General features: G+C 34.8%; 59 protein-coding genes and 4 pseudogenes (2 of these 63 running past the window's edge). 28 read left to right on the forward strand and 35 right to left on the reverse strand.

All coding sequences use genetic code 11. The annotated features are described in order from the left end of the window. From MHH64_RS07170 to MHH64_RS07180, 3 genes are all read right to left on the reverse strand, one after another. Positions 1–1,047: the 5' portion of an acyltransferase family protein gene (locus MHH64_RS07170; RefSeq protein WP_340002943.1), read on the reverse strand. 135 nt of this gene lie to the left of the window's left edge; only the first 1,047 of its 1,182 coding nucleotides appear in the window; it begins with the start codon at positions 1,045–1,047; the stop codon falls past the left edge of the window. A 73-nt stretch (positions 1,048–1,120) separates the two neighbouring features. Further along, positions 1,121–1,342: a hypothetical protein gene (locus tag MHH64_RS07175; RefSeq protein WP_017795852.1), complete on the reverse strand. Its 222-nt coding sequence runs from the start codon at positions 1,340–1,342 to the stop codon at positions 1,121–1,123. Positions 1,343–1,366: 24 nt separating this feature from the next. After that, entirely contained in the window at positions 1,367–2,080 is a 714-nt protein-coding gene (locus MHH64_RS07180) for a GAP family protein (protein ID WP_017795853.1), read from the reverse strand. Positions 2,081–2,176: 96 nt separating this feature from the next. Between MHH64_RS07180 and MHH64_RS07185 the strand changes: the two genes are divergently transcribed. From MHH64_RS07185 to MHH64_RS07205, 5 genes are all read left to right on the forward strand, one after another. Then, positions 2,177–2,782: a TetR/AcrR family transcriptional regulator gene (locus tag MHH64_RS07185; protein ID WP_017795854.1), complete on the forward strand. Its 606-nt coding sequence runs from the start codon at positions 2,177–2,179 to the stop codon at positions 2,780–2,782. A 205-nt stretch (positions 2,783–2,987) separates the two neighbouring features. After that, positions 2,988–3,203 carry a DUF5946 family protein gene (locus MHH64_RS07190; protein WP_340002944.1) on the forward strand — a complete coding sequence of 72 codons (216 nt, stop codon included), beginning with the start codon at positions 2,988–2,990 and terminating at the stop codon, positions 3,201–3,203. A gap of 34 nt (positions 3,204–3,237) precedes the next feature. Then, complete coding sequence (locus MHH64_RS07195) at positions 3,238–3,420, forward strand: hypothetical protein (RefSeq protein ID WP_230199317.1); 183 nt, start codon at positions 3,238–3,240, stop codon at positions 3,418–3,420. A 9-nt stretch (positions 3,421–3,429) separates the two neighbouring features. After that, positions 3,430–4,017 (forward strand): GrpB family protein, encoded by a 588-nt coding sequence (locus MHH64_RS07200; RefSeq protein WP_340003264.1) that lies wholly within the window; start codon positions 3,430–3,432, stop codon positions 4,015–4,017. Beyond that, positions 4,014–4,277 carry a hypothetical protein gene (locus MHH64_RS07205; protein ID WP_340002945.1) on the forward strand — a complete coding sequence of 88 codons (264 nt, stop codon included), beginning with the start codon at positions 4,014–4,016 and terminating at the stop codon, positions 4,275–4,277. Before MHH64_RS07200 ends, MHH64_RS07205 begins: the two co-directional genes overlap by 4 nt. 309 nt (positions 4,278–4,586) lie before the next feature. Here the strand turns inward: MHH64_RS07205 and MHH64_RS07210 are convergent, their stop codons facing one another. Together MHH64_RS07210 and MHH64_RS07215 are read right to left on the reverse strand one after the other, a co-directional pair. Further along, positions 4,587–5,189 (reverse strand): hypothetical protein, encoded by a 603-nt coding sequence (locus MHH64_RS07210; protein ID WP_340002947.1) that lies wholly within the window; start codon positions 5,187–5,189, stop codon positions 4,587–4,589. A 323-nt stretch (positions 5,190–5,512) separates the two neighbouring features. After that, positions 5,513–5,634 (reverse strand): annotated as a pseudogene (locus MHH64_RS07215) (helix-turn-helix domain-containing protein); the annotation flags it as partial. A 216-nt stretch (positions 5,635–5,850) separates the two neighbouring features. Here MHH64_RS07215 and MHH64_RS07220 point away from each other — a divergent pair. After that, the gene (locus MHH64_RS07220; protein WP_340002948.1) at positions 5,851–6,063 is read left to right on the forward strand and encodes a hypothetical protein; all 213 of its coding nucleotides are present in this window, start codon (positions 5,851–5,853) and stop codon (positions 6,061–6,063) included. Here the strand turns inward: MHH64_RS07220 and MHH64_RS07225 are convergent. After that, positions 6,032–6,784 carry an alpha/beta hydrolase gene (locus tag MHH64_RS07225; RefSeq protein ID WP_340002949.1) on the reverse strand — a complete coding sequence of 251 codons (753 nt, stop codon included), beginning with the start codon at positions 6,782–6,784 and terminating at the stop codon, positions 6,032–6,034. The two genes, MHH64_RS07220 and MHH64_RS07225, sit on opposite strands and share 32 nt — an antisense overlap. Before the next feature lie 322 nt (positions 6,785–7,106). Between MHH64_RS07225 and MHH64_RS07230 the strand changes: the two genes are divergently transcribed. Together MHH64_RS07230 and MHH64_RS07235 are read left to right on the forward strand one after the other, a co-directional pair. Continuing rightward, a complete protein-coding gene (locus MHH64_RS07230) occupies positions 7,107–7,610 on the forward strand; it encodes a TetR/AcrR family transcriptional regulator (RefSeq protein WP_340002950.1) in 504 nt (167 codons plus the stop codon). Between the two features lie 266 nt (positions 7,611–7,876). Then, a complete protein-coding gene (locus MHH64_RS07235; RefSeq protein ID WP_340002951.1) occupies positions 7,877–8,128 on the forward strand; it encodes a hypothetical protein in 252 nt (83 codons plus the stop codon). Positions 8,129–8,389: 261 nt separating this feature from the next. Here MHH64_RS07235 and MHH64_RS07240 read toward each other — a convergent pair whose 3' ends face one another. The 17 genes from MHH64_RS07240 to MHH64_RS07320 form a co-directional block, all read right to left on the reverse strand. After that, positions 8,390–9,301 (reverse strand): conjugal transfer protein, encoded by a 912-nt coding sequence (locus tag MHH64_RS07240; RefSeq protein ID WP_340002952.1) that lies wholly within the window; start codon positions 9,299–9,301, stop codon positions 8,390–8,392. Positions 9,302–9,316: 15 nt separating this feature from the next. Beyond that, positions 9,317–10,330 carry a bifunctional lytic transglycosylase/C40 family peptidase gene (locus tag MHH64_RS07245; RefSeq protein ID WP_340003265.1) on the reverse strand — a complete coding sequence of 338 codons (1,014 nt, stop codon included), beginning with the start codon at positions 10,328–10,330 and terminating at the stop codon, positions 9,317–9,319. 8 nt (positions 10,331–10,338) lie between these two features. Then, entirely contained in the window at positions 10,339–12,438 is a 2,100-nt protein-coding gene (locus tag MHH64_RS07250) for a YtxH domain-containing protein (protein WP_340002953.1), read from the reverse strand. 4 nt (positions 12,439–12,442) lie between these two features. Then, positions 12,443–14,896: an ATP-binding protein gene (locus tag MHH64_RS07255; RefSeq protein WP_340002954.1), complete on the reverse strand. Its 2,454-nt coding sequence runs from the start codon at positions 14,894–14,896 to the stop codon at positions 12,443–12,445. Continuing rightward, entirely contained in the window at positions 14,880–15,272 is a 393-nt protein-coding gene (locus MHH64_RS07260; RefSeq protein ID WP_340002955.1) for a conjugal transfer protein, read from the reverse strand. Before MHH64_RS07260 ends, MHH64_RS07255 begins: the two co-directional genes overlap by 17 nt. A 69-nt stretch (positions 15,273–15,341) precedes the next feature. Next, positions 15,342–15,842: an antirestriction protein ArdA gene (locus tag MHH64_RS07265; protein WP_340002956.1), complete on the reverse strand. Its 501-nt coding sequence runs from the start codon at positions 15,840–15,842 to the stop codon at positions 15,342–15,344. Positions 15,843–15,920: 78 nt separating this feature from the next. Continuing rightward, positions 15,921–16,514: a hypothetical protein gene (locus MHH64_RS07270; RefSeq protein ID WP_340002957.1), complete on the reverse strand. Its 594-nt coding sequence runs from the start codon at positions 16,512–16,514 to the stop codon at positions 15,921–15,923. Positions 16,515–16,547: 33 nt separating this feature from the next. Beyond that, positions 16,548–16,769 carry a hypothetical protein gene (locus MHH64_RS07275; protein ID WP_235762202.1) on the reverse strand — a complete coding sequence of 74 codons (222 nt, stop codon included), beginning with the start codon at positions 16,767–16,769 and terminating at the stop codon, positions 16,548–16,550. 129 nt (positions 16,770–16,898) lie between these two features. After that, positions 16,899–18,083 (reverse strand): MobT family relaxase, encoded by a 1,185-nt coding sequence (mobT, locus tag MHH64_RS07280; RefSeq protein ID WP_340002958.1) that lies wholly within the window; start codon positions 18,081–18,083, stop codon positions 16,899–16,901. A gap of 226 nt (positions 18,084–18,309) precedes the next feature. Beyond that, positions 18,310–19,650 (reverse strand): FtsK/SpoIIIE domain-containing protein, encoded by a 1,341-nt coding sequence (locus tag MHH64_RS07285; RefSeq protein ID WP_340002959.1) that lies wholly within the window; start codon positions 19,648–19,650, stop codon positions 18,310–18,312. Then, the gene (locus tag MHH64_RS07290; RefSeq protein ID WP_340002960.1) at positions 19,650–20,030 is read right to left on the reverse strand and encodes a YdcP family protein; all 381 of its coding nucleotides are present in this window, start codon (positions 20,028–20,030) and stop codon (positions 19,650–19,652) included. Before MHH64_RS07290 ends, MHH64_RS07285 begins: the two co-directional genes overlap by 1 nt. A 12-nt stretch (positions 20,031–20,042) precedes the next feature. Further along, positions 20,043–20,357 carry a YdcP family protein gene (locus MHH64_RS07295; protein ID WP_095312475.1) on the reverse strand — a complete coding sequence of 105 codons (315 nt, stop codon included), beginning with the start codon at positions 20,355–20,357 and terminating at the stop codon, positions 20,043–20,045. Positions 20,358–20,457: 100 nt separating this feature from the next. After that, positions 20,458–20,643 carry a hypothetical protein gene (locus MHH64_RS07300; protein ID WP_340002962.1) on the reverse strand — a complete coding sequence of 62 codons (186 nt, stop codon included), beginning with the start codon at positions 20,641–20,643 and terminating at the stop codon, positions 20,458–20,460. A 78-nt stretch (positions 20,644–20,721) separates the two neighbouring features. After that, complete coding sequence (locus tag MHH64_RS07305) at positions 20,722–21,801, reverse strand: DNA cytosine methyltransferase (protein WP_340002963.1); 1,080 nt, start codon at positions 21,799–21,801, stop codon at positions 20,722–20,724. Positions 21,802–22,309: 508 nt separating this feature from the next. After that, positions 22,310–24,139: an ATP-dependent helicase gene (locus MHH64_RS07310; protein WP_340002964.1), complete on the reverse strand. Its 1,830-nt coding sequence runs from the start codon at positions 24,137–24,139 to the stop codon at positions 22,310–22,312. Then, entirely contained in the window at positions 24,139–26,148 is a 2,010-nt protein-coding gene (locus MHH64_RS07315) for an AAA family ATPase (RefSeq protein ID WP_340002965.1), read from the reverse strand. The genes MHH64_RS07310 and MHH64_RS07315 overlap by 1 nt, the downstream gene beginning before the upstream one ends. 871 nt (positions 26,149–27,019) lie before the next feature. Further along, positions 27,020–27,952: a YafY family protein gene (locus MHH64_RS07320; RefSeq protein WP_095312497.1), complete on the reverse strand. Its 933-nt coding sequence runs from the start codon at positions 27,950–27,952 to the stop codon at positions 27,020–27,022. Between the two features lie 119 nt (positions 27,953–28,071). On the opposite strand from MHH64_RS07320, the gene MHH64_RS07325 reads away from it, so the two are divergent. Beyond that, a complete protein-coding gene (locus MHH64_RS07325; protein ID WP_095312500.1) occupies positions 28,072–28,710 on the forward strand; it encodes a DJ-1/PfpI family protein in 639 nt (212 codons plus the stop codon). Positions 28,711–29,271: 561 nt separating this feature from the next. On the opposite strand, the gene MHH64_RS07330 is transcribed toward MHH64_RS07325, so the two are convergent. Then, complete coding sequence (locus tag MHH64_RS07330; RefSeq protein ID WP_095312503.1) at positions 29,272–30,180, reverse strand: LysR family transcriptional regulator; 909 nt, start codon at positions 30,178–30,180, stop codon at positions 29,272–29,274. Positions 30,181–30,317: 137 nt separating this feature from the next. Here MHH64_RS07330 and MHH64_RS07335 point away from each other — a divergent pair, with 137 nt between their 5' ends. Next, positions 30,318–31,337: an alpha/beta fold hydrolase gene (locus tag MHH64_RS07335; RefSeq protein WP_095312506.1), complete on the forward strand. Its 1,020-nt coding sequence runs from the start codon at positions 30,318–30,320 to the stop codon at positions 31,335–31,337. 193 nt (positions 31,338–31,530) lie between these two features. On the opposite strand, the gene MHH64_RS07340 is transcribed toward MHH64_RS07335, so the two are convergent. The 5 genes and pseudogenes from MHH64_RS07340 to MHH64_RS07360 all read right to left on the reverse strand — a co-directional run. Next, positions 31,531–31,752 (reverse strand): hypothetical protein, encoded by a 222-nt coding sequence (locus tag MHH64_RS07340; RefSeq protein WP_095312508.1) that lies wholly within the window; start codon positions 31,750–31,752, stop codon positions 31,531–31,533. Between the two features lie 681 nt (positions 31,753–32,433). Continuing rightward, on the reverse strand, positions 32,434–32,667 hold the full coding sequence (locus MHH64_RS07345; RefSeq protein WP_340002966.1) for a hypothetical protein: 234 nt from the start codon (positions 32,665–32,667) through the stop codon (positions 32,434–32,436). Positions 32,668–32,787: 120 nt separating this feature from the next. Beyond that, positions 32,788–33,771, reverse strand: coding sequence for a DUF418 domain-containing protein (locus MHH64_RS07350; protein ID WP_158586322.1), 984 nt, complete (start codon positions 33,769–33,771; stop codon positions 32,788–32,790). Between the two features lie 182 nt (positions 33,772–33,953). Then, positions 33,954–34,688 (reverse strand): protein rep, encoded by a 735-nt coding sequence (locus MHH64_RS07355; RefSeq protein WP_158586323.1) that lies wholly within the window; start codon positions 34,686–34,688, stop codon positions 33,954–33,956. 65 nt (positions 34,689–34,753) lie between these two features. Further along, positions 34,754–35,035: pseudogene (locus MHH64_RS07360) on the reverse strand (ATP-binding cassette domain-containing protein); the annotation flags it as partial. Positions 35,036–35,338: 303 nt separating this feature from the next. Here MHH64_RS07360 and MHH64_RS07365 point away from each other — a divergent pair. Further along, a pseudogene (locus tag MHH64_RS07365) lies at positions 35,339–35,624 on the forward strand (GNAT family protein); the annotation flags it as partial. 297 nt (positions 35,625–35,921) lie between these two features. On the opposite strand, the gene MHH64_RS07370 reads toward MHH64_RS07365, so the two are convergent. The 3 genes from MHH64_RS07370 to MHH64_RS07380 form a co-directional block, all read right to left on the reverse strand. Further along, positions 35,922–36,317 (reverse strand): SRPBCC domain-containing protein, encoded by a 396-nt coding sequence (locus MHH64_RS07370; protein ID WP_095312517.1) that lies wholly within the window; start codon positions 36,315–36,317, stop codon positions 35,922–35,924. 465 nt (positions 36,318–36,782) lie between these two features. Next, positions 36,783–37,958 (reverse strand): CAP domain-containing protein, encoded by a 1,176-nt coding sequence (locus MHH64_RS07375; protein ID WP_340002967.1) that lies wholly within the window; start codon positions 37,956–37,958, stop codon positions 36,783–36,785. A 447-nt stretch (positions 37,959–38,405) separates the two neighbouring features. Next, on the reverse strand, positions 38,406–39,317 hold the full coding sequence (locus MHH64_RS07380) for a DNA-3-methyladenine glycosylase (RefSeq protein WP_095312520.1): 912 nt from the start codon (positions 39,315–39,317) through the stop codon (positions 38,406–38,408). 144 nt (positions 39,318–39,461) lie between these two features. Here MHH64_RS07380 and MHH64_RS07385 point away from each other — a divergent pair, with 144 nt between their 5' ends. From MHH64_RS07385 to MHH64_RS07415, 7 genes and pseudogenes are all read left to right on the forward strand, one after another. After that, entirely contained in the window at positions 39,462–40,031 is a 570-nt protein-coding gene (locus tag MHH64_RS07385; RefSeq protein ID WP_340002968.1) for a bifunctional transcriptional activator/DNA repair enzyme AdaA, read from the forward strand. A 3-nt stretch (positions 40,032–40,034) separates the two neighbouring features. After that, entirely contained in the window at positions 40,035–40,574 is a 540-nt protein-coding gene (locus MHH64_RS07390; RefSeq protein WP_095312525.1) for a methylated-DNA--[protein]-cysteine S-methyltransferase, read from the forward strand. A 31-nt stretch (positions 40,575–40,605) separates the two neighbouring features. Then, positions 40,606–40,772 (forward strand): annotated as a pseudogene (locus MHH64_RS07395) (2OG-Fe(II) oxygenase); the annotation flags it as partial. Positions 40,773–40,792: 20 nt separating this feature from the next. Beyond that, the gene (locus MHH64_RS07400; RefSeq protein WP_095312528.1) at positions 40,793–41,611 is read left to right on the forward strand and encodes a radical SAM protein; all 819 of its coding nucleotides are present in this window, start codon (positions 40,793–40,795) and stop codon (positions 41,609–41,611) included. Positions 41,612–42,112: 501 nt separating this feature from the next. Next, positions 42,113–43,024: a glycine betaine ABC transporter substrate-binding protein gene (locus MHH64_RS07405; protein WP_118890471.1), complete on the forward strand. Its 912-nt coding sequence runs from the start codon at positions 42,113–42,115 to the stop codon at positions 43,022–43,024. 186 nt (positions 43,025–43,210) lie between these two features. Next, positions 43,211–44,014, forward strand: coding sequence for a type II CAAX endopeptidase family protein (locus tag MHH64_RS07410; RefSeq protein ID WP_118890472.1), 804 nt, complete (start codon positions 43,211–43,213; stop codon positions 44,012–44,014). Between the two features lie 245 nt (positions 44,015–44,259). Further along, positions 44,260–44,712, forward strand: a complete 453-nt coding sequence (locus MHH64_RS07415; RefSeq protein WP_340002969.1) for a GNAT family N-acetyltransferase — start codon at positions 44,260–44,262, stop codon at positions 44,710–44,712. A gap of 816 nt (positions 44,713–45,528) precedes the next feature. Here the strand turns inward: MHH64_RS07415 and MHH64_RS07420 are convergent. The 3 genes from MHH64_RS07420 to MHH64_RS07430 all read right to left on the reverse strand — a co-directional run bounded on the left by MHH64_RS07420 (position 45,529) and on the right by MHH64_RS07430 (position 46,895). Beyond that, positions 45,529–45,672: a YesK family protein gene (locus MHH64_RS07420; RefSeq protein ID WP_118890475.1), complete on the reverse strand. Its 144-nt coding sequence runs from the start codon at positions 45,670–45,672 to the stop codon at positions 45,529–45,531. A gap of 231 nt (positions 45,673–45,903) precedes the next feature. After that, on the reverse strand, positions 45,904–46,290 hold the full coding sequence (locus MHH64_RS07425) for a hypothetical protein (RefSeq protein WP_118890088.1): 387 nt from the start codon (positions 46,288–46,290) through the stop codon (positions 45,904–45,906). A gap of 110 nt (positions 46,291–46,400) precedes the next feature. Next, positions 46,401–46,895 (reverse strand): hypothetical protein, encoded by a 495-nt coding sequence (locus MHH64_RS07430; protein ID WP_340002970.1) that lies wholly within the window; start codon positions 46,893–46,895, stop codon positions 46,401–46,403. 685 nt (positions 46,896–47,580) lie between these two features. On the opposite strand from MHH64_RS07430, the gene MHH64_RS07435 reads away from it, so the two are divergent. The 10 genes from MHH64_RS07435 to MHH64_RS07480 form a co-directional block, all read left to right on the forward strand. Then, positions 47,581–48,330, forward strand: coding sequence for an IclR family transcriptional regulator (locus MHH64_RS07435; protein ID WP_118890090.1), 750 nt, complete (start codon positions 47,581–47,583; stop codon positions 48,328–48,330). Positions 48,331–48,365: 35 nt separating this feature from the next. Further along, positions 48,366–49,673, forward strand: a complete 1,308-nt coding sequence (locus MHH64_RS07440) for an aspartate aminotransferase family protein (protein WP_340002972.1) — start codon at positions 48,366–48,368, stop codon at positions 49,671–49,673. Positions 49,674–49,723: 50 nt separating this feature from the next. Continuing rightward, complete coding sequence (locus MHH64_RS07445) at positions 49,724–50,944, forward strand: ABC transporter substrate-binding protein (RefSeq protein WP_340002973.1); 1,221 nt, start codon at positions 49,724–49,726, stop codon at positions 50,942–50,944. Positions 50,945–51,031: 87 nt separating this feature from the next. Next, positions 51,032–51,934, forward strand: a complete 903-nt coding sequence (locus MHH64_RS07450) for a sugar ABC transporter permease (protein ID WP_240033838.1) — start codon at positions 51,032–51,034, stop codon at positions 51,932–51,934. Then, complete coding sequence (locus MHH64_RS07455; protein WP_118890094.1) at positions 51,934–52,752, forward strand: carbohydrate ABC transporter permease; 819 nt, start codon at positions 51,934–51,936, stop codon at positions 52,750–52,752. The genes MHH64_RS07450 and MHH64_RS07455 overlap by 1 nt, the downstream gene beginning before the upstream one ends. Positions 52,753–52,775: 23 nt before the next feature. Next, complete coding sequence (locus tag MHH64_RS07460) at positions 52,776–53,882, forward strand: Gfo/Idh/MocA family oxidoreductase (protein WP_340002974.1); 1,107 nt, start codon at positions 52,776–52,778, stop codon at positions 53,880–53,882. Positions 53,883–53,915: 33 nt separating this feature from the next. After that, the gene (locus tag MHH64_RS07465) at positions 53,916–54,668 is read left to right on the forward strand and encodes an SDR family NAD(P)-dependent oxidoreductase (RefSeq protein ID WP_158586292.1); all 753 of its coding nucleotides are present in this window, start codon (positions 53,916–53,918) and stop codon (positions 54,666–54,668) included. A gap of 32 nt (positions 54,669–54,700) precedes the next feature. Continuing rightward, positions 54,701–55,576, forward strand: coding sequence for an SMP-30/gluconolactonase/LRE family protein (locus tag MHH64_RS07470; protein ID WP_118890097.1), 876 nt, complete (start codon positions 54,701–54,703; stop codon positions 55,574–55,576). Positions 55,577–55,613: 37 nt separating this feature from the next. Beyond that, positions 55,614–57,320: an IlvD/Edd family dehydratase gene (locus MHH64_RS07475; protein WP_118890098.1), complete on the forward strand. Its 1,707-nt coding sequence runs from the start codon at positions 55,614–55,616 to the stop codon at positions 57,318–57,320. A gap of 26 nt (positions 57,321–57,346) precedes the next feature. Then, positions 57,347–57,671: the start of an amidohydrolase family protein gene (locus MHH64_RS07480; protein WP_340002975.1), read on the forward strand. It continues 518 nt past the right edge of the window; only the first 325 of its 843 coding nucleotides appear in the window; the start codon lies at positions 57,347–57,349; its stop codon lies off the right edge, out of view.

A 57,671-nucleotide genomic window follows, 5' to 3' on the forward strand; every position in this document is an offset into this window, starting at 1 on the left:
AATAGCGATAATCGGTATATGAATGATGTAAATCACGAAAGAATGGGCTGACAAGAAGCTCCAACCTTTTCCTTGATGAAAAACTCTTTCGCGAAAGAATATGATTAATCCGAGAATGACGCCAACACAAAATAGAGCTTCCCACAGAGAATAAACCAAAGATGTCCAGTTCCAGCCGCCAGAAAACTGTAATCCGTCTACCCCAAATATCAAGACTAAGGGTAGAAGAAGAATCGATGCTCCAATTGCAATTCCAAAACCCGCCCTCCCCATAGAATCAGGAGTATTTCGAAACCAATTACGTTGGTAAGCGATGATACCCAAAATGAATAGCCCGACATATTGTGGGAGATCATAGCCGCTTGCTGTAAAAAGTCCAACAAATGATTGAACCTCGGGAGATCCACCGGGTAAATCAAGAGCAGGAACCCACAGTCTTATGGTGAAGTATCCTGCTGCTAATATCATTACAAAGACTGTAAACATCCTGTAGGTGGGTGGCGTACTCTGCCGAACTACTGATAGCTTATTTTTACTCATAAACTTCGCCCAGACTGCGTATAAACAAACGAATACGAAAAGTAGCTCGACGTACCACATCGGGCCGTAAGTTAAATGTGAAAAATAGGTTTGCCATGTAAATGGCTTTTGGTTAAGTATATAGGCTTCAATTGCTTGAACTTGGCTAAGAATGAAAATATAGAAGATAAATGGGATTAGGAATCGGATAGATCTATCCTTGATAAACCGAGTTGCCCCATTTCGTTCAAAAGATAAAGGGACAAAGTAACCAGAAATAAGAAAAAATGTCCCCATAAAGAAAGTCTGGTTAAAAGCAAGAAATAGAAGGCCCATTACAACCCCAATAGACCCTTGTGTTAATACCTCGTTATAGATGGAAAAATACACCAAATGATGAAACACAACCAACACTGTAAGAGCTCCTCTTAGATTATCAATAAAATATAATCGTTCTTCCTTTTGGGGAGACAAGCTCCCTATATGTCTTGAATTCATAATAATTCTTATGTTCCTCTCTATAAACATTTAAAAATATATTTCAACGGAGCATCCGCCAAACTGGACGGCTATGTATAAACCGTCCTATTTGCTCTATATTTTAATTTTCTCTTTTAGTTGATCCGCCTATTTTCCAAGAGGCTAAACTTATGACCCCACCAACTACAATAAAAATAATGTCCATAACAATTTCAAATCCCTGAAACGCATTAATATAATTTACCAAAAACCAGCTTTTTCCACCATTAGTCAAATGATTAATTAATCCGCCTACTCCCTGTATAACAAAAAGTAGACCAAGTCCACTGATTATTTCTTTCATGATGAACACCTCATTAATAATTTTTTAATTTAATATTCCTCTAAGACCGATATTGAAAAAAACTGCACCTACTACTCCTATCGCTACCAACAGTGAGGAAATCGGAGCTTCATTTAATTTTGATCTAATTTTATTTAGAAATTGTTGCAGTCTCTCTTTAAACATAATATTAACCCCTAACAAAAGAAGAGAAGGAAGCACCATTACAAGATTGTAGCCAATTATAATAAAGATAGAAGAGGAAGGCTCAATTGTTAGGTGATTCATTAACAAAATGGAATAAAAGTAAGGCAACGCAGTTACAAATTCAATTAGAAAAACAATGATACCTAACATGATCATCCCTTTCATCGTTGTTTTTTGGGGTATAAATGAAATTAAACGTTTTTTTGTATTATCATTTGGTTTACAGAAGCTAATTAGAACAATAACTGCTCCAAAAAGGAGATAAAACCAATTGATAAAGTCAAATTCAGATAATTTTCCGATTCCTTTCAATAGTGAATCTCCACCAAAGTATAGGAATAAGCCCACTATGAAGTAGCCAAACTGCGTAATAAACAAAAAAACAAGCAAGCGAGAAGATAATTGATTAGGCTGTGTCAATAATAAATAGGCTGTTACAGCAAGTACACCAGGACTTAATATATCAATTAATGCGCAAATAGAAATAATTAGCAAAGCTATCGATGTGTCTATTGATGAAGAAGGCATTAATGCTTCAATACTTTCGATCAAATATAGAGTCTCTCCTTTTTATATGTTATAATTTAAATAACACAGTGTGTTAAAATTATAATAACACACTGTGTTAAGAAAAGGAAGTGATTTTTTATGCCAAGGATTGTTAATCATGAAAAAAAGAGGAAGTCAATTGCTGAGGCCGCTTGGAGTATTATTAAGAAAGAGGGAATCGAAAAAGCATCTATAAGAAGAGTTGCTATTGAAGCAGGCATGTCTGCTGGAGCGTTAAGACATTATTTTTCAACTAAGGATGAAATGTTATTATTTATCATGGATTATTATTTGGAAGAAGGGAAAAAACGTTCTCAAAGTAAAAGTTGGTCAGACAATCCATTGCAGGCGGTTGCGGAAGTTTTATTAGAGCTTATTCCAATTGATGAAGAAAAGAAAATCGAAACGAGTGTTTGGTGGATCCTTGCACTTCAGTCACTTACAAGTGATACTTTAAAAGAAAAAAAAGATGAAATGACTAACGGTATGTATGAATTAGCAAGTTCAATGATCGAGATATTAGTTCTACAAGGGATTTTATCTGATTCAACTAATGTAAAATTAGAAAAGAGTAGGCTAGCGGCATTAATTGATGGATTGTCCATTCATGCTCTGTTAAGACCTGACGTCTACTCTCCAGATAAGGTGAAGGAAGTAATCCGTTATCATTTAGAAACACTCTGCAATGAAAGTCAATTGAGTTAGTTGATCATTTATCAATATTATTCGATGAGTTAGTAGATTTTGTTTTTTAGAAAAAAAGGGTAATCGGAAAATAGTGTGGAATAAATGTATGTTGAATGATGGTTGCTAAATTAAAGGAGGAGTATTCTTTAATAGGTTAAATAAATACGAATAAGCAACGTAAAAAAATTGGTAACAGAACAAAGCCAAAGAAAGGAGGATTCCCTTGATTGATACAATCATGAAGGATGGCTTTTGTATAGAGTGTGGAGCGAAAGAAGAGGATGGTTTATCTTGTTGGGAGCAACTTGGGTATCTTCTGGCTTGGGAACAGAACAATCCTAAACTTTATGCTCTTCATTTCTGGACAGTTTCAAGATACATGTTACAGCATCCTTCCAACTTTAGAAGGATGTGCTCTAACAAAAAAATTATTCCGTGATGCTTGCGATTACAATTGGGAAACTCCTTATATTTTGAAAAAGAATAGAGAAGTTACTACTAATAAAACATTTAAAATTGTTAATCCTATCCCTGTTGCAGAAAAAGTTAGAGTTCTAACAAAATGGGATATGACGGTAAACGATGTGTATGCTGCGGGTGAAAAGAATGCAATTGAAAAGGGAGCTTCGGTTGAATCGAAATGGAGGGAGATTTAATTGACTTTGATGCACGATAATTTAAAATCTAAAAATGAAGAAAAACTTCAAGAAGTAATGGTTGGAGAGCTAAAACCTCACAATGCACAAATTACACTCCTTGACTATGATCCGAAATGGCCGAAGTTATTTGACCGAGAGGCTAAAAGAATTTATTCCATACTTGGTAAAAAGGTACTTCAGTTGGAGCACGTTGGATCAACTTCAGTGCCAGGTTTATGTGCTAAGCCAATTATTGATATTCTATTGGTTGTGAAGGATTCTGCTGACGAAAGTGCTTATGTTCCTGACTTGGAGGAAGCTGGCTACACTTTACGTATTCGAGAACCAGATTGGTTTCAACACCGACTTTTTAAAGGTCCCGATACAGATATTAATTTACACGTATTTAGTAAAGGCTCATCTGAAATCGACCGAATGTTGCGATTTCGTAATTGGCTAAGAATTAACCATTCCGATCGAGATAAGTATGCAAGCGTAAAGTGTAACTTAGCTCACCGTAAATGGAAACACGTCCAAGACTATGCGGATGCAAAAGCTTCAATAGTACAGGAAATTATGAGGAGGGCAAACGCAGTCGATGAGAAGAAGGGGTGAAATTTACAAATTCCTTATGGGAAAGCCTTATAACCATTGATAGATTAATGATAAGAAACAATTGGAATACATTCATTCACTGTTTATGCGAGAACTCTTTTTTAGGACATGATGATAAACAAGTGGCAGGGCAGCGATATTCAAGAATTGGGAAAACAGAGCTTGCAGATGGCTTTGTCGCTTTACCAGGTGGACCAGGAACATTAGAATGTCACTTTAGGAGATATATTGCACACCATTTAAACGCTATTTTGCATTAAGTAAATATAAAAGCCTAATTTCTCAACATTAAAATTGAGAAATTAGGCTCATAGAAGGACATTAAACCCTTTCGATCATGATGCATAATGTCCCAGTTTTTTCTAAACTTCATATTCCTCTTTGCTCTGGTTAAATAAACAAATAATAATTTACTCTAGAAGTTTTAGGTGACTGATTATTCACAAAGTAGCCTGTTTTTTGAACTAAGATCAATAATTAGGACTGTGAGTTTGTGATACCATCCAAACACAGAAATGTTGAATGGTTGTTTTAAGATTCCCTTTTTTTCGTGGACATTACCGTTTTTCTCATCTAACTCGATAAGATGAGACTTGGTCGTTCCAAGAAGTAGTACCAGACATTCCCCAAGAAGTTAAATTGGTGGTAAAGTATTTGTTTGGATAACTTACAAGAGTTAAATAACGACCACCATAATAACGATTTTGATAGAGCCTAATCCAAGAACCAGGAGCTACAGATACAGCAGATATTCTGTTATCCCATGCAGTACTCAGAGAAGTGACCTGAGTTCCAGGATACGCAATTAATGATCTTCCATATCCATGACCCGAAGTATGTTCATATAAATAAGTTGGTCTTGCCATTATACCTATTGACTGACTAGATAATCCCTCTGTAACTTTTTGATGATATGCTTCATATTTTTCTGGAGTTGAGAAGCCATGTACCTTTTCTCCTTGATCAGTTGCTTCAACTACCATTCCAACAATTTTTTTATGTTTACCTGGTGTATATTTTATTCCATCTACTGTGTCAACTTTTAGATCCTGATCTGGATTCGATGTTAAACTAGCTGCATTTGTTCTACCTTCAAAACTAAAAACTAAAGAGAAAAATCCTACTAGGGCTATTAAAGCTAAAGACAGATTACGTATCATTTTTCTTTTCATCAAAGTTCCTCCTCTTAAATTAAAAGTCAATCTATTGTAGTGCAACTTTTTTCAAAACGGTTAAACTTTATTTTAAATCCACAACACGATATTCTTTAACTTTTTCCGCTTGAACCTCACCTTCCTTTTTGTAATAATATGACTTAATTTTCACCTCCTTAATAATTGACTGACTTTTCTGGCAATATATGATATTTACATAGACCTGCACCTACTTGTCCCATGTTTTTAAAAGTGATTTCAACATATGAATGGCATGTTTCTGCTTTTTAGGATCCAACGGTTTCTGCCATCGAAGTTGCCCTTCTAATAAAAGCATCATTTTCGATTAGTTGTTCCTTCGATGTAAAGTGGTTTTGTATAACGTCATAGTAGCTACATTTGCTTCCTCAATAATTTTCTTTATTCCAACAGCATGAAAACCGTGATAGTTTCGAGCATTCATAAACACTCCTTATTAATAGGAAATCCTTTAATCTCTTTTAATGTATAAAAAAGAAACAGTGGTACCACTGGCTCTAGTCATGCTGCTTGAGAATAGCCATTACTTTTGTCATTTAATTTCTCACCAACTGATATAAAGACGTGAAGGTGTCATAAGTTATCAATATTCTTTAGGTGGAGACAGCCCCATGGATTCATTGACTGGAACAGGGGTAACATGGCACTCTATTTTATTGAGTATGATAAAAATTTTAAAAACTTCAATGAAGAAAATATAAAAATCATAGATATACTAAATGAAAATACAGAATCAGGTGAATGGAAAACCTTAGATTTTGCTAGTTTTGGCGCAAGTGGTTTAGAATTATTTGTCTATGGTGATAAGATGTCATTTCTGATTACCATTCTGGTAACCTCAAAAAAAGACTGATATGGTCGGAAACTTCCTTAGGGTGGGTCAAAGTGATGATGTGATTAGCACCAGGTATACGCACAAAGTTAATATTGGGAACTTCCTTATATAATTGTGCGATTTTAAAGAGATCTCCTGAGTCCTTCTCGCCTATGATAAAAAGTGTCTTCGTTTTAATTTCTCCCAATCTTTCCATCGCTGAATTGGAGGAAACAGTTTCGAATGTTTTCCAATCAAAAGTTTTTTGAATATTGTGTATCATCATTTCGCGCAATAAATCGTATGCTTTTCCAAAAGAAACGCTCCAGGAAGGCTCGCTTAATATTATATTAGTCATTTTCTCAACATCTGGTGCAGCTTTAGAAACTCGGCTCTCTAATTCCGCATGTTCGGAAGAAAATTTAAACCCCGACAGGCCTGGAGCGACCAATACCAGTTGAGACACCCTTTTTGGATAGGTCAGAGTAAAATCAGTTGCAATTTGTCCACCTAGGGAATGTCCAACGAGGGTACCTTTCTTAATTTTAAGATGATCCAAGAGTTTTCTAAGATCCTTAACATAATCAATGGGTTCATTCGGAACAGGTGACTTCCCTGCACCCCGGACATCAAGAGTGATTACTTTGAACGACTTTGAAAGATGTGGTGTGATGAATTCCCAGTCACGTGAATCCATAGCTCCACTATGAAGTAGTATAACTGGCTTTCCTCTTCCTTTAATTTCGTAATGAAGATCCATCTATTTCAATCTCCTTTCCCTGAAAAAAGTAGGCATTGCCCATGACTATCTTCGTTTCATTTCTAAGATTCCTTTTCTTATCTCCCAAACTGTTTACAAAACCATTTAATAAATTTGTTCGGTTAAAAAGGAAGTTTAATGTACCATTACAAATGATTTAATTGCTCAAGAAGGTCCTATTTCACCACTTTTATAATGCCCATCCGCTTTAATGTTCCAATAAGTGATTTCAAGAATTTAAACATCCCCCCTTATTTATTTCACACACTGTGATGAAATGATAATAACACAGTGTGCGAAATAAAAGCAAGAGGTGATTTGAATGCCGAAAATAGTTGATCATGATCACAAAAGAAAAATGATTGCTGAAACAGCTTGGAAAATTATTGAAACGGAAGGCATTGAAAAAGCATCTATCCGAAGAATTGCATCTGAAGCTGGAATGTCTACCAGAGCACTTAGACATTATTTCTCAAACAAGATGAATTACTATTATTTATTATGGAATATTTTCTTGCTCATGAGAAAGAACGGTCGGCGGGTCAAAAAAACCTCTTATTGCGGTATAAGCGTTGTTAGAATTAGTTACTGTGGAAATCGGGATAAACAAACTGAACCTTACGTTTGGCTAGTTTTCGCCATTCGCCCACTTACAAGTAGCTTTGAACACAAAAAAGATGAACTAACTGAAGGTGAATATATTTTAATGAAGGCACTGCTTGAAACATTGATAAAAGCAAGCTATGTAAATAAAGACATAAATATTAAAATAGAAAAATTAAAGCTTTCGGCCGCATTGAAGTTTTATCCATACATGCTCTATTAAGACCGGATATATTCTTGAAAAAACGGAACGAATTATTACTCACTACTTAAATGAACTTTGAAAACCAATAATATATTAAGTTAATCACTTGTTTTCTAAATAAACCCTGTGGAACCACTCAACAATGAAAAGAAGTAGGATCCCACTATAAAATCCGAAGAGCTAATCAAAATTAAATTGATTTTAGAAGTAAGAAATTAGTAAATGACTAACAAGGGGCTTCATCCGAATATTGAAAGATACACTTATAAGAAAAAGGATTTAAGTTGATATTTAAAATATGCTTTCCAGTGGCAAATGAGGAAAAAAAGAGTAGTAGCTTTATCGAAAAGGCAGACATTTCCGGATGTGAAAAAGGACATACCGCTAACGATGAAACAACAGTCGCAATAAGCATTAAAAACTTTCTTGTCATAAGAACTGAAGGGGAGACATATGCCCTTGAAGACAAAGCTGGTAATAACCTACTCTACTTTTGTGTTGTAGGTGACATCGATAGAAAAAATATACGAAAATAAATCTGAGTTTATTGAAAGCATCTTATTTGATTAACGGTTAATATAAGTAAGCGTACTTTGAATTATTCTTGCCGTTGAATTAATAAGCTAAAAATTTCAACACCCTAATCCAAACACTAAATTGCACATTTTTTCAAAAAGAGTTAACCCGTTTTGATCAATCTTTTTTCAAAACGGGTTCTTCTAATTTAACTATGGGTCTGCGAGTTGTCTTTGATAAAATCTTTATTCTAAAGCTACAGTAAATGAGCTAATTTATTTTTACTCGACAATCATCCAATTAGTATCTTTTTCTAACGTGAGTATATATTGCGAAAACTGTATGGCCTTTGTTGTTTCATCAATATATTTAACAGTAACCCATACTTTTATTTGATGATCTACTGCCTGGAATACTGGATGGACTAGCTCTGAAAATAAAAAATTCTTACCAATCGATGGTAATGCATTATTTTTCACATAATAAGCAAGTTCTTTATCCGTGGCAGTGGGGTAAAACGTAAAAAATGTCTCCAAAAACTCTGTCACTTCCTGCACAATATCGGAATCAACTGTACCATTACTTTCATGTTGTTGTGGCTCATAATCTGATTTATTCGGTATGCTCCAAAAGGTAGGGTTTTGTATAATAACTAAGTTTCCTGCATTATCTTTATGAAGTAAGATTCGATAGGAGGAACGAATCCTTTGGCTATTTTTATCTTCTGTAATCTTTTGATCTACTGAATATACAACTCCATAGGTATTATCACTTTCTGGTGATACTGACCAGATATCAATATTACTCACACTGGAACTAGTAGGTATATCTGCTCTTACTGTATCAGTATTTAGGGCTTGCAATTCCTCTGTTAGATAAAGACTTAATTTTTCTTCTCTTCGTTCAATAGACTCTTTATTATTTTGCCATGTATAGTAATCTTTCACAAAGTTTTTCGTAAAGCTTTCAATTGCACTTGTGTCCACAAGCTTTGTTTCAATGACTTCTTTTTCATGAACGGTATGCTGATCAATTGCCGTAAAGTTCTTATAAATCGCAAAGACAAGGCTACTGATTAATATAATCCACAAAATCGTGACGGATTTCTTACGTGTGCCAACACTTTTTACTTTGATTTTCGGTGACTTTGTTTCCACTGTTTGTTTTTCTTTTTTTCTAAATATGTTTTTCATCTTTTCCAACCCTTCCTATTGTTTAATTCGGCCAGCTCCAATTAGATGTTTTTGCCAGTAAGCAGTTGTTAAGTCTGCATAGCCTATTGGATCACCTGCGTTATACATTTGGTTATCTCCAAGATAGATACCGACATGAGTAACATACGTTCCAGAGTTATACGTTGAATGGAAAAACACTAAATCACCCGGTTTTGCTTCCGATAAAGGTATATGTTCTGTAAAGTCATATTGTTGCTGTGCTGTTCTAGGTAAATTAATTCCAGCCTTTTGATAACTCCATTGTGTCAGTCCACTACAATCAAATGAAGTGCTTGGGTTATCCCCACCAAATACATAAGGATAGCCTTCGTACTTCAATGCTTCATCCATAACTATTTGCACAAGGTCACCATCAAATTGTGGGGAGTGAAAGTATTGATTGACTAGATAGACATAAAACATATTGCCATACAGGTATCGCCAACCCCCATTCTTTTTTATGGCAATCGGATTGGAATAGGAAGTTTTACTTCCACTTGAATGTTTTTTCGCAAAACTTTGTGCTAAGTCAAAACTATATTTTTTTCCTCTTTGTGCAACATAATCAATAAACCCACCGCCATAGTTATAAGCCTGTATGACCGTATTTCCATCTACCCCTCTAGATTCTGCGGATTGAATTAAGTCTGTAAAGTATCTTACCCCTTGTTGGATAGATGCTTCCGTATCTAATGAATTTGGCGGTAACCCCAATGACTCGCTCGATTGCATCACATCTTTTAATCTCCCACCACTTTCCACTTCCATAATTGCGAGCAACGTTGACACATATTCACTAACACCATATTCTTTCGCATATTTTTCTACCATTGGCCGGTGCTTTAATACGTCTGCTGACACAGAAACACTTCCACCGCCATCCATGTCAGAGTAATTTCCTCCTGAGGAATCATCTTCATTAGAAATGAAAAGTGCCACAAAAACCAACAATCCAAAAAGGAGTAGAAAGCCTACTCCATACGTAATGAGCATTATTTTTAATCGCATGACTTTCATTATCGTTCCCTCCTATTCGTAGGCACGGAACGTTTTTGAAGCTGTCTTTTCTTCAACACTTTGATTGGTTTACCTACATGCTTTATGACTTTTCGTATTTCTTGCTTATTTTCCATTTGAGGACGTTCTTTAGAAGTTGTTCTTTTTCTTTGTACCTGCGACTGTTCAATTTGATTATGCATCACTTGTTCGTTTGATAATGTCTTTTGTTGCTGTATAATTCTCCCTACAATCAGTTCTCTTTGAGTAACTGGTCGTGTATGACTAGATTGATCACGAGAAGGTGTACGTTTTTTATCCAATGCCCGTCTTTTATCTGCAATTGTTTGACGATGCTTCATTGAACGTTCTTTTGTTGTTTTTTTTCTTTGTTCCTTCGCTTGCAATACACCTTCTTTAAAGTCGTGAACAGGCTTTTTCAACTGTTCTCTTCCTTGCATGACCGCATATTTAGTACTTGTTGGTAGGTCAACCAATTGTTCTTTTCGGTGTTTGACATTTGCCCGAATCTGATTTTTTGCACCAAGTACTTTCCCCGTTACTTGACCAAATTTCTGACTTAATGAAGTTGGCTTCGCCTGTTCATTCATTTTTTCCCGATTCTTTTTAGGAAATGAAGCGAGCCGTTGTAATGGACGAAGGGGGGATGAACTCCCTTTTGTTTTTTTAGATTGACCAACTAATGCACCAGCCGTCGCTCCAGCAGTTGTACCTGCAAGTGTACGTGTAATATTACGTTGTAAGCGGCGACCACCACGATTAAACATGCGATAAGGACGACGCATCACTTTACGACCAACGTTTTGTGAGTCATTGCTTTGTAAGCTAAACATACTCATGATGTCACCAAGTTTCATGTAAATGCCCGCAAACGTGACAATCTGCAAGAAGGCAATTAAGAAAAATGGATAACTCGTTGTTAAGCTGTACAACATGGAGGAAATACTAAAAGCAACAGTAATGATTAACGTGATACCGGCACGAAGCATAATCACATTAAACAACTTCATAATCGCTTGTTTCCCCATGTTTTCAAAAGTTGGAATCATGGATAATAGAAAACTAATAGGTAAAAACATCGCATAAACAATAAATAGAATTTGCGAGAAAATCATAATACCCGATAATAAAAACACGAAAATGGATATTCCAATATTAAATAGAAATAAAAAGAAGACCATGCCTAAACGTGTCGTGGTCTTCGTAATCGTTAAATTTTTATTGTCATGATCTTCAATTTCTGCTTTCACCGCATTCTCACGATCTTTTCCGTTATTGGCATCTGGACTAATGGAAATCAATGTATCAACACGATCTTCGCCAATCGTTTCTTTATCCGAATCATCGAATTGCAAGAGCATCCAAGGCTGCTCGACTTGAATAGAAAAGAGATTATCCCGTATCATATCCACACTATCTTTTCCTTGACTAGTAGAGCTAGGCATTAAGATTTTTGTGCCTAAATCTAAACTTGCTTGACTAATGTCTGCTGAAAAGTCATTAATTTTTGTAATGTATGTTGGTGCGTAAGCGATAAAGGAAGCAGACAAAATAAACACGACCAAAAAGTTCAGAATAGCTCGAATCGCTTTCGTTGTTTCTCGTTTCATTAATCCTGTATAGGCTACGTAAATCCCAATGACTAAAATAAATAGAAGCAAGAACCCAACATAAAATCCTAAACTACTAAAACCACTTGCTGTAATCCCGGCTAATGTTTGCATGTTTTTCCCGATGGCATCCGCTGTTTGTGAAATAAAATCGAGTGAATAGGCTTGTTGAATTAAATAGCCTGTCGCATTAGACAAATACAAACTTATAATCCAGATAAAATTGGTAATCGTGTAGAGCCCATACATGACTTGTTTCCCAATTCCATCATTCCAGTTCCACGGTAGCCAATCCCAACCTGTATCCACATAAAAATCGAGTTGATAATGGTCAAGAGCATATTTAGAATACAAATTATCTTCTGATACCGTATCATCGACTAATCCCGCAGCTTGCGCAAAAGTACCAAGTAATAGAAGACATAGGAAAACGGCAGCACTAATCAGCACTACCGTTAAAATTATCTTTTTTAGTTTTTGTTTGTTCACATTGTCACCTCGTTTCCTTTTCATTTACAGGTGGCCGAGTATCGAATGCATCAAATAAATCTTCAAAAACAGGATGGACTTGAATAATCCCAACACGTCCATATAAATCTTGAATCAAACATTGCCCGTTTTCTAGTTCACGAAGTCGCCTTTGATTGCCTTCATCTTCTTTATCGACGCCAAAAAACTCCAATGTCTTTTTAATTTCATTAATATCCCTAGAACGAAAGGCAAACTTCACACCGATATTGTTTTTTATTTTCTCATCCGTTAAATCATCTGCATTTTGCGTTACAAAATATACACCGGCATTCATGGCACGTCCAGCTCTTACTAGTTTGTTAGACAGTGTTTTCCCTTGTGCGACTTGCAGGAAGGACCAGGCTTCATCTAAATCTACAATTTTAAATACACTTCGGTCAGAATGGATAAAGTCTAATGCAAAGGTAGAAATAACAATTAGCATCGCAACACTAAGTAATTCCATTGTTGTGTATTCCTCAAAACTCGTTTCCGCATCGGGTAATACCAAATCAGCGACTTGAATGATATTAAATTGTTTCTCTAAACTAATCGAATTTTTCACCGTTCCATCTGAAAACAGAAGGTGAGCGAAATCATAATCGGTAAAACTTTCAATATGATCTGCGATAGGACGTGCCAATGGATTAGGATCACTTCTTAATTCATGAATCACAAGAAGTAACCCACGTTCTTCCTGTTGACCAACGGCCCGAATCGCACGTCGTAATACAGGGAATTTCTCACCATCCCGACTAGAGATACCTGTAAGAAAGGTAAGAATATCAATCGCAAGGCTTTCTGAATCCTTTTTCTTTTTCATAATGACAAAAGGATCAAGTAGTCCTTTGTTCGAATCATCGCTTGTTAAATTAACTATATTTATTTCATGTGCTATTTCAGGCAATATTTCTTTCCAGTTGCCACGTTCTGCCTTTGGATCAACGATAAGAGCTTGTCCGCCATAAAGAACAGCATAATATACGAGTAGGTTATTTGAGAATGATTTCCCACCACCAAGTGAGCCTAAGAAAGCAGAAGCCAAGGCATTTGTGACCGAACCTTTCACACCTTGACTGGCTAAGCTAGGATTGAGATATACATTTCTTCCTGTATCTAAGTTGTAACCAAAATAAATTCCTTCTGTTTCTCCCAGCATCTGTGTTGCACCAAACCCAAGTCCCGCTAAAAAGTCGGATGTAACATATTGAATATAATCATTCATATACCGTTTGCTAGCGGGAATAAATTCACTGTGTAAACCAATCATATCGCCAAATGGGCGAACAAGTTTCACATTTAAATCGTCATAAAAATCTTTCACTTCATTACACCGTTGTTTCAGTTCATCTAAAGTAGAAGCAGATACGCGAATGACATAACTTAACTTATACATCGATTCTTTACTTTGATCAAGTACATCTTCTAATTCATTCACCTGTTCCAACGCTTCTAACACATTGCTTCCTGTTTCATTGTTGGATTCCCACGCATGATTATCTAAATCTTTTAATTCCTTTTTCTTATTTCGTACGGTTGATAATGCTTTTTTATTGGTCACGATTTCCACATTCATGGATGTATCTATGGGGAAAGTGAATTGTTGTTGTTGATAATAAAAGATTTCATCCGATGGAAACTCCAAATCTCCAACAATCGAATTAATCGTAAAATAAGCAACATATATTGTTTGTTCTTCTTGTTCAATTTTTAAATAACGCTGATTTTCTTCTATTAAACAACGTGTAGGTTTAATAATGTCATATCGCTTCACTAAAGTTTTATGCTTTAATTTTTTTAAAGGAAGCACGTAGTCATATTTCTCATAAGCAATATCTGATTGACCATGAAGATGTTCGATTAAATACCCAAAATCATTTTTCTCTAAAGGTCGAATTTTGAAACGTCTTGAAATTTTGTTTTGCAGCAAAGACTCCATTTTAGAGAAGCGTCTCATTTCATCATGAGGCATCGAAACAAAATCATCCATCAAATGATGGTTCACATCACGAACAAAAGAAGAAAGTGAATTTGTAATCGATTTTCCCATCGATTTCATGGTGACTTCTTCTTCATTCAAAAGCAGTTTAAAACCAATAAAGAAACGATAGTCTACTTGATGTTCCCCAATCATCGAAACAAGCGCTTCGGTTTGATCATCAATTCGTGCATAAGCAACGTCTTTTAACCTCCCAGTAACTAAATCCTTACTACGTTCTTGGACAGAACGAATACTACTAGCTGTACTAATTTGTAAGGCATGAATTTTTCCATCTTGATTTTGTGCAATCAATTGGCGAAAGTGATCATGCACTTGAATTTTTTCATCTGGTGACAAAAAAGAATAGTTGTAGGGAAGCAATTCATAATAAGCAAAACATTCGCCATCATGATTGAAGACAAGATTATTTTCTATATATTTAATCGGATAACGCATGCAGTTCACTCCTCACAGCAGTAATATTTTCTTTCATTTTCACTTGTTGTAATTTGATTGGTTTCCCTGCATAAGTTAATTTAGGGCGCGAAAAGTAAGTGATGACGGATTTCAGAAAGCTATATGGATTTTTGCCATCAAATGTTTTTTGACTCATAAACCATGTTAAGCCAACAGGAATTCCCACATATTTTAATAACGCTCCATTAATAAATGAGAGTGGTGGGAGATTCCCAAGTAACATGACAAGCAGAAGCGAAAGTATAAACCACGACATTTGATTAAAGGTAACGGGGAAGGGTAAACGAAAATCATTAATCGCATAAATGACTTTTTCAACCGACCAAATACGGGTATAACTTTTTAATTTTTTCATAAGTTCTCCTTTCAAGAAAAAAACAGCCTGCATATTATACACAGACTGTTTTTGCATTTTTATATTTACTTATCCAACATATTCAAATACACCATGTGACGTAACGAGAAAACTCCCGTTTATTTCTAAATCTCTTCCAAGTGCTTGATAATCGATATAATTCTGTAAATTAGTAGGTACCTCACCAAGCATACCCGTTTCTTCAACATAGTAACGAGCCACATCTTCCATATCTTCACAATCTGTATAACAGATAATATCATCTTGATTCTCTAGCAATTCTTCTAAGCTATCAAACCAGTAGCTTTGAATTTCAGATAGTTCATGATAAATTGGTGAGCCTTCTAATTCTTCAACCATCGAACATAACCGATTGATTTCAGAAATGGGGGTGTATTCACCAATCTCAAATGGTAATTCGTAATCATGTATGGCATATTCTTCATATTCACTATTTAATCCAATACGTTCTTTGACATCTTCCATATCGATTGGTGGTGTAAACCCATCGCCAACCAATTCGCCCTCATTGTATTTCCCTAAATTGGCGATATAAACTTGCATGTCCATTGATTTTTCACACCCTTTCAATTAAATTAGACATAAAAAAAGCCTTCTTTTAAAAAGAAGGTCGCCTTGCTCAAACTATTATAAATTAATATTATGTTCACTTAAAATCATTGTTAATTCACGTCTTTCTTCTGGCTTCGCTGTTCTAACTAGGGTTAGATTGTTGTTTTGTACTTTTCGAAGTACTTCAATGGATATATCCGCCCTATGACTCAAATTAATAAGTGTATTTTCTGTCATTCTTATCCTTCTAACTGTTTTCCAAAAAGGTAAATCAATATTACCCTTTTTAAATTTAAGTGTATTAGTAAATATTTTGTCTTTTGAATAATAATTAATATGAGGATTATCCTGCAAAATATGAGTTTCCATATTTCTATAAAAATCATCTAACTTCCCATCTTGTAAAATTTTGCTTAATATCTCAAATGGCATTTTTGGTAAAAATTCTTTATTCAACCCTTTATTAAGAATATTTAGTGGTGTAAAATAAAACACTTTATCCGCTACCAATATCAAACTCAACGACATACTTTTCTTATCAAAATAATCAAAATAAAGGTTCACATTCACCCCATTGTAAACATAATGGAATTTTAAACAATGCTCAGGCTTCTTATTAGATATTCCTTGATAAATTCTTATTAATTTCTCTTTCGCTGGATTGTCCATATAAACCCTCCCTAACTTACTATAATTGTAACATTAAATACCAATAATTCTATTAAACAGATTCAATAAAACATCTTTTACACCACTTGCATTAAAGACTAATCCCACCGCAATTAATGCCACAATCAAAAATCCAATCAGTTTAGAAAACTCACGTTTAAAGCCTAAATAAATACCAATTACCACGATTGCCATTAATACCAACGATTGTGCATTACTTAAAAACCAGTTGTACAAATTCTGCCCAAAGTTCATCTTACATTTCTCCTTCCACGTTCTAATATTTTGTCACTTGACGCAAACATTCGATAAACCATAAAACGATATCACCTAGGATTGTAATAAAAATGTATTTTAATAGTTTCATGGAAGTCATCCAATCTATCATTTAATGACATCCTCTGTTTCAAGTGCCTGTTGCATCAATAATTGTTGATGACGTTTGGTTAATTTCGCTTGATCTAACATATCTTTAATCACGGTCGTTTGATTGATTTCATCTAGTTTAGTTGCCAGTTTCCAAGTAGGAGCGACTTGTCGAGCCAACCATCTAAGTGTTTTATCAAATGTGTAAGGTTCAGGTTTTGTTGTTAAATAAATTTTTCTATTTTCACCTAAATCTAAAAAACGCTGCCACTCCGCATTCATTGGCCAACTACTTCGACGTTTTTTCTCGTCTTTATCGACAAATCGAATATACCGATTAATAATAGAAAAAGCAGTTCGTCCCGCATCTTCATACGTCATTAGATCAACAACCGCATGGTACGCACGATCATTTTTTAATCGAATTTCAAAACGATTTTTAATGTCTGTATCTTCAAGTGATGCACCATGTTTTACATACTGTTCGTAATCTTTTTCATACACACAAAAATACACATCACTTTTCAAGGAACCAATATATAACGTATTTCCCATATCCCGTTTTTCTTCTCCATGAACCAATTCGCCAGAACGATAACTTTTAAAGCTACGAAACACAGAAATACATTCTTCATTTCTACATTTGTTCGTCAAAAATGGAATATCCAATATACCTGTCTTATCATTGATCGCAAGATCAACTCGTTTAAATACACCATTCACACGGAACACATCCATAAAGAAATCAAACCATGTTCGTTGTTGAGCTAGTAGAAAATTTTCAAATTGCCGACATCCTTTTCCTTTCAGTTCAAGTAAACAACCTTTATCTTCATCTGGCGAAACCATGACGACAATATCACCAAAAACATATTGTTCCATGTAAGAATAAAACGCATAGTCTTCATGGATCATGTACTCCATTTTCAACCGTAAGATTTCTTCAATAACTGGCTTTGGGTTCGTTGTTAAAAAGCGTATTCGCACGTAATCAAATAAGATTTCCAAAGGAGCTTCTGGATTAAATTGTTGTAATACATCGAACATCGCCTGTTGTAACGTTTGAGTCGGTGTCATTTTTCCTGTTTCAATCTCACTAATATATTGCCTTGAAATTCCTACATGTACCGCTAATTTATTTTGCGACACGCCATATGCCAATCGTTTTTCTTTTAATTGATGATACCAAGGCATCTCATTCATATGCATTCCTCCCAACAGAAAAAAGATGTCAACTAAAGGATAAAAGCTGACATCTTCGTAATATGACCTGAACCCTTGATGCGCAAGGGTTTTCAGACTTTTGAAACAGTTTATTATTGTTTTTCTACCCCCCTGTTAGAAACGGGGGGTAAAGCGTGGCTGTCGCCACGCAGGCTTTGCCCAGCACAGCGGCTTACGCTTCGCACGCCGCCGCACTGGGCAGCCTTTATGGAGCTATTTTCTCTATCTCTTTTAAAAAGTCATGATTCTTTGGCACAAGTGGTGTGTAAAATTCGGTAATGACATTATCCCCTTTATCGACATACCCACGTCCTTTGATCTGTTTAAGGAAAAATTGTTTTTGGACGTCACTCCCGAACATCATGCCATACCCTAGTTCGGACATTCTTCCTAAAGCAACCCGAAAATTAAATTGATCACGAATTCCATCGCCTAAATATTTTGCATCTGGCCGCTGACAAGCAAGAATAAGAAAGAATCCAGCTTGACGCCCTAACATGACAATCTGTTTTAGTTTCGTTAATACAGCTGTACTTTCTTTAGACGCAAGCATTTCCATAAAAGCTACGTATTCGTCAAACACTAGAAAATGAGGAGCTAGGCCCAAATAAGCATAGTTTTCCCCTGTTTTATATCCATGCATTTGTTTCATTTCTTCACTTCGAGCCATCATTTCTTCATAAAATTGGTCAATACATGCCATCATGTCATCCTTTTTATAATAGACATTAGACATAACCGTATTTAGATCTGCTAAATCTGCATTTTTCGGATCTAAAATATATAGCTTTGCATTGGTTTTTAACAGTGCTTCAATCAACGTAAGAATAAAGTATGTCTTGCCGCCACCTGTTCCTCCAGCAATCAACATATGTGGCAGCTGATCATACTCCCAATCCATTGCCTTCATGAGCTTTAAGCTACCGTTTTGCGCAATAACTTCATCAATCGAAATACGGTTCGCAATCATATCATAAAAAAGAACGTATTCTACATAGGAATCATGTAATTCTTTTGATACCAATTCACAGTAGAGACCACTTTCTAATTTCTTTTCTAAATTTAACAATGGCTCTTGATATTTGCCAAGTGTTATTTCTACTTGAATATGAATCATACCTTTTTCATATCGATAATACATCTTTGGAAAATGACTGATTTTTTCCTTCGCCTTATTAGATGTGACATCTTTGAAAAATCCTTCATTCGTCACTTGTTTTGTTTCATACCACTGATTGTCTAAAATCATCTTTGCGAGCTTTTGACGATGCATCAACTGTTTTAGATGGTTGTAACGATACCGATAATAAACAAAAGCACAAATTGCCACCATGACCAAACTAATCATTAGTGACATTAATCCATACCTACTCACAAAGTGAGTTTGAAATGGATCAACTTCCCATGTTGTCGAAAGCAAAAATTTCACATGAAAAGGGATAAAGAAAACGAGCCATACACCAAACAATCCAAAGAAGATAAATTGAAAAAAGAGAGAGGCGTCACTTGGTCGAATTCGCTTCCCTCTTTTTCGGTAAAATTTCATTATTTATCTTTGGGTGGAGTGGGTTTTTGAGTGTTAGTGCCTGGCGACGCTGTTTTCCCCTTTAAAACCAAGTCATCTGCCTTGATATACCAATCCACATCCGCACCACGAAAAGTTGCATTTGCGACTGTATCTGCGACAGGATTAATCAGTTCCACTTCCGCATTATAATCAAAATCTTTTAATGGAACAGAAGCAGGGATACTCACTTGAATCATGCGTCCTTGTTCACGAGACTTTAAATCATAGGTACGTTCCTTTACTTCTGTTGATACTGTCCCATCTTCATTTTGTAAAAACACTTCACGGCGTAATGACGAAAATTTTAATAATCCGAATGTCTTTTCTTTATCAATCACAATTCCTTCTGCTAATCTCATGCTTTTTCCTCCTTATGCTTTGACCATGTCGTCAGCATGTAAAATGTATTTTGTGAATCCACGATCACCAATTTTATAGCCTTCTGCGGTAATTTTTGCATTGACTAACTTTACTTTTTCTTCATGTTCAAAGAATTTCTCTCCAGCTTCTTGTGGCAAGATTACCTCAATATCATCTGCCCGTTGAATATCTGAATACAGATTGTAGCTACGTGATAATGTTGTCATGCGCCCATTAATACGACGTTGTTCCACCTTACCTTCACCAGCATATTCTAAATTTCCAAACGTTTTTTCCATATTTGGAATTACATGTTTTAACTCCATTATATAAACCTCTCTTCTTGTTTTAATTTTTTTTTTTATAAGTAAGCAAGGGGAGAAGGGAGGGGAACGGGAAAAATACTTTTTCATTTGTCAATCACTCCTATGCTTCTTGTAGTCGATAATCCACACGTCCATAAATTACACACCAAAAAACAATCATCGTTTCTTCATTTTTATCACGTATCAATTTTCCATGAGGAAAAAACGGAAAGTCTTCAATCTCTATCTTATTCAAAATAAAATGATCGCTAATCCAATCCATCACTTTTACTTCATTTTCTTCCACATAAATCACACACCACCTTATTTTGGGCAATAAAAAAAGCATGACAGATAGAATTTGTCATACGTTAGTTTTAATTATCTATAAAACTTCAGCAATACCAGCCATAATATATTCCGCACATGGTACAGCAATCGCATTTCCAATTGCCTTATATCTAGCATAATCACTAATCGCTTCACCTTTGTTTCCTAAAGCTGTCCAGCCCTCTGGTAAACCCATTAAACGTTCGCATTCTAATGGCGTAAGTTGTCGAATATAGCCTTCTTTTTCTTTCCCTTCATACCAGAAAGAAAAGTTATTGACTGATCCCGCTAACAAAGTAGGGAAGGGATCGTTTGTTTTTCCGAAACTTCCATGAAATCCTTTTTTGTTTCTTTCTTTGGCTGTACTTCGCATGCGTCTTTCTTGAAAGGGTCGGATGATGGGTATTTTCCCCCCTGCTTTTTGAGTAGATATTCTACTGGTAATGGGGGAGAACAGCCTGCTCTCTCTGCAAGACGTAAAAACCGATTGCAAATCGCGGGCTTTAAATAGTATTTCTGTGGCACGTGTTCCTCCAAAATCTGCCACGAGGAAGATACGTCTTCTTCTTTGAGCGAGTGTGGGCTTTCCCCAATATTGGGCATCCAACAATCGCCAAGCGATATCAACATCATTCCCTCGGACCATTCCAGCGTTTGCCCAGACTCCAGAAGTAGGCATTGGAATTTCGGTATTTGTGAACGATTCAAGCACGGCCTTAAAATCCAGCCTGTTATTTGATGAAAAAGCTCCCATGACGTTTTCCCAAACAGCGATAACTGGATATGTTCCATTCGTTGCACACCTCATTTCTTCTATAATTCGTATTGCATGATAAAATAAACTGGATTGACTTCCAGTAAGACCTTCTCGTTTACCAATATTGGATAGGTTCTGACAAGGAGAACCAAATGTAATGATATGAACAGGTGGAATTTCCCCACCATTTACTTTAGTAATATCTCCAAAATGAATCATGTTAGGAAAGTGTCGTTTTGTAATAGATATAGGTGCTTTTTCAATCTCACTTGCCCATGTTGGACTAATTCCAAAACGGGAAGCAGAGAGGGGGAAGACACCGATTCCATCAAAAAGGCTACCAATTTTTAAATTTGTGTTATAATTCTTTTTATTCATTTCATATTTCACCTCCAATATAACAACAAAAAACGCCATCTATAGGTGAATTTAAATGACATTAAATGTAAATGTTGAAATGGTAAAAGGGGGAGTAGGCGCCCTTGTGTTTTTAACTATTAATAATTAAATTTTCAAATAAAAAAAAGACGCTTCAGTTGAAACGTCTCTTGTTTTAAATATCAAATTTTTAGAAGTTTTTACTGGCATTATAAGGATTGATTTTTCTGAAAAACTTTAAAATAAATAGATTCTATATATTATACGTAATATCGTAAAGTAGAATAAGTTGTGAGTAGCTTTACAAAATGATATTAACACCGTTTAGAGCTTTGATTTATCGTTATTCTATAAAAGGTAATTTATTAATCCTTGCAAAAAAAATCTAAAATAGGCTAGTTTTGAATAGTAAAAATGTGAAAGTAAAAGGATGTGAATCAATGCTTACTCTTATTTTAAAGACAAGAGAATGATGAGTAACTTCTCTCATTTAAAAGTATATTTTGTTCTAAAAGTGTTTTTCAGCAACAACATTACTTTCAATCAATACTTCGTAAAAAGGCATTATCATTTTTTTAGAGCAATCTTGATCATTTCTTATATATGAGTATGTGCAAAACAGCCTTTCTTTTGCTCGGGATATAGCTACAAAAAATGTAGCAGTTGTTTCTCTAGGATCAACTTTATAAGACCAGAAAGCTGAATCATCTAATCCAACAAGAAAGACAGTATTATACTCCAATCCTTTGCTTTTATGAATCGTCATAATGGGAACAGATTTCTTTCCCTCAAAATAATCAATAGCTAAATTCCAATTTTTAGACTGTAAAAAGTAATCAAACAAAGAATCTAGAATTTTTTCTACTAATGATTCAAAGTAAACAATATTTCCATATTCCGGGAATATTGATCTAAAATTTTCAACTCCATAAAATGCAATGATTGACTGAAAAACATTATTTAAGTCTGCAATATCTTTCACCAATCTAAGTTGTTTCACCGTTTTTTTCAAAAAGTCTTTAGTCTCGTCAATTATATCTTCTGTTTGTTTCGAATTAACATAACGTGTTTCGCCTAAAAACATCATTTTTGTATTAATGACATCTAACCATGAATCAGCATCCCTTAAGTTGAGACAAGCTCTTAACGTACTTATTATAATTCGAGTAATTTTTTCCGTAAGCAAGTCTTGATAAAACGATTCATCTCTGGCAAGGATGTTGTAGCGTTCAAGAACGGGCACTAAAATTTCAGCATAGTCCTGCGATAATTGCTTTACTAAAATACATATATCTGAAGGTTCAATACCCGAATTTAAGAGTTCCTTAATTCTTTCCGCTATCTTTGTTGCTTCTATAAGTTCATTTTTAAAATACCATATTTCTGCTTGACCATCATCATCTGTCCATGCATCATTAGGAATAGGAGCAAAATTTTCATCACTTAAGTAAAAATTAAGACCTTCTTGAATTGCTAATAATTTTGGCGCAGAACGATGATTCATAAACAAAGTAAATGATGACCCATTATAGTCTTCAATAAATTTTAAAAACGAATTTTCCATTGCTCCTGCCCATGTCATAATCTTTTGACGGTCATCTCCAACAGCAGTTATTAGTGATTCCGAATCATTAAAGCAAACATTAAACAATTCATATTGTAGGTATGTTGTATCTTGAAATTCATCTAAAAAAATATACTCATAAGTTTTTCTTAAGGCATTTAAAATATACGGGTTACATTTTAAAAGTAGAATAACTAACCTAGAAATCATTTTAAACGTTAAATAGGATTTCCCTTGGTTATTTCCTTTTAACATTTTTCCCCAAACTTCAATCAATTGATTGTTTTCAATTGGTAAACTCTCAGAAATAAGTTGATTTTCCTTTAAATATTTCTGTTTTTTAGTGGTTAAATTTACTCCGATTTCAGCGAAGGCTTGTGTTAGACCATTTAAATTAGTGTCAACTTCATAATCTCCATTTGGTCTCCATTCAGCAGGCAGAGCAAAAAGAAAACGGTCTAAAATATTTTTAGCAAAAGAGTCAAATGTCATTGAAACAAAGAGATGTTCTTTATTTTTAGGCACTCTTTTTTCCACTCTTTCCGCTAAGTTTTCTGCTGCATCTTTTTTAAAACTAACTGCTAAAATTTTTTGTGGATCAGAACAAATACCTGTCGTTAATAGATAATTGGCTTTTTGTGCTAATAATTCAGTTTTTCCCGCCCCGGGCCCAGCAACTATGAGTATATTATTTAAATCTTTTATTGACAGAAGTGCATTCTCCTCCAAGGTTAAGCCATCTGTAGGTTGCCACAAGCTTATTGGACTCAACATTATTCACCTCCCAATTTTTGTTGGGCCTTTTCTGCTATTCGTTTAAATATTTCTGGAATATCTTCTTGAGTTTCTATATTTTGAAGTGCAAGAATATGAGTAACTGGCTTTCCACGACTTAAAAAGAAATAGTCATACCAAATCATTAATTCTCTTTGTTTCTGAGTAAAAGAACTTCCATCCCCACCATTTTCCTTCAAAGTGTTGGAAACAGATTTATTTATACGATCAAAATAAAGTTGGTCTTTCTTCTGATCAGGAGTTAACTCATTTATTTTTAAATTTTTTGAATCAATAGACAAAACAGGGCCCTCTTGCTTGTTCAAAGTTGACACATATGCGTTTTTATAAGTCTCTAGCATCAAAAAGTCTATATCAATAGGAGAAGAAAAATAAATGTCATGCGTTTCTAGAAAATTAATCCACGCTTGCAATTCCTTATTATTAATTTCTCTTTTATGCATACATTCTAGTCGGTCTTTTATTTCTGCACCATTTTTCAATTTTTTCTCTCCGATATTCGAACCTATTTTTATTTTTTCTTCAATAGCATATTTTATACGACCCCATCCACCGCCATACCTTTCTCTATCCAAATCTAGTAATGTAATAAAGGGAATCTCTAATGAGTTTAATAATCTCCAGAAGTGATTAACGTGCCTACCACCTAACGGAACAATTGATATTCCTTCATAATCAAGATTAGGATAATATTTTGATAGAAAATGAGATAATAATATTTCTTCACTATCCCCTTCACCTAAAATTATAAGTGATGAAAAATAAAGCTCAGGATATTTTTTTACTGCCTCTTTAACAAACTTATGTGCTTCATCAGCTTTATTAGGTAATAAAACTTTATTTACTATACTTGAATCAAGATTAATATCTAATCGAACATGTCTGATTAGTTCAGGATCGACTCTCTTTATAACAGCAGGACTGTGTGAGGTAAACAATACTTGAGAATTTAAATTTTCAGAAACGCTTACTAAGTTTTTCAAAACGTTTCCCAACAAATGTGGACTAACATGATTTTCTGGTTCTTCAACAAGTAAAAGAGTAATTGCAGGAGGATTACTATTCAGTATTCTTTTATCCACATCAATCTTTTTCTCAACATCTTCTATACCTTTTTGTTCTATTTTTAAAAATGAGTCAATTAAAGATAAATAAAATAGTGATTGTAAACCATCTCCTAATTCATTAACTTTGTATGATTTGTGATGGGGAGCCGGTGAAAACTCCACCTCTAACTTCTTTAAAATTTGCTCTAAATTCGTGCTGCCAAACTTTAGAGTTGCATTACTAAAACGATTGCTATTATGGTACGCTTTCCATTGTTTAGAAATTGTTTTTTCTAATAAATTAATCCCAGCTTGCGTGCTAATAGTAGTATCTAACTCATCAATCTTATCTGTTATTGTTACTTTATCAGCTTCTTTCCAATTTATTTGATTTAGCAACCTCCATAAAATTGTCCCTGAAGCATTTTTTAGCTGTTCATAAGGGTTTCGAAAAGCTGGAATATAAATTACATCTATTTTAGATTTATCATGGATTGACATTGGCTTTAGCTCACGCTCAGTATCTTTAAAAATAACGTAAGAAAGAGTAGTTTCTATCAAACCATCGGGAGTATTCCCGGGCTTCCAATTTGCATCGAATCTAATTAAGATAAAGGGTGATTCCCCTTCATTTTCCACAGTGAAACTTTCAAAAAAGTTAGGGATACTGTAATTGTCTGAACCATCCTCTGTATTATAAAATTCAAATTTCGCTTCAAAATAAAGGGATGCTTCTTCATTTATACCTGTTGATTCAGGTGATTCGTGAAAATCATCTTTTTTTATACGTACATTACCAAACATACAATTCAATGCGTTTAAGATAGTACTTTTTCCTGCACTATTATGTCCAATAAAAGCTGTAAAACTATCAAGTGAAATAACTTCGGGATCTTCTCCAAAACTTCGGTAATTTGATATAGTAAGTTCTGTTAATTTCATTTTAATCTCCTATCCATACCCTTTACCCTCATTATAGCTCATTGGTGGAATTTTCATAATTTATTATAACCGTACTCTTAAGGTTCTGATGAATAAGGAGTACTTACTAAAAAAGAAGTTGCCAAAAATCACAAAGTTAAAGATAATATAGGTTATCAAGAACAGATAATAATATCAGTCCCGTAAGTGCTAGGGGAATATCCTTTTCTTCTTTATAGAAAACTACAATTTTAAAAAAGATGTTTAAACATCTGTATAGCAAAATGACTATACTCATTTTTAATGTAAGGAAATATATCTTTAAAAAAGAGAAGGGAGGAAATTTGAAAGTTTTATATTTTTATTGCTACTGATATTAAACTTGCCCATAAAAAAGGACGCTTCAATTGAAACGTCTCTTGTAAAAGATATCAAATTTTTATAGTGATAACTCTAAATTGCGATTTGCATTTATTGCATTAAAATTGCATTATTTTAATTTTTTATATCAGTTTATATGGATTGATACTTCTTTAAAACCCTTTATAATCAATGATATTGCTCTATATCTAGCATCGTGAAAGTAGAGTGGGAGTAAGGTACTAACTTGATTTGGAGTGGGAATGCCTATTTAACGGCATTTGTCCTAAGCTAAAATGAAGAAAATGTATTAAAAATAATATAGTTCCCTACCAAAAAACCTTCCAAGGAAAAATTTTGGTAGGGAATTTTGTTTTTACACTGAATTTTGGTAGGGACTATTTTACAGTAGAAAAGACAAATAGTATGTACGTGTCATTTTTAGTTTTAAATGGCACTATTTTATCCTGAAAAATGGCAACAGATTTAACTAAATAGAACAGTATAAGGATAAAAATTGAGATTTCTTGATTTAATTCTCATATAAGTTAGCTATATCATCTATTTTCCGTTTTAATTCTGTTCGGATATGTAAAGGCTCTAAACATTCACATTTATCACCAAAACTTAAAAGGATATTGTAATAATATTCGTTTTCTATAAAGGGGAAAGTAACAATGTAGTACTCATCACCGTCTGGTGAAAAATGTTCATACATACAATAATCAAGTGCTCTATCCATGACGGATTTATGAATACGAAGTTTGATCTTTATTTGTATAGTTGCCAAAATATCAGCAAAATCCAATAGTGGTTTTTGATAATCTCGCGGCGTAAAGAAAATCTTTTCTAATTTTAGATTTGATATACGAGCTAATTTGAACAGACGAAAATCATTTCTTTTATAACAGTATCCTTGAAAATACCAATGATTACCCTTCAATACAATTTGATGCGGTTCAGCTTCTCGTTCAGTTTTATTTCCATGACGGTCGGCATATTCAAACGAAAGTAGCTTGTTTTCTTGTAAAGCTATTTTTATGATTTCTAAATATGATTGTACGTTCCTATAACCTATCCACTGACTTAAGTCGATATGTATTTGATCTGTTTTTAATTTGATCTCGTCAACTCTATCTACTGGGATAAAACTTTTTACTTTCGCAAGGGCGTTTACCAGTTCGTCACTTTGTATCATATTGGAGAGACTAGAAAGTCCTGTCAAAATAGTAGAAATATCAGTAGTTGAAAAAACTTTTCTATCAATTTTATAGTTTTTCATTATTTCAAAGCCACCTCCTACTCCCGATGTTGAGGAAATTGGAATACCTGCGATGTTGATGGCATCTATATCACGGTAGATTGTGCGAGTTGAAACTTCAAACATATTTGCTAACTCCTGTGCGCCTATCCGCTCTTTATCGAGTAGTATCATAATAATGCTAACAAGCCTGCTAACTTTCATTTGTTAACCGCCTTTCAAAAAATTTCTTCATTTTAGATTGTTGCCATATTGTTGTCAACAATAGATAAGTATAATAATAATAAAACAATCAATCTATTACAATTAAATGGAGGAAAATTATGAAAACAATCTATATTTATGTACTTGATACTTTAGCTGATTGGGAACTAGGATATGTTACTTCGGAGTTAAATTCTAGGAGGTTTTTTAAAGAAGATGCGAATCAAGTATCGATTAAAACAGTCAGTTACTCCAAACAATCAATCAGTACAATGGGCGGAATGACAATAGTTTCTGACTACTTAGTTGATGACATTATTGTAAGTGAAACAAGCATCCTGTTATTACCAGGTGCAGATACATGGAATGATCCAAAGCATGAAGCTATTCTCGTAAAAGCAAGCAAGTTGCTCTCTGTAGGTGCTACAGTATGTGCAATCTGTGGAGCTACCGCAGCACTTGCAAATTTTGGGATACTGGATAACCGTCCGCATACTAGCAATGGTCCGGGATTCCTTGAAATGGTTTGTTCTGATTATAAAGGACAAGATTTTTATATAGACCAACCGTCTATTGCATCTAATAACCTTATTACTGCTGGATCCACTGAAGCTTTGCTATGGACGAAACAAATCATTGAGTGCTTAGATGTTTTTAAGTCAAACACATTAGAATCTTGGTATAACTATTTTAATTCTGGTGATTCTAAATATTTCTTTGAACTTATGCAAACTCTACCATCTAACAATAAAAATTAAACTATTTTTGTTATTATCAAAATCCTATAAGGAGATTACTAAATGTGCTAATCTCTTTTTGATATTTTATTTCCAGTAAATTAATGAATGAGTTTAATGCTGATGTATTAGTTGTATCACGCTGATTAGGGCATAGCTCTAGCAGGGTGAAAGTAGAGTGGGAGTAAAGTAAAGACATAACTTGATTTGAAGAGAGAACGCCTATTTAACAGTGTTTATATTAATCTGAAATTGACAATTTGGTATAAAATAAGATAGTTCCCTGCCAAAATCCCTGCCAAAAATAAGTTGTTAGGGATATTTTTTTAGATAAAGCGATGGTAATTTCGTTGAAATTTTTAAGATAGTTAATATATGATAATATTAAGATGTGAAATTTTGTACTTAAACGAAAGGGGCAGAATAGTTTAGGTCAAACTCTTCACGAAGTCTTAGTAAACGAGTGTTAGAATCCTCTATTAAATAATACGGTAAAACATAGCTCATTATTTATAGAGGAGCAAGGCATCTTAGTTATCACAGTAAGATGCCTTACTAGTTAGGAAAATATCGCTGAATAGGCTAAACCGTTTTATTCTCCTCCTTTAAAGCTATAACTTCCCTTACTGCTTCTATGAAAGATAATATGATTGGTGAAAGCCACTTGTCTTTATGCCATGCCATATGTGTATATACATGCAAGTCAGAAATTTGCCATGGAAGAGGAACAAGGTCACCCCGTTCAACTTCTGCTTCCACTGTGATTTCCGGAAGAAAGGCAATACCGATTCCAGAAATTGCACATTGTTTAATGGCTTCCGCATTTTGAAACTCTAAATAAGTAATATCATCAATGCCCTTTTTCTCAAATGACCGGTCAAACATGGTTCGATAGGGACAGCCCTTTTCATTAACCAGTAATACTTCTCCGTGAAAATCTTCCTGCTGCAGTACTGGTTGTTTCGCAAGTGGATGATCAGGAGCGACGAACAAGCGGAAAGTTTCTTCCAGTAATGGTTCCACTGTAAGCGCCGTTGAGAGAATGGTTTCGTCCAGCATAAAGACGATATCTGCGGTTCCCTCAAAGAGCGTTTGCTTAAGTTCCTGATTTGGAACAGAGCGGAAGATTAGACGAACACCTGGATAGCGCGAACGAAATAGCTGGAAGACAACTGGAAGCCGATAGGCGCAAAGAACCTCATTCGCACTAATCGTTATGGTGCCGCTTGGATTTTCATTATCATGAATGGCACTACGAGCTTCGTCCAATTTGTCTAGAACGCTTTGGACATGATTTAAAAAGCGTTTACCCGCAGTTGTGAGAACGAGTTGCTTGCCCAAACGGTCAAAGAGACGAACACCAAGCTCTTCCTCCAATGCTTTTATTTGCATCGTGACATTGGAGGGGACGTAGTTCAACACTTCCGCAGCCCGACTGAAATTTAAAGTTGATGCGACCATGCGGAATGTATTCAGTTGGCGCAATTCCATCATACTACCCTCCATTTTACTTTCAATATTATTGAATACTGCTTTGAATTTTGTTCACTTTTATTGAGATTATCACAGCTTTATACTAACAACAAGAAATACATTTTGGATTTCAATTTGAAAGGAGCAACAATACAATGGATTACGAAATTTTTGATTTGGGTGACGTTACCTTACAATCAGGAGCGACACTACCGAACGCTTTTCTTGCTTATAAGACTTATGGGAAATTGAATGAAAAGAAAGATAATGTCATCATCTACCCAACTGCTTTTGGAGACCAACATGTTCAGAATGAATGGCTGATTGGAAACGGAATGGCACTAGATCCACAGAAATATTTCATTATTGTTCCAAATCTGCTGGGAAACGGATTATCTTCGTCTCCTAGTAACACGCCTTCTCCATTCGACAAGGCTAATTTTCCGGAGGTAACCATCTATGACAATGTTAAATTCCAATATCGTCTGGTGACCGAAAAATTCGGCATTCAAAAGATTGCCCTCGTAGTTGGATGGTCAATGGGAGGCATTCAATCATTCCAATGGGGGGCAAGTTACCCCGACATGGTGGAACGAATTGCACCTTTCTGTGGAGGTGCAAAGACTTGGCCACAAGCGTATGTGGTCTTGGACGGGATGAAAGCTGCGCTCATGGCTGCAGTTGGTTTCGATTCAAGTAAATTAAACCAGTTGACTTCTGCGGACATGCGAACCGTTGGTCGTGTCTATGCGGGATGGGGGTTATCGCAGGCGTATTACAGAGAGGAACTTTATCGTGATATGGGATTTGACTCATTAGAACATTTTGTGGCTGGCGTCTGGGAAGACAGCTTTATGAAGATGGATCCGCACAATGTCCTCGCCATGTTATGGACAGGCCAAAATGCAGATATTAGTGCAAATCCTATCTATAATGGCGATTTCGATGAGGCGCTTAAAAACATTAAAGCGCTAGCCTGCGTCATGCCAGGGAGTACGGATCTCTTCTGTACTGCAGACGAAAACGAATACGAGGCTAAGCTTATACCTAATGCTGTTTTTAATCCTATCGAATCTATCTGGGGCCATTTTGCCGGCCGCGGAATTAACAGTGTTGATAATAAATTTATTGATGACAACCTGAAAAGATTGTTGGCACTTAGTACAAACAGATAGAGGAAAATGTCATTCTTGAAATATAGCAAGGCAGCTAGAAAGTTTTTTGCCATTTTTTCTATAACTATTCGGGCTGTTGTTGCATAAAAAAACAAGGTAAAGGACTAGTAACTAATCCTTTAAACCCTGCTTCTTTCAAATATCCGATTACAGAAGGACACTAATATCAAGCTGTTATTTTCTTTATTCGGATTTATACGACCAATAAAAAGAAAAATACAATAATTAAAATAATCCCTAAAGCGATTAGTAAATTGCTTAAAGGGTTTTTCCTGTAAGTTAACCCAACTAAGGAAACTAATAAACTAGCAATAGCCAAAGCGATAAAATTATTCAACGGAACTGGTAATAGTAGAATAATTCCTGCAGTGAGTATGAGAATTGGTGCAATAATTTTAAGTTTTTTTTCTGTCATATAAAATCCTACCCTTCAGAAATATTAAATATGATAGGATTTGGGGAAGGGAGAGGTTATACGAATATTTTACCAAAGAGATCCATTTTTGATAGGATTAGTTTCTATCATCACAATCGGGAGTATAAACTAAACCGTGTAAGTAAGAGAGCGTACGGCTCTTACATTTACTAGAATCTTTAGTAAATCGCGAAGGTTTTTATGCATGGTTATCGCGATTTACTTTTTGGTTTTGATACGTCAATTGACAACTAAATTTCATCGTACAATATCTATTGTACAGGTTGAAAAACATTGAATATTGGAGTGTCAAAACAACATAATATATAGTCTATACCTTGATATAACAATAAAATGGCATACGTCGATTCGTATGCCATTTAGCGTGTCATTGAACTAAAATGCACCTCAAAACGGAACCCTTTATTACTTTAGATGCTGATTTTTTAAATGCCATAAGTTATCCGTCTTGCTAAACTGGTTCCATCAAGTGATCCTTTTTGTGTCTATCTTGGTTTTGATTCTACAACATCTCCATTTTGATACACATCATAGAATCCTATCGTTCCAGTACCTCCATTATTAATATAATCCTGACTTCGTGCTTTTAATGAATAAAATAATCTTCCATCTGAGGCCTCATAAAGTACACCATTGCTGCTAAACACTAAATCATCATTATCAAGGGCAGCCTCTGCATAAGCAACCGCCGATTCTACTGTGGCTCCCCTGTTTGACGATGGGCTGTTGTTCAGGTGGCCAATTTAATATTGTTTCATATCCTGCTGGTATTTCTGATTCTGCTTGTTGAACCGATTCATTTTCCGGAGCTGCATCTACTGTTTGATTAAAATCAGGTGAACCTACAAGCGCAACCGCAACTGCGGGAACTGCCAATAACCATTTCTTCTTCAACATCATTCACTCCTTAAATAATTTGGTTGTTATTCAGATACTCCTTTTAGTGATGCATAAAACGCCTTCTTATAAACCTCTCTGTTTTTTTACATTGAGATCACCTCCTAACCTGATTCATTACCTTTCCTGGAGTAACTTTGAATGATTAGCATTCGTTTTATAACGTTCGGGCAGCTTACCGTACGTTGCTATTTTCCATATAAATTCCATGGGACCGATCTTGAAATATTGAAACCAAATGGTGCTGTATATCATTTGGATTATTAAAATTATGAAGGCAATGTTCATTAATGTTGTTTGATGCACATGACCTTTTAAATCGAATAGGCTACTAGCTGTTAAAATCAGAGCGGTTTGAACGAGATAGTTCGTTAACGCCATTCTTCCAATATACTTAAGAGGTGTTAATAACTTTTGAATCATATCGTGCCGGAGCAATAGTGTTAAAGTAGTCACATAGAACGCACTTACAACGGGAGCAGAAATTGCACCAGCTAAATCGATTTGTCCATTTTCCTCCATTAATAAATATTGAATAAAAAGTACTGCAGGCAAGAGACAAAGAGATGAAATTTGCACGATACGAAATGCTTTTTGATGTGCTGTAATATTTTCAAAAACGCCCCATTGCCCCATGCATAAACCAAGTAGAAACATAGGCAAGATCATAAAATAACTTCCGCCAAGAAGTACGGCAAGGATTAATAGTATGACAGTGATAATAAAGTTAATCTTCGGTTTAATCCTGTAAAAAGGAATAAGGATGAATCCGAAAATCGCATAGGGGAGCAAAGCTTCTCCTAATTGGAAGAATTGATGGATCAATCCAAAAATGGATAATACGATCAATCTTTTTATAAACAAGGCTGTACTTTTATCACCGCGATTCACTGCTCGTGTCATGAAAATATAGAAACCAATTCCAAATAAAAAAGAAAAGATAATAAAAAATCGCTCGTGTACCGCATAATTTAAGATTTGGCTCCAAAAATAGTCTGATTGAACAGAGGAAGGTAATATTATTAGTGTGATATTGGCGAATATTATGCCTAATAGAGCAAAACCTCGCAAGAAATCTAAAGTATCAATACGTTGTTTCATCATAAACTCATCCTTTACTTATTGATAAAGCTAAATCTTTGTGCTCGGGTCAGAAGCTAGAGTAAATCCAAAGGCGCGGCAACGGTATGAACTTTCCTATTGATAAAGCTATGATGACGGAAAACACGGAAACCAACATCGATTTTCCTTACAACAATTTACCGAATAATAGTATGGAAATATTAATTGTTTCGTTTTCCCCAGTTGTATAAAAGCACATTGACATATTCTGTTGAATCTCTTTCTTTATATTTATCTAGTTTCCCATTTTTCCATAGATTCATAGATTCTTTAAAAAGTCCTGTCTGTACAATTAACCGTTTACCTTTCAATGCTTGATAAAAAGCCTCAAACACTTGTTCATTAACAAGATGATCGTCTTTTACCGAAGATATGGTGAGCTCAGACATCTTTTTATCGCTATCCTCTCTCACTTTGAGAACATCAACTTGTTTGTTATGAGAGCTGTCCACCCCTTGTTTCCATAATTCAAGCCAACGATCATATGTTATATAATAATTCTTATCTGTAAAATAACTTTTATTGACGACAAATAGCACATGGATACGTGGTTGATAATCATCACGGTCTTTATTGTAGATGACTTCCAATTTACTCACATAACCCTTTATCTTCTTTTTAACCTCTTTCTGTTCCATTAGTTTTTCACAAGCTTTACTATGCAATTCAACTTCATTTTCCAATTCATCAGCTAACACGTGATTAGCTATCAACGTAAGAAAAATGAACTTCTTTTGATACTTCTGTTTGATATATTCCATTTGAATTGCCAGTGCTAAAGCATCCCTTCTTGCTTTAAACCAGGAACAAATCGTCTGACAAGAATTGAGCTTATGCTGTTTCCTTTTTTTCGGCTTTTCATCACTCGCAAACATGATAATTCTATTCTTATCCATGCATATTCCTTTCTGGTTTATCGTTAAGTTAATGTGTTCGTTTGTTAATTTCTTCATCAGCACGGTTCTTGAAATATAAATCCGAGATGGACGCTGCGAAAGTCAGCAAGCTGATTCCCTTTCATTTTTGCAATATTATCATTTTCTATATAAATATCACCTTTAGAAGGGGTATCAATTGTCGCTAGTACATGAAGTAATGTTGACTTTCCAGCACCGGATGGTCCCATGATTCCTACAAATTCACCATGATCTATCGCAAAGGAAATGTCCTCCAGTGCTTTAAACGTATTCGTTCCTTTTCCAAAGACTTTCTCAACATTTTTCACCTGTAATAAAGATTCCATTATTCCTTCACCTCTTTCGTATGTTGTCTTTACTGTATCCCTCCATCCTTAAACTACAATCACATGAACCTTACAAAATCCTTAAATACGTTTTTTTATAATTCCTGTTAAGATAGAATAAACCAGATGATAATAACAAGTATGAAAAGGTGATAAACATGGAAAAACCACGCATACTATCGTTGACGATAAACAAGACTTATGCTAATTAATGAAAACAAGCTTAACAAAGTAAGGGTTTTTTGAAATCGAAATGGCAGGTACCATAGAAGCAGGATGGAAAAGATTTCAAGGTTTCGAATTCGTACCCTGGAGCTTTGAGTTGAACATATTTTTAACATCTTACCTCTTGTTAGAGATGGTTTAACTACTTGGTCTGGAAATGAACGTATGATTCGTGTAGGGGAAAAATTAGTTGAAAATGGAAACTTGTATTAGGAAAGTTCGCTACTACGAAGGTAATTATTATGATTCAATTCGTATGGGGATTTTACGGGAAGTAGGAACAAGGTTTGAAATGCAACTCTTGTTTTTTAGATATGATATTGTGAAGTATTGTACTTCAACTATAGGGTCTTTTTTTACCTGAAATGTCCCATAAAAAACCTTGCTTTTCTACAAAGTTAATTTGCTCAATGTTAGGTAGGCATGGATCTCTAATATATAATCCTTTTGATAGCAATAAATCCTTTGATATCTCGTATAATTCCATTGTCTCTGATAGACATTCTTTATAGAAGGCAGTGAAGTCTGACCTTACAGCTTATGACAATGAAAAGCCGCATTCTTCCGTTAGAAAATGCGGCAGTTTCAAAAGAATAGTTGTTTACTTAAAATCAGACGTTCAGGGCTGAACCCAAAATAAGTTACAAAAATGGACCAGCTGTTAAGTATATGGAAGTTCCTTTCCTTCAACAAACGCTTTTAAATTTTCCAGAGAATGATCAAAGCCCTCCATGTTTAAAGTTACTTGGGTTTTCCCTGACTGAATGCTTAATTTATAGGAAAAAAAGATGTCATCTTCCTTTGAGGAAAATGAGAATACCTGATTCGGAATCACTTCTTTAATTTCAAAGCTCATTGGAATGCTTTCGCCATCTTTAAGATTGTTGTGTTTACTTGGCATCAAAGTGAACGCCGCTTTTTCTCCCACTTCCAGTTTCGGAATTGACCATTTAGAACCGGGAGCGTACCACACTGAAAATTTCTCGTCATTTGTAATAGCATCCCAAATTTTTTCTCGATCTGCATCAATTAATATGGAGCTAGTATCACTATTCATCTAATAAGCCTCCTTTGCCATTAATATTAACACATACTGGATTGTACTCTTAATTTCTTTCCACACTATTTTTCGATAACCCTTTAAAAAAATCCAAAATAGAAATTATACATTAAGTAGTTGTAATTTTGATACTTGTAGCTGATTTCTAAAATGAATTAATCTTTTTTGTGCGATTAGGATCAACCCCCGCTTATTGTTATTTATATAAAGAGAATGTAATAACTGTCGTATGGGATAGGCACTGGATAAAATTTATGTATAAGTTTTACCTGGCAAGCTTTTCAGGGAACGATTATAAATAAAATTTTTGGAAAGCATGTTTAAATTTAGATGTGCAAGTAATTCCTTTTTACTTTGGTATTAAAAGATATGATTAGTTCGTTTAAAAATCATCAATATAGGAATAAGAAAAAAACGCCTTCCATTTGAAAGGCGTTTAAAATAGAAATTAAGGGATTAATATTACCATTGATTACTAAGAAACTTCTCCGTATAGAATGGTTGATTTTCTTCATTAAAGTCTACACCAATTCCTAATTCGGTAAAGCCATTGTGTATGATATTCTCACGATGCCCTAGTGAATTCATTAAGCCTTGGTGAGCGAAAACACTGCTAAATTGCCCGTAAGCTAGATTTTCTCCAGCACTTGTAAAAGCAACCTCATCTTCTCTCATTCGGTCAAAAGGAGACTGACCTTGTAAATTCGTATGACTGAAATATTGATTATCAGCCATATCGGTACTGTGTTTTCTTGCGGTCTCTCTTACAGCTTCGTTCCACTCTAGTACAGGTAGGCCGTGATTTACACGAGTAGCATTGGTTAAGTCGAATAATTGATATTCAAATCCTTCTTTTAATGCCTCACTACCAGGAGTGTAAAGGGTATCTTTCGCAGCTTCTAAGTCCTGATCAATTATTTGAATAGCTGTAACCTCATCACCTTCATGAATATCGTAAAATATCGTTACATAGTTTCTATCTATTTGGTAAACATCGTATTCCCCATCACTGTTTATTTGATAATTAAACCAGCCATTGCGAATCAATTCTTCTGGTTCACCTAACGTTTCGTTCACAGTAGCTTTTGTATCACCTAAGACAATATTAAACTGTGAAGAAAGTAAGTCTTGATTTGTAAATAATCCACGAACAACTTCTTGTTCATCATACGCTACCATCATAAAATTTTGGTAGTTTTCATGGTAGGTGGACCAATCTACACCATACTCATTCTCACTCTCACGCATAGGTTCTCCATACATCTCTTCAACCGATTTTTTTGTATCACCCAGCTCCACATTGCCGACAGAAAAGGATTGCTCATCTGGCGTTGTCAGTTCAGGTTTATCAACTTGTTCGTGTTCTGGTTCATGTACTTGTACAGAACCGACAATAGAAGAGTAAAAAGATGTTGCTTCATCTTTTATTTTGTCAAAATCGAAGCCAAATTCAATGTCATTATCTATCGCTTGGGTGGTAAATTCCTTTACAGATTGAAAAGCATCACTAACGGCTTCAGGAACATATCCACGAATGGAATCCTCCCAAAACGGTTTTGTCCAAAAAGCTAATAATATGATTAACAGCATAAAAAACAATCGCTTTAAAATATTTATCCCAACCTTTTTCTTTGGCATTGTTTCGTTATATCAAGAAGCAATCCTGTTCAGGAAACAATTATAAATACTATCTTATTTTTATTATTATAGTCAATTCCTCCTTAGTATTTAATATCTTTAATTTTACAACATAAAGTTAACTCTAGGGCAACCTCATATAAAAAACTTATCGAATTTTGCGTTATGCTGAGGAAATAAGATTTCAAACTTAACTGAATGAATGATGAAATAAATATAGAATCCAGTATATCCAAATTTAGATATACTAGATTCTATTATGTTGAAAATATAATTTTCAATTTATTCCCTTGGTTATATTTTATAGCAAAATTAGTCTGAAATTTGTTTGCTGCAATGGATAATACGTGATGTTCTTGTAGGGAATTTTTAATTCTGCATGTAATTTAAGCTGCAAAGGTTTAAATCAAAGATTGCGTTCTCCTATGTGGTAAAATTATCTCTGTTTCAATACAAGAGTCGCCATAAATAAAAAGTTGCGTAGGATTCCCACCCTTTCCAAGGTGCAGCTAGTTTCATTATTTCTTCTTTCGTTGGTTTCTCTTTTGCACCTGTTACATGTTTAATTGCATTATGCAGCCCTACATCTGCAATCGGGAATGCGTTCGGAAATCGGAGACAACGCATTAACACATAGTTTGCAGTCCATGGACCGATACCACGAATATTGACGAGCATTTTTTCTGCTTCTTTAAAGTCACGAGTACCCATTATAAGTGATTTAGACAGACTTCCTTCTGCGATAAGCTTAGCAACCCCGATAAGGTATTCACATTTTTTAACCGTCATTTTTAATGGTGCTAGATCTTCAACTGTAAGCTTAGCAATGTCTTTCGCTTCAGGAAAAATCCAATATTGATGACCCTTCCATTCAACCTGGCTTCCAAATGTTTCTACAAGTCGCCTTTTTAACGTATACGCGTATGTCAAATTAATTTGCTGTCCAAGAATCCCCCAAGCTATTGCTTCAAATAAATCTGGGATTCCTATGTTGCGTAATCCATAAAATTCAACAATAGACTTTTGAAGCAGCAAATCATTTTTAGCCATTTCATAAAAAGGCTTTAAGTCAGTATCCAAATCAAACCAATCTCTTATATACAAATTCACTTCTTCACGTACTTTTTTACTTATCGGATAAGTTTTTTCTAAAAAGCGAATCAGAAGATTTCCATCCGAGTTTTCACTGATTTCGACCAAAAGAGTTTCATCTAAGGCAGGAATCAACCTTATAATCTTATTATCTTGAATTTCAAACATACACTCATTTGGAGACCGCCCGATGTAACGCATATTTTCTTTAAAGCTGAATTCTGTTGGAGCCTTTATAACAAAATTATCACTTTGATTAACGATCATTCAGAATGCTCCTTCCTATTTCCCATATAACTAGTTGTATCATATTTTTACAAATAAAAATTTTGTTTTCTTGCTCATACATTGTGATATCCTTTTATAACAAAAAGCAGCCGAGTATAATGTGAAGTAGAAAGAGGTGATTCCATGATAGATAATCAAGCGATGCAACTGACTAATGAACGATGGCAAGCGATTATGAATAATGACAAATCCTATGATAATATTTTTATTTACGCAGTTAAGTCGACAGGGATTTGTTGCCGACCTTCTTGTAATTCGAGAGATCCCAAAAAAGAAAACGTCCTTATTTTCAATAACGCGGATGAAGCAATATCAGCGGGGTTTCGGCCTTGTAAACGGTGCAAACCAGGTGGCATGCGCTTGCCGGATGAAGAATGGGTAATCCAAATGAAAGAGTATATCGAAGGAAATTATCATGAAGCCATAACATTAGAGATATTAGCAGACGTGTGTCATGGAAGCCCTTATCATTTACAACGTACGTTTAAGAGGATTACAAGTTTGACACCTGCCGAATATATTCAGCAAGTACGAATGTCACATGCAATGAGAGAGCTCGAAACGACCAATAAATCAGTCGCAGAGATTGGATTTGCTGCAGGATTTCCAAATACGCCCTATTTCATAACGTTATTTAAAAAGAAAACAGGTCAAACCCCTAAACAGTATCAGAAAACAAGGATGGAGGTGTAAGAAATGGAGAAGACCAATGGTAATATCGTATATTGGATGCTACTCAATCACGGACATTGGGAGATGTATATTGCAGCAACTTCAGAGGGGCTTTGCTATGTTGGTTCACAGCATACACCATTTGAAGAACTTGCGGCATGGGTGAAAAAACAACTGCCCTCTTCTGTACTTTTGGAAGATGAGCATAAATTGAAACCATATGCAACAGAACTAATTGATTATTTGGCAGGACGACGTAACGTATTCACGTTACCCGTGAATCTTCATGGGACAGTATTTCAGCAAGCTGTCTGGGAGATATTGCAAGAGGTTCCATATGGACAGACGGTTTCATATACGGATATTGCGGAAAAACTGCAAAAGCCAAACGCGGTTCGCGCTGTGGGAACTGCAATTGGCGCGAACCCTGTCCTAATCATGGTTCCTTGTCACCGTGTCATCGCTAAAAGCGGAAAGTTGGCTGGTTACAGAGGTGGATTAGATATGAAGGAACAATTACTGGAAATAGAAAAACATAAATACGGTTGTGAAACAAATGATTAAACGTATTCAAGAATGCATTGTTTCTTGAACGGGTAGGGTACATACAATTGAAGCAGGAGAGGGACTTATTTTTACGACAAATTATCGCCCGGTAAAAGGGACAAATGGGTACTATCGGTCAAAAATGCGGTATGGGTATGTACATTCACTTCTGAAACAAGATATGGACTAGGCGTTATTTTTCACGATGCAAAGTAAAGAAAAGGGGCAGATTTTGTTTGAAGAGACAAATAATTTATAAATATCCAAAGACGATACTTAATAAAGGAACGGGCTATCTCTCGGGATATAGCCACTCATTGAATCCATATACTGGCTGTGCATTTGGCTGTTCCTATTGTTATGTAAGGCAAATGCCAGTATCATTGTTTCGCAAAGAAGAATGGGGAACATGGGTAGATGTTAAAATGGAAACTGCTAATCTGTTATATAAAGAGCTTCAAAAGGCAAAAACTAAAGGAAAAGTGACGATTTTTATGTCTTCAAGCACAGATCCTTATCAACCCGTCGAATATAAAGAAAAGGTGACACGTTCATTGCTTGAAACCTTGGTCGACTTCCACCCTGATTTTTTACTCGTCCAAACACGCAGTCCACTTGTCAGTAGGGACATTGATTTATTAACACGCATGGGCGATAAGGTCCGGGTGAGTATGACCATTGAAACAGATCTTGAGTCTATACGAAAACATTTTACACCAGGTGCACCACCGATTGCAGCCCGCCTAAAGGCGCTTCGATTATTGAAAGATGCCGGCATACCGACACAGGCCGCGATTGCACCTGTACTTCCGAGCAGTGAAGCATTTCCGCATCAATTAGCAGAACTGGTTGATCGTGTTTGTGTGGATGATTATTTTATGGGAGACGGTAGTGGTGGAAAAAGGACAAAGAGAATGGGGATTTATAATTTATATGAGTCCTTAGGTTTGGCGGAATGGTATCATCCATCTGCATATCAGATTGTTTACGACAGGCTTAAAAATGCTTTCTCTGAAAACCAGATTTATTTAAGTCAACAAGGTTTCGAACCTTGATTATAGGTTGAGTAAGAAGTAAAGTGGTACGTTAAAAGAACAATTTTAGTTACTCAATTGAAAAGTGGGTCATTCAGGACAAGACAAATCCTGATGACCCACTCTCTCTGAAATCAAGTATTTCGATACCTTATTACAGAAGCGAGTATACAGGTAGCAATCGCTTCATCACTTTAATTGAGTTGTAAATTATCCAATCGTGTAAAAGCTAACTTCCTACCTTATCATAAAGGAAAAAAGATTAAATATAAGATTTTTCAATAATTTTTCCGGTATGATGTTCTATATCCGATCTTATTCATGTATTTGCTTTAATTTGCGGTTTGAAAATGTTATGAAAGAACTGTAACATGTTTAATTGTACTTAAATTTATCTCTCCTTAATGCTTGAAAAGTTTTTGCCCATTTTTAGGAAGCTAAATATATAAACGTATGAAAAGCTAAAGATTAATAGCTTTTTGATAAGGAGATTTGAAGAATAGTCTACAGGAGGAGTAAACATTGAAAAAAGTAAAGCATCTAGGAATAATTTTTGGAATTTTGGCTATATTTCCGCTTGCAGCTTGTGGCAATTCAGATGGAAATGCAGCTGACAGTAATGGTGAAGCTGACTATAGTGAAGAAGTGGATTATACCATTACAGGGATTGAACCAGGAGCAGGGATCTCTGTTACAACGGAGAAGGCGATCGAAGAATACGATAGTTTGCAGGGCTGGAACGTAGAATTATCTTCTACTGGAGCGATGATGACTGAACTTAGAGGTGCAATTGAGAATGAGGAACCGATCGTAATTACTGGATGGAATCCGCACTGGATGTTTGCAGAGTATCCAGATATGAAGTATTTGGAGGATCCTCAAGGTATTTATGGTGGGGAAGAAACCCTTAATTCATTGGCAAGAATTGGGCTGGAAGAGGAAAAACCAGAGGCTTACAAGCTAATTGATCAATTCGAGTGGAATGTAGAGGATATGGAAGAAATCATGTATGAGTCTGAACAAACTGGCAAAGCAGTAGAAGAAGTAGCAGTTCAGTGGGTTGAGGATAATGAAGATAGAGTAGCCGAATGGGTAGAGGGCGTAGAAGATGTTGATGGAGTAGAAATCGAACTTGCCTCAACACCATGGGATTCAGAACGTGCATCTTCAGGTGTTTTAAAAGAAGTAATGGAGCAAAAAGGATTTAGCGTAACTGTAACCGAGTTAGATGTAGCTATTATGTTTGAATCGATTGCAACAGGAGATGCGGATGCCACTTTAGGAGCTTGGTTACCGATAACACATAAAGATTTTTATGAGGCAAATCAAGATAACATTGTTGATTTGGGTCCTAACTTAACTGGTGCTAAAATTGGCCTTGTTGTTCCAGAGTATATGGATATTGATTCGATTGAAGATCTTAATTCTAAATAAAAGCCTTAATAATATTATAGGAGAAACGACTTTTTAGTTGTCGTTTCTCTTTTTAGTTGTTTATGGTAACAGTTAACAATGATACACCTTTTGTTCCATCGGATTTCAGCCCTTAGTCTGAAGAATTTGAGTTTAAATAACAATATAATCTATATTAACGACATATTATAAAAGGTGTGCATTATTATGAAAGAGAAAAAAGCATTAAAAAGCCCATTGATAAGTTTTGTTATCACAAGTTATGTCATATTTTTTGTGTTTTTTACGGTAATCGGTATAAGTATTGTATTAGGTGCACCTGAGAGCATAACAAACATATTGCAAATCATCTCTGCGTGGTCATCAACATTTGCATTCGTTGTTTTATTTAAAAAGATTTATCCGGGGTTAAAGTTAAAGGAATTTGTAAAGGAGCAATTTGCTTCAAAACTTAAGCTTTCAGTTCTTAGCACTATAGTGATTATTCAAGTTATAGTCCTTGCGGTAACTATATTTCTTCCCTCCATTATAAACAATAATCAAAACGTAGCATTATCATTTACAGGAATTGGACTATTGTTTTTTGCATTTATAGATACTTTAATAAGGGGTCCTTTAGGCGAAGAATTAGGTTGGAGAGGATATGCATTAAATGAACTTCAAAAGAAATACTCTCCCTTGAAATCAGCACTCATTGTAGGTGTTTTATGGGGATTTTGGCATACTCCACTATGGTTCGCTTCAGGGTATACCGGAGTAGATTTAATCAAGTACATTGTACTTTTTATGATTGGTATTATTTCTTTTTCTATTATTGTGACGCTGTTCTACAATCTAAATAAGAACCTTGTGATACCAATTATTACGCACCAAATATTTAATTTTTCTCTGGTGCTGACTAAAGGAGACTTATTAGACATTTTGGTGTATGTGATGATTTCCTATTTTGTTGTCGCAGTTATATTAATTGTTGTAAACCCAAAGGGAATTCTATACAAAAAATATATGTAAATTCAACTTGTTATGAATGAACCGTGTACAGATTGGAAAATGGATAAAACTTTACGGCAGGAGATAATTTAAACAAATCCACTTTTAAAAAGAAAAAGCAGTGGTTATTGTGCTATATTGAATAAGTGAGTTATCGAAATATTAGTTTTATTTTACAAATGATGTTACGTTAAATTACAAGTCTAGGTAAATTCAGAGATTACAGCATCTTTTAATTGCTTGATAAAGATAGGGGAGAAATGTAAATGACCATTGAACTAAGACCTATTACAAAGGATAACTTAATAGAGGTATCTAAATTAACAACAAATCCAGATAATAATCCTACTGTGTTCGAGGAGTTTGTTGCTTCAAACGCCTTTTCGATTGCCCAAGCTAGTCTCTACCCTTCCTATATAACAGAAGCTATCTATCATGACGATGAGGTAGTTGGTTTTGTGATGTATGGTATAGATGAGGATGATGGTCTTTTGTGGATTCCTAGATTTATGATTGATGTAAAACATCAAGGAAAAGGACTTGGAAAAAAGAGCTTTCATATAGTCTTAAAGAAACTTAATCAACAATATCCTGGGTCTGACATTTATATTAGCTTTGAACCTGAAAATATCATTGCCAAACAGCTGTATACTTCATTTGGATTCAAAGAAACAGGAGAGATAAATGAAGGAGAAGTGGTTTTTACTTTGAAAAATTAAGGAAACCATGTTTGTGAAAAATTAACTTTTTAGCTGCATATTAAGCGACACTTTTTTCTCATCGCATATTACATAACAAACAAAAAAGCTGTCTCTATTTTCTTTAAGGGTTCCGTTTTGAGGCGCATATTAATTAAATGACAGATAAACTGACGTATGAATTGGCATACGTCAATTTTGTTGTATATCAATGATTATTTTAAACTAGGGCTTTTTGGCAACCGATTTTCTCAGTTCTTTTTTATCGGACAATAGATATTGTACACATAAAATTGGTGTCAATTGATATGTCAAATTCGATGCCAATTCGGCTGTCAATTGCACTGAAGTTTTAGATAGTATACCGTTAGTAATTTAACACAAAAAAGACCTCTATTAAGAGAACCTATCCAATTTACTTAACCAACTAAAGCACCTTGTTACCTTTTTCATTCTAAAACAAATTCAAAACGTAGGGGTATATGTATTGTAAAGTCAGAAGAAAAAGAACAATCAAGCCTATTGTGGATAATAAAAACACCCAAATCTTTTTTATCTTTATCTGTACAAAAGCAGATGCCAACACAAGAATATTAAAAATCACAATCATTGAAACCCAACCCCCCCAAATCCCATCAGTTTGATCTGGGTCTGGCGCAGCAATGCTAAACATTGGACCTATACCAATAAGAATTACTAATATGAATATCAATCCGTGTACCAAATATACTGCTTCCTTAAACAATTAAACCACCTGCTCTCTCCAGTCTCAATCGTTAGTTAAACAATCCTTACTCCCTTAAATGGTCCGCTTGTTGAAGAATTTACATTACATATTTATTTTTTAGTTATAAATCCACTTATAGTACCTACCCATATTCCAAGTAAACCACTGATTGTAACAAATAATAATCCAATACCTTCCCAACCACCAACGACTTCTCTGCTGTAAATAACGATTCCGACACAAACTAAACTCAATACAATGGAAATTAAAAATAGAGCTTTCTTGAAATCTTACGAGATATAAAAAAGATGATAATAGCAGCAACAATCCCAATGAGCAATATCGGTGTCCATCCTTCTAACATTAAAGCATCCATTTTGTTCCTCCCTTTACATATTCTTATCAAACAAACTGGAGCATTTGTTGAAATATCGCACCAGTTACTTTAAGTACATTACTTCACAAATTACAGTAGTCGTTCTAAGTTATTCTCTATTTTCAAATGGAAGTCTCGAACTTTCATCTTCATATATAGAGTAAGTCCACCCTCCGATTTCCATTTTTGAGCATTGGTCATTATTGCAAGAAAAAAGATAGGACTGCTCATCAGTACGAACACTAACCCCAAAATAGTATGGGAATACTCCACCTTTATTCCTGTCTATACCTGCATCAATAGCAATGATGTTCTCTTTTTCTTCTAACTTCTTATAATCCTCACTCTCAACAGTTTTTTGAATCATTTCACTTAAAATGACTTTTTCTTCTGGGGAAGGTTCATACCATTGCTCAATTAAAAGCCATTTTCCTAATATATACAAATTTACACATAAACTTATTATTAATAAAGCAAGCACAATCTTTTTTTTCATATATCCCATCCTTTATTTAAGTCGACTTATACTAAGCTGCCCCTTTAGTACAATAACTTCTTCGTAAAATAGCGTTAAACCTTCTTGAATTAATGCACCAGTTTGTTGATTTAATCTTTTAATGTTTCAACTTCCTTTATCACACTTGTTAAAGCTAAATCGTTTTCACTTATCGTATGTCCTTCTACAAGGGAGATGTCGTATTCTCCATTAGAGAACTGTATGTAATTCGCATCTTCTTTGTTCCTTTCAAAATATATTGTGTACTTATTTTTAGTCACTGTATTTAATTCCCAACTAGAACCTATTCCTACTCCCACACTGTCTGATATTCTCTTTGCGTAATATCCTTCCTTGTCTTCGATTAATTCTCCAACAAAAAATACATCCTCTCTCGACTGTACTACTAATAACTTTTCCTCTCTTGTCGTTATAATTAAATCAATATTCCCTTCAATATCTTCTTTCTCAATAAAATGTTCCAAAGTTTCTTCTTTAGAAGAGAAATGGTCTATCTTATCTTTCTCACTACAAGCAGATATGAAAAAAATAGCTATAACCAATAAAATAACTATAAATTGTCTAATAATAACCTCCACCTTCACCAGTTGACTTTTTATAAAAACCAATTGCCATTGTTCAACAATCCTGCCACTTTAGTTAAGTACAATATTTCACAAAATTATTATACCAGATATTAGTAATTATCAGAAAAAATAATATCCTTGTCATTATAATAGTAAAATTCGTCTGAATTAGACGGAATTTATATGTCATTTTATCCGTCAATTATAATGTCATTTGAGTCGAGTTTTTTGAAAATGCACCTCAAAACGGAACCCTTTACTATTTTCTAAAGACAGCTTTTTGTGCACATACTGAGTTTAAATACAAGGTTTATTCACTACTTTGGACTATCCATTAACTATCTTAAAAATCATAGGAAAACTATCCAAAGTGATCACCAACCTGCCAAAAGCGATTCCTATCTTTTTTTAAATCAGTTTTCTAAACTGCATACCCCCTATCTCGTCAACTATTATCAATAAACATGCTCCACCTCATACTCCTCTTCTTCCAAAATCGAAACTACATGAGGCTCCATAATTAAGTGCAAGCTACCGACAATAACAAATTATGATTCAATTAACCTGTAGTAATATTCAGTTTATTCGTAATGAAAGTAATAATTTATTTTGTGTAAATATATTGACAAATTTAATTTGATAAAATATACTTGTTCAAAGAGTTGAACTTAGTTTTTTATGTTGAACGGAAGAGGGGGAATTTATGAAACAATATAATGTACCTGCTTTAGAGAGAGCAATATCGATTTTAGAATTAATCAGCCAATCAACTGAACAATATACTGTAACTGAAATATGTACAAACTTGGACTTACCTAAAGCAACCGTATTTACCATTATGAATACACTCGAACGTTACAAGATGGTTGAAAAGGATACAACTGGCAGATTTCAAATAGGTGCAAAGTTATTTCAATTAGGTATGACATACTTATCCGACTACAGCATGATCGATTTAGCAAAGCCTTATATGAAAAAATTAATGAAAGAAACGGGATTTACTGTTCATTTAGGTATTCTACATGAAAATAGCATTATGTATATTGCTAAAGAAGAACCAAATAGTTTCATTAAATTTTCTACTTATCCTGGTCTAACTACAGAAATTCATCTATCTGGATTAGGAAAAGCTATTTCAGCTTATTTAGGTGATACAGAGATTGATAAGATTTTAACTGAGGAGGGTCTGAAAAAAGCAACTAATAATACTATTACTTCTATGGAAAAGTTTAGACAAGATTTAGCGAAAGTTCGAGAAAACGGTTATTCTCTTGAGGATGAAGAAGGAGAAAAAGGTGTTAGATGTATTGCGGCTCCAATTATTAATGTTCGACTCCAAACACCAACTGCAATTAGTATAACAGCCCATATTTCTCAATTAGAACCGCAACAATATGAGGATATTGGCCTGTTAGTTAAAACAACTGCACAAGAAATATCTAGGATTATATAAGGCCTAATAAATATGAAAAATAAGGAGGTAATTGAATGTTAAATGAAAAAAGTAAGCAATTGCATGAAGAAGCAAAGAAATTTACTCCGGGTGGGGTGCATACTTCAATAAGAAACATCGATCCTCGCTTAATTTTTACAAAATCTGAAGGTGCATATATATATGACGCTGATGGTAATAAATATATTGATTTTCAGGCAGCATTTGGACCTTATATTTTAGGACATAATTATAAAGAGGTAAATGACCGTGTAATAGAATCCCTAGCTAGAACTGACTTATATGGGGTGGGTACAACAGATTTAGAAATAAAATGCGCCGAGAAAATTACAAAGTATGTACCATCAGCAGAACAAGTACTGTTTTGTAATTCAGGTTCTGAAGCAACTTACCATGCGATACGTTTATCAAGAGCGATAACTAACCGTAAAAAATTAATAAAGTTCCAAGGATGTTATCATGGTTGGCACGATTATGTGGCAAGAAATATGTTAAGTGAGCCTCATATGATTGGAAAAAGGGACCCTGGTTCAGCAGGTATGATGGACGAAGCAATCGATAATACATTAATTTGTACATTTAATGACTTAGATAATGTAGAGAGAACACTAGTGGAAAATAAAAATGAAGTCGCGGCATTAATTGTTGAACCGATTCCCCATAATATAGGTTGTATAATGCCGGAAGTAGGTTTTTTACAAGGATTACGAGACTTATGTAGTAAGCATGGAACTATATTAATATTTGATGAGGTAATTACAGGATTTCGTCATGATCTAGGTGGTTATCAAAATGTAAGCGGTGTCACCCCGGATTTAACAACAATGGGAAAAGCAATGGCTAATGGTTTTCCAATGGCGGCATTAGCAGGTAAGAAAGAATATATGGAACGTTTTAATACGAATTCAGGAGGAGATGTCTGGTTTGCTGGTACATACAATGGCCATGCTATTGGAACATCAGCAACTATTGCAACAATGGAAATAATGGAAACAGAACCAGTGCATCAACATATTTTTGCACTCGGAGACAGAATGCGAAATGGTATTCGTGAAATTCATGATCGATTAAGTATTAAAGCTTATGTTGCAGGATTTGGTTCTGTTTGGACCACTTATTTTATGGATTTTGAACCCAAAAATTATACAGATCTTATGCAGAATGATGCAAAAATGTATGTAACCTATCGTAAAAAGTTATTGGAACGAGGAATTTTTAAAATGCCAATGAATATTAAGCGAAATCATATAAGTTATAGCCATACGAAAGAAGATATCGATAATACATTACAAGCTATAGAGGATGTTTTAAAAGAACTTGTTCAGAGTAGGGTTTCTAAATAATTTGATTTAAATTAATAAATTTATATTAAATCATAAAGGGGATTCTTTATATGAATAAAAAATCAATCATCTTCTCAACTTTTATTGTTATTAGTTTAATTTTAGTTGGTTGCGGAGCTAATGGTAATCAGTCTGAAGGTAGTAGTGGTGATAAGGTTACATTAACATTATGGCATTATTGGTCTGGGCATTTAGAGGAAGTATTGCAAAGTAATGTGAATGATTTTAACGAAACACAAGATGGTATTGAAGTGGAGTTAACTTTTGTTCCTTATAATGAATTAACGCAACAGCTTTTAATTGGAGCAACTAGTCAAGACGTACCGGATATTATTATCGGTGGTATTAACGAAGTTCAATTTTATGCGAAGTCTGGGATTTTAGAAAACATTAATGAACAAGTAGAAAATTCTGGATTAGCAACTGGCATATACGAAAATATTGCTGCTATTCATAAAATAGATGATGAGTTCCATGGGCTTCCACTCCATACAAATGCAGTAGGGCTTTTTTACAACAAGGACTTAGTAGATGAACCTCCTGTAAATTGGGATGAACTAACTAATTTAGCTACAGATTTAACAGAAGATGGTAAATACGGATTTTCTGCTTCTGCGCATAATTCACAACATGGTACTGCATCATGGATTCCTTTTTTATGGTCAACTGGAAGTGGTGTAGAAGATTTGGGAAGTCCTGAAGCAATAAGTTCACTTGAGCTATGGAAAAACATGTACGATGAAAGTATTATGCCTAAAGAAATCGTACAAAAAGAATTAGAAGAGGTTGGAGTAGATTTTTATAATGAAAGAGTTGCAATGATTATTGGGGGTTCTTGGATGATTCCAGCTTTAGAGGAGGAAGCACCAGATTTAAATTGGTCAGTCGCTCAAATTCCGAAAGACCAAATGCATGCTTCCGTAGTTGGTGGAGAAAGTATTGCGATTGGTAAGGGGCAATCTGTTGATGAAGCATGGCAATTTATTGACTTTCTCATGGAACCTGAGCGTCAACTTGAATGGTTAAAAGCGACTGGTAACTTCCCAGCTATAAGCGAGGTAGCAAATGATCCATATTTCCAAGACGATGAAGTTAGAAAAGTGTTTGCAGAAGTTATTTCAACATCTCAAGGATATGGTTGGGGAGAAAACCATAATGAAGTTAACACTGCTATTTATACTGCTATTCAAGAAGCGCTAGTCGGTGGAAGTACCTCTGAAGAAGCTCTTAAAAAAGCAAGTGAAATTATACAACCGTTAATAGAAGAATAAGTTGAGATTTTGTTATCCTCAAATCTAGTTATATTAGATTTGGGGATGACCTCTTAACAAATTTTTTGTAGAAATGGAGGTTGCATGGTGAAACAGAGTGAGTTCAAGAGGATTATAGAAAAGAGTAAAGACTATACCTTTTTAATGCCTGCAAGCTTGTTTTTATTGCTTTTCTTAGTTTATCCAATATTTTTTAACCTCAATCTTAGCTTTAGAGATGTAAATGTCGGTAATTTAATTCAAGGAGAACGTGAACTAGTCGGTTTAAGTAACTATGTCACTGTTTTAAAAGATCCATTATTTGTAAAGGCTTTAGCTAATTCTATAGTCTTTACAGTAGGTACTATTATATTTTCCACATGTATTGGTTTTATGCTGGCTCTTTATTTTAATAAACCATTCCCTGGGAATAAATGGATGCGTTCAATTTTATTGATTGCATGGATGACTCCAATCATCATAATTGGTACGGTTTTTAGATGGATGTTAAGTGGTGAAAATGGAATAATTAACGAAATTTTAATGAATATAGGTATTCTCTCCCAACCAAATTATTGGTTAACCGATACAAATACAGCTCTATTCAGTGTAATCATCACTAATATTTGGATTAGTATTCCTTTTAGTATGGTAATTATATTATCCGGATTACAAGCTTTACCAGGTAATATTTATGAAGCTGCTAAAATTGATGGTGCTAATAGATTTCAACAGTTTTTTTATATCACTTTACCGTTGATGAAGCCAACTCTACTTGTATTATTAATGCTTGGAGTTATATTCACATTTAAAGTTTTTGATTTAATTTATATAATGACTGCTGGTGGGCCTGCTGATGCAACTCAAGTTATTCCTTTTTTAGCTTATCAATTATCGTTTGGAATGTATAGATTTGGAGAAGGAGCTGCTTTATCTAATATTTCCTTTATTATAATTGGGTTATTTGCTTTGGTTTACCTTTATTTTATAAGAAGGGAGGAAGTAATGTAATGGCAAAAAAATGGATACTATCATTTATTGGCCTCTTTATAGTGCTTACATTTTTATTTCCAATTTATTGGATGGTCATATCTTCTATTAAACCAGCTGGAGATATATTTGGTGATTCATCTATTATTCCAAAACGAATAACGTTTGAAGCATATATTAATATATTTAACCAACAGGATATAAGAGTACTAAGTTATTTTAAAAATAGTTTAATCATTAGTTTTGGTGCAATGATAGGTACACTTTGTTTAGCTACGCCAGCGGCTTATGCAATCGCTAGAAGGAAAATAAAAGGCATTACTTTATTCCTTTTATTTGTGTTAATCACTCAAATGTTTCCTAGTAATATGCTTGCATTACCGCTTTATTCTATGTTTGCAAATATTGGCTTGCTAAACACATATACTGGTGTCATTATTGCGAACATGACTCTATCAATCCCCTTTGCAATTTTGGTAATGAGAACTTATTTTTTAATGATTCCTACTGCTTTAGAAGAAGCTGCAGCTATAGATGGTTGTACTCGATGGGGAACATTTTTTAAAATCATTCTACCACTTGCAAAACCTGGGGTGTTTACGGCCGGGGCCTTTAGCTTTTTGTTAGCTTGGGGGGAATTTTTATACTCATTAACGATGTTAAAAAATAATGATTTGTGGCCAGTTACGCTTGGCATGAGACAATTTGTCGGTCAATATAGTACGAACTGGTCCGAATTAATGGCTCTGTCTGTTGTTTCTTCGCTTCCTATAATTATCATTTTTATTTTTACGCAACGATATATTGTAAGTGGGATTACAGCGGGATCGACCAAATAGTTTATTTAAAGGAGAGGTACTATATGAATAGACTGAAGATTGGTATAGTTGGAACGGTGCGTGGAGCTGATTTTTATGAAGACTTTAATTTGTTTAATAATGTAGAGGTTACAGCTGTTATGGATACGGATAAAGAAGCACTCGAAAATTTTAAAAACAAGTATGAAGTGGGTAAAACCTTTACTAATTATGAGGATTTAATTGATTCCAATATCGATGTAGTAGTGTTGACTTCACCAATCCATTTTCATGCAGAACAAGCGATCCAGGCTTTAGACAGGAATATTCATGTTTTATCAGAAGTTACAGCTGCAACAACTTTAGAAGATTGTAAGTTATTATTTGAAGCTGTAAAGCGTAGCAAAGCACAATATATGATGGCAGAAAATTACTGTTATATACGTGAAAATGTCGCTATTCATAATATGGTTTCAAAAGGTGTGTTTGGAAAAGTATATTTTGCAGAAGGTGAATATTTACATAACGTAAAATATTTACATTATGATAAAGCTGGAAATCCTACATGGCGTAGAAGAGAGACAATGGGAAAACGAGGGTGTACTTATGGCACTCATAGTCTTGGCCCAGCTTTGAGTTGGTTTAATGAGAGGGTTAAGTATGTGAACTGTCTAGGTCCCGGATCTCATACCGTTCCGGAATATGAGAATGATGATACTACCATTATGTTATGTAGAACAGAAAGTGGTGCGTTAATAAAGATTAGGTTAGACATGGTTTCTAATCGACCACATAATATGGGATATTACTCACTACAAGGAACAAAAGGGTGTTATGAATCTCCAAGAGTACCAGGAGAACCAGGAGAACAGCATAGAGTATGGTTACAAGATTATAGTAGATCTAGTGAGGAATGGATTGATCTAGAGGATTTATATGATGAGTTTCTGCCTAAAGAATATATTAACCTTCCTGTTGAACGAAAAGATTCTAATCATTGGGGCGCCGATTATTTTATGATCAAAGATTTTATCAACTGTATCTTAAATGACAAACCAGTAAGAATCGATATTTATAAAGCCTTAGAATATACTTTACCGGGAATTATATCAGAAAAATCTATTAAATTAGGGGGAGCACCTATAGAGGTTCCAGATATTAAACAATGGTAATGTTATCAAGAATAATAGAGGATGGGGTTTATATTGAATAAAAGAGTATTAATTACTGGCGGAGCAAGTGGTATTGGAAGAGGTATGGTTGAAAAGTATCTATCAAATAATTGTAAAGTAATTATTTTAGATAAAGATGCAGAAAATCTATCTAAAACTGTTTCGGAACTAAATGCATTGTATCGAGATATAGAATCCGTTGTTTGCGATCTAGGAAATGAAGAAGATATAAGGAAAACGGTAGAATGGGCGTACGATGTATGGGGAGGCATAGATATCTTAATTAATAATGCTGGCTTTGCTGTTCGAGAATTGTTTGTGGATATATCTTTAGAAACCTGGGATAGAATATTGGACGTAAATTTGAGAGGGACTTTTATTTTAAGTCAGTTGATTTCAAGAAGAATGATTCAAGATAGAATAAGTGGTTCAATTGTAAATATCTCTTCTAAAAATGGCTTAGCTAGTAGTTCTTATTTAGCACACTATAACACCTCCAAGGCTGGTATTAATTTATTGACACAATCGATGGCTGTAGAATTAGCAAAGTTTAATATAAGAGTTAATGCAGTTGCCCCTGGATTTATAGATACACCTTTAGATACTAAGTTAAAACAGGAAGATGTTAGCTTGGATTTGACTGAAAGAACACCGATGAAACGATTAGGTTCTGTTGAAGAAGTTGCGAATGGTGTTTATTTTTTAGCTTCAGATCAAGCCTCGTATATTACTGGAACTATTTTAGTAATTGATGGTGGTCATCTTGCAAATGCTAGTGAATTATAATATAGCTATAAAATATTGAGGTGGAAATCTTTATGGAAATGTGGGAATTAGTTCAGAATGAACAAGCACAATTAGGAGAAAGTCCATCTTGGAATGAGGTAAATCAAGTTTTATATTGGATTGATAGTAAAAAAGGTCGCTTATATATTTATAATCCTAAAAATAATGAGCAACGTAAAATTGAAATAAATGAACAGATTGGCTGTGTAGTCCCAAGGGGAGAACTTGAAGTTGTTATCGCTGCAAAAAGTGGTATTTATTCTGTTCATCTAATAGATGAAACGAAAAAATTAATTAACAACCCTAATAGAGATCCAGAAAATATATTCAATGATGGGAAATGTGATCCAAGGGGGCGCTTTTGGGTGGGGACAATGAACGGTTTAGATGCTTACAAATTTAGTGGTGAATTGTTCTGTATCGACCGCCGCGATCGAAGTATTTCGACTAAACTTCATTCTATTGGATGCTCCAATGGTATAACTTGGTCTCCCGATTTTACCATAATGTACTATATTGATACGTTAGCCTTTGAAATTGCAGCTTTTGATTACAATATAGAAACCGCTGAAATCAGTAACAGGAGTGTTGTTGTAAAAATACCTGATGAATATAAATTGCCTGATGGTATGTCAGGGGATACAGAAGGTATGCTGTGGGTCTCCCATTGGGATGCAGGAATTATATGTCGCTGGAACCCACATACTGGAAATTTATTAGATTCCATTCAATTACCTGCTCCACGTGTTACTTCTTGTGTATTCGGTGGAGAAAAGTTAAATGAACTATATGTTACAAGTGCCCGTGAAGGTTTATCTAAAGAACAGCTAGAAGCGTATCCTTCTTCGGGAGGATTATTCCGAATAAAACTAAATGTCCAAGGGTTACGAACATATTCATTTATTTAGTATCTTTAATAAACGTTAAAAAGGGAGGTTTATTCTTTTGAAAAATGAACCTAAAAAAAGTGAGAAATATTTTTCCGATCCGTCAATGTGGGGATTTATTCATCGTTCCTTTACCAAATCGATGGGTTACACAGACGAGGATATAAAAAAACCCGTTATCGGTATATGTAATACGTTTAGTGAACTAAATAAATGCCATTCTCATTTTAATGAACTTGTCGAGTATGTAAAACAAGGAGTATGGCAAGCGGGTGGAACACCAATGGAGTTTCCAACCATTTCTATTGGAGAACCTTATGTAAAACCGACAACAATGCTTTTAAGAAATTTAATGGCCATGGATACAGAAGAAATGGTGAAGGCACATCCAATTGATGGAGTTGTATTAGTTGGTGGATGTGATAAAACGATACCAGCTCAGTTAATGGCCGCAGCTAGTGCAAACACTCCAGCGATTGTACTTTCAGGTGGTCCGATGTTAAATGGCCGTTTAAATGGTGAAAGTCTCGGTGCTTGTACAGATTGCTATCGATTTACTTTAGAACACAGTGCGGGAACCTTAAATGATGAACAATTAGCAGAAGTAGAAAATGCGATTTGTCGTAGTGATGGTCATTGCATGGTAATGGGAACCGCGAGTACAATGGCTTCAATTGCTGAAGCATTGGGTATGGCTTTACCGGGTTGTGCAGCAATACCAGCTGTTGATTCAAGAAGGCGGCATATTTCTCAAATGACTGGTAAGCAGATTGTCCATTTAGTAAAAGATAATCTAAAACCAAGAGATATTATGACAGAAAAGGCTATTGAAAATGCGATAACTGTAACGATGGCAAGTGGTGGTTCAACGAACAGTATTATTCATATTGTTGCTATTGCTCAACGACTTGGAATGAAATTACCTTTGGAAAAATTTGATGAAATTAGCAAAAGGACTCCATTTTTATTAAACTTGCGTCCATCTGGAAAATATCAAATGGAGGAATATTTTGAAGCTGGCGGTGTTCCAGCATTAATGAAAGAATTGGAATCTCTCTTAAATACAGAATGTATTACTGTTACCGGTAAAACAGTAAAGGAAAATATGATAGGTGTTAAAACTTTAGATCGAGAGGTTATTTTTCCATTAGATGATCCTATTGAAAATGATGGGGGTATTGTTGTTTTAAAAGGAAATATTTCTCCAAATGGGGCATTGATTAAGAAGACTGCTGTATCAAAGAAGTTTCTCAAGCATATTGGTAAAGCAGTAGTTTTTGAGTCTTTGCAAGATATGGAAGAAAGGATTAATGATCCTGATCTTGATGTTGATGAAAATAGTGTATTAGTTTTGAAAAATGTTGGACCAAAAGGTGCGCCAGGAATGCCAGAAGTTGGACAAATTCCTATACCAAAGAAGTTATTGAAAAGGGGTGTGCGTGATATGGTTCGTATTTCTGATGGAAGAATAAGTGGTACCTCTTACGGTACGCTCGTTGTACACGTTGCTCCAGAAGCAGCAGTTGGTGGACCGTTTGCTTTGATTAAAAATGGTGATGAAATTGAAATAGATCTAAATAATCGAATCTTACAACTGCACGTAGATTCCGATGAACTTAAAAGTAGAAGTTCGAAATGGAAAAAACGAGGCACCTATTACGATCGTGGATATGGCTTATTATTTGAGGAAAGAGTTCTACAAGCTGATTTAGGGTGTGATTTTGACTTTTTATTACCTAAAGAATTAAGACCCCTTAATGATTAAAAATGAGATGAAAAGCGAGGAGGATAATGATGGTATTTGATTGCCATACTCATCTATTTGGTCCAGGACAGGTAACAGGTGCAATGAGAACTGCGTGTAAAAGAGCTTGGGGTGATGAGCATGAACTAGTTGCGCTACCAGAAGAAAATTGGGAGAGTGTAAAAGACGTAGATGGTGCAATAGTTTTAGCATTTGATGCACCTGCAACCGGGACAAAAGTGCCGAATGAATATGTTGCAGAATATGTTTCGAAACATCCTGGAAAATTATTCGGTTTTGCTAGTGTAGACCCAAATAATTATCTTGCTCCTAGTATATTAGAAACTGCTATTAAAGAGTTAAATTTGAGTG

The organism is Oceanobacillus sp. FSL K6-0127 (assembly GCF_037983385.1).
GTDB classification, from domain to species: domain Bacteria; phylum Bacillota; class Bacilli; order Bacillales; family Amphibacillaceae; genus Oceanobacillus; species Oceanobacillus profundus.

Coding starts and splice junctions, on each gene's coding strand:
- MHH64_RS07175 (WP_017795852.1), bottom strand. CDS start 1,342: ATGAAAGAAATAATCAGTGGACTTGGTCTACTTTTTGTTATACAGGGA.
- MHH64_RS07185 (WP_017795854.1), top strand. CDS start 2,177: ATGCCAAGGATTGTTAATCATGAAAAAAAGAGGAAGTCAATTGCTGAG.
- MHH64_RS07200 (WP_340003264.1), top strand. CDS start 3,430: ATGCACGATAATTTAAAATCTAAAAATGAAGAAAAACTTCAAGAAGTA.
- MHH64_RS07210 (WP_340002947.1), bottom strand. CDS start 5,189: ATGAAAAGAAAAATGATACGTAATCTGTCTTTAGCTTTAATAGCCCTA.
- MHH64_RS07220 (WP_340002948.1), top strand. CDS start 5,851: ATGGCACTCTATTTTATTGAGTATGATAAAAATTTTAAAAACTTCAAT.
- MHH64_RS07225 (WP_340002949.1), bottom strand. CDS start 6,784: ATGGATCTTCATTACGAAATTAAAGGAAGAGGAAAGCCAGTTATACTA.
- MHH64_RS07230 (WP_340002950.1), top strand. CDS start 7,107: ATGCCGAAAATAGTTGATCATGATCACAAAAGAAAAATGATTGCTGAA.
- MHH64_RS07240 (WP_340002952.1), bottom strand. CDS start 9,301: ATGAAAAACATATTTAGAAAAAAAGAAAAACAAACAGTGGAAACAAAG.
- MHH64_RS07245 (WP_340003265.1), bottom strand. CDS start 10,330: ATGCGATTAAAAATAATGCTCATTACGTATGGAGTAGGCTTTCTACTC.
- MHH64_RS07255 (WP_340002954.1), bottom strand. CDS start 14,896: ATGCGTTATCCGATTAAATATATAGAAAATAATCTTGTCTTCAATCAT.
- MHH64_RS07260 (WP_340002955.1), bottom strand. CDS start 15,272: ATGAAAAAATTAAAAAGTTATACCCGTATTTGGTCGGTTGAAAAAGTC.
- MHH64_RS07265 (WP_340002956.1), bottom strand. CDS start 15,842: ATGGACATGCAAGTTTATATCGCCAATTTAGGGAAATACAATGAGGGC.
- MHH64_RS07270 (WP_340002957.1), bottom strand. CDS start 16,514: ATGGACAATCCAGCGAAAGAGAAATTAATAAGAATTTATCAAGGAATA.
- MHH64_RS07275 (WP_235762202.1), bottom strand. CDS start 16,769: ATGAACTTTGGGCAGAATTTGTACAACTGGTTTTTAAGTAATGCACAA.
- mobT (WP_340002958.1), bottom strand. CDS start 18,083: ATGAATGAGATGCCTTGGTATCATCAATTAAAAGAAAAACGATTGGCA.
- MHH64_RS07285 (WP_340002959.1), bottom strand. CDS start 19,650: ATGAAATTTTACCGAAAAAGAGGGAAGCGAATTCGACCAAGTGACGCC.
- MHH64_RS07290 (WP_340002960.1), bottom strand. CDS start 20,030: ATGAGATTAGCAGAAGGAATTGTGATTGATAAAGAAAAGACATTCGGA.
- MHH64_RS07295 (WP_095312475.1), bottom strand. CDS start 20,357: ATGGAGTTAAAACATGTAATTCCAAATATGGAAAAAACGTTTGGAAAT.
- MHH64_RS07305 (WP_340002963.1), bottom strand. CDS start 21,801: ATGAATAAAAAGAATTATAACACAAATTTAAAAATTGGTAGCCTTTTT.
- MHH64_RS07310 (WP_340002964.1), bottom strand. CDS start 24,139: ATGTTGAGTCCAATAAGCTTGTGGCAACCTACAGATGGCTTAACCTTG.
- MHH64_RS07315 (WP_340002965.1), bottom strand. CDS start 26,148: ATGAAATTAACAGAACTTACTATATCAAATTACCGAAGTTTTGGAGAA.
- MHH64_RS07320 (WP_095312497.1), bottom strand. CDS start 27,952: ATGAAAGTTAGCAGGCTTGTTAGCATTATTATGATACTACTCGATAAA.
- MHH64_RS07325 (WP_095312500.1), top strand. CDS start 28,072: ATGAAAACAATCTATATTTATGTACTTGATACTTTAGCTGATTGGGAA.
- MHH64_RS07330 (WP_095312503.1), bottom strand. CDS start 30,180: ATGGAATTGCGCCAACTGAATACATTCCGCATGGTCGCATCAACTTTA.
- MHH64_RS07335 (WP_095312506.1), top strand. CDS start 30,318: ATGGATTACGAAATTTTTGATTTGGGTGACGTTACCTTACAATCAGGA.
- MHH64_RS07340 (WP_095312508.1), bottom strand. CDS start 31,752: ATGACAGAAAAAAAACTTAAAATTATTGCACCAATTCTCATACTCACT.
- MHH64_RS07350 (WP_158586322.1), bottom strand. CDS start 33,771: ATGAAACAACGTATTGATACTTTAGATTTCTTGCGAGGTTTTGCTCTA.
- MHH64_RS07355 (WP_158586323.1), bottom strand. CDS start 34,688: ATGGATAAGAATAGAATTATCATGTTTGCGAGTGATGAAAAGCCGAAA.
- MHH64_RS07370 (WP_095312517.1), bottom strand. CDS start 36,317: ATGAATAGTGATACTAGCTCCATATTAATTGATGCAGATCGAGAAAAA.
- MHH64_RS07375 (WP_340002967.1), bottom strand. CDS start 37,958: ATGCCAAAGAAAAAGGTTGGGATAAATATTTTAAAGCGATTGTTTTTT.
- MHH64_RS07380 (WP_095312520.1), bottom strand. CDS start 39,317: ATGATCGTTAATCAAAGTGATAATTTTGTTATAAAGGCTCCAACAGAA.
- MHH64_RS07385 (WP_340002968.1), top strand. CDS start 39,462: ATGATAGATAATCAAGCGATGCAACTGACTAATGAACGATGGCAAGCG.
- MHH64_RS07390 (WP_095312525.1), top strand. CDS start 40,035: ATGGAGAAGACCAATGGTAATATCGTATATTGGATGCTACTCAATCAC.
- MHH64_RS07410 (WP_118890472.1), top strand. CDS start 43,211: ATGAAAGAGAAAAAAGCATTAAAAAGCCCATTGATAAGTTTTGTTATC.
- MHH64_RS07415 (WP_340002969.1), top strand. CDS start 44,260: ATGACCATTGAACTAAGACCTATTACAAAGGATAACTTAATAGAGGTA.
- MHH64_RS07425 (WP_118890088.1), bottom strand. CDS start 46,290: ATGAAAAAAAAGATTGTGCTTGCTTTATTAATAATAAGTTTATGTGTA.
- MHH64_RS07435 (WP_118890090.1), top strand. CDS start 47,581: ATGAAACAATATAATGTACCTGCTTTAGAGAGAGCAATATCGATTTTA.
- MHH64_RS07440 (WP_340002972.1), top strand. CDS start 48,366: ATGTTAAATGAAAAAAGTAAGCAATTGCATGAAGAAGCAAAGAAATTT.
- MHH64_RS07445 (WP_340002973.1), top strand. CDS start 49,724: ATGAATAAAAAATCAATCATCTTCTCAACTTTTATTGTTATTAGTTTA.
- MHH64_RS07455 (WP_118890094.1), top strand. CDS start 51,934: ATGGCAAAAAAATGGATACTATCATTTATTGGCCTCTTTATAGTGCTT.
- MHH64_RS07460 (WP_340002974.1), top strand. CDS start 52,776: ATGAATAGACTGAAGATTGGTATAGTTGGAACGGTGCGTGGAGCTGAT.
- MHH64_RS07470 (WP_118890097.1), top strand. CDS start 54,701: ATGGAAATGTGGGAATTAGTTCAGAATGAACAAGCACAATTAGGAGAA.